51 protein-coding genes (2 of these 51 only partly in view) are annotated in these 56,253 nt (G+C 71.6%); 23 read left to right on the top strand and 28 right to left on the bottom strand.

Annotated features, from left to right (window positions below):
• The 7 genes from nfi to ACGFNU_RS10005 all read left to right on the top strand — a co-directional run.
• Nucleotides 1-401: the 3' portion of a deoxyribonuclease V gene (gene nfi / locus ACGFNU_RS10035; protein WP_392591967.1), read on the top strand. Its footprint begins 277 nt before the window's first position; the window shows 401 of its 678 coding nt (coding positions 278-678); its start codon lies beyond the left edge, outside the window; the stop codon is at nucleotides 399-401.
• Nucleotides 402-446: 45 nt separating this feature from the next.
• Nucleotides 447-845, top strand: coding sequence for a Zn-ribbon domain-containing OB-fold protein (locus ACGFNU_RS10030; protein ID WP_392591965.1), 399 nt, complete (start codon nucleotides 447-449; stop codon nucleotides 843-845).
• Complete coding sequence (locus tag ACGFNU_RS10025) at nucleotides 842-1,186, top strand: VOC family protein (RefSeq protein ID WP_392591963.1); 345 nt, start codon at nucleotides 842-844, stop codon at nucleotides 1,184-1,186. The genes ACGFNU_RS10030 and ACGFNU_RS10025 overlap by 4 nt, the downstream gene beginning before the upstream one ends.
• 46 nt (nucleotides 1,187-1,232) lie before the next feature.
• On the top strand, nucleotides 1,233-2,807 hold the full coding sequence (locus ACGFNU_RS10020; RefSeq protein WP_392591961.1) for a class I adenylate-forming enzyme family protein: 1,575 nt from the start codon (nucleotides 1,233-1,235) through the stop codon (nucleotides 2,805-2,807).
• Between the two features lie 98 nt (nucleotides 2,808-2,905).
• Complete coding sequence (locus ACGFNU_RS10015; RefSeq protein ID WP_392591959.1) at nucleotides 2,906-3,784, top strand: RNA-guided endonuclease InsQ/TnpB family protein; 879 nt, start codon at nucleotides 2,906-2,908, stop codon at nucleotides 3,782-3,784.
• 123 nt (nucleotides 3,785-3,907) lie between these two features.
• On the top strand, nucleotides 3,908-6,037 hold the full coding sequence (locus tag ACGFNU_RS10010) for an acetate--CoA ligase family protein (RefSeq protein ID WP_392591957.1): 2,130 nt from the start codon (nucleotides 3,908-3,910) through the stop codon (nucleotides 6,035-6,037).
• A complete protein-coding gene (locus tag ACGFNU_RS10005) occupies nucleotides 6,024-6,785 on the top strand; it encodes a glucose 1-dehydrogenase (RefSeq protein ID WP_392591956.1) in 762 nt (253 codons plus the stop codon). Before ACGFNU_RS10010 ends, ACGFNU_RS10005 begins: the two co-directional genes overlap by 14 nt.
• On the opposite strand, the gene ACGFNU_RS10000 is transcribed toward ACGFNU_RS10005, so the two are convergent.
• Nucleotides 6,766-8,214 (bottom strand): amidase, encoded by a 1,449-nt coding sequence (locus ACGFNU_RS10000; protein ID WP_392591955.1) that lies wholly within the window; start codon nucleotides 8,212-8,214, stop codon nucleotides 6,766-6,768. The genes ACGFNU_RS10005 and ACGFNU_RS10000 overlap by 20 nt on opposite strands.
• A gap of 90 nt (nucleotides 8,215-8,304) precedes the next feature.
• Between ACGFNU_RS10000 and ACGFNU_RS09995 the strand changes: the two genes are divergently transcribed.
• Nucleotides 8,305-8,883 carry a TetR/AcrR family transcriptional regulator gene (locus ACGFNU_RS09995; protein ID WP_392591953.1) on the top strand — a complete coding sequence of 193 codons (579 nt, stop codon included), beginning with the start codon at nucleotides 8,305-8,307 and terminating at the stop codon, nucleotides 8,881-8,883.
• A 508-nt stretch (nucleotides 8,884-9,391) separates the two neighbouring features.
• Nucleotides 9,392-10,246, top strand: a complete 855-nt coding sequence (locus ACGFNU_RS09990; RefSeq protein WP_392591951.1) for an SAM-dependent methyltransferase — start codon at nucleotides 9,392-9,394, stop codon at nucleotides 10,244-10,246.
• A 67-nt stretch (nucleotides 10,247-10,313) separates the two neighbouring features.
• On the opposite strand, the gene ACGFNU_RS09985 is transcribed toward ACGFNU_RS09990, so the two are convergent.
• Together ACGFNU_RS09985 and ACGFNU_RS09980 are read right to left on the bottom strand one after the other, a co-directional pair.
• Nucleotides 10,314-11,663, bottom strand: coding sequence for a histidine kinase dimerization/phospho-acceptor domain-containing protein (locus ACGFNU_RS09985; RefSeq protein WP_392591949.1), 1,350 nt, complete (start codon nucleotides 11,661-11,663; stop codon nucleotides 10,314-10,316).
• Nucleotides 11,660-12,343, bottom strand: a complete 684-nt coding sequence (locus ACGFNU_RS09980) for a response regulator transcription factor (protein WP_192810099.1) — start codon at nucleotides 12,341-12,343, stop codon at nucleotides 11,660-11,662. Before ACGFNU_RS09980 ends, ACGFNU_RS09985 begins: the two co-directional genes overlap by 4 nt.
• Before the next feature lie 27 nt (nucleotides 12,344-12,370).
• Between ACGFNU_RS09980 and ACGFNU_RS09975 the strand changes: the two genes are divergently transcribed.
• Entirely contained in the window at nucleotides 12,371-12,913 is a 543-nt protein-coding gene (locus tag ACGFNU_RS09975) for a hypothetical protein (RefSeq protein ID WP_392591946.1), read from the top strand.
• Between the two features lie 11 nt (nucleotides 12,914-12,924).
• Here the strand turns inward: ACGFNU_RS09975 and ACGFNU_RS09970 are convergent, their stop codons facing one another.
• Genes ACGFNU_RS09970 through ACGFNU_RS09950 form a run of 5 tightly spaced genes read right to left on the bottom strand, consistent with a single transcriptional unit; the run spans nucleotide 12,925 to nucleotide 19,529 of the window.
• Complete coding sequence (locus ACGFNU_RS09970) at nucleotides 12,925-13,770, bottom strand: TIGR03619 family F420-dependent LLM class oxidoreductase (protein ID WP_392591944.1); 846 nt, start codon at nucleotides 13,768-13,770, stop codon at nucleotides 12,925-12,927.
• Nucleotides 13,767-15,329 (bottom strand): hydantoinase B/oxoprolinase family protein, encoded by a 1,563-nt coding sequence (locus ACGFNU_RS09965; protein ID WP_392591942.1) that lies wholly within the window; start codon nucleotides 15,327-15,329, stop codon nucleotides 13,767-13,769. The genes ACGFNU_RS09970 and ACGFNU_RS09965 overlap by 4 nt, the downstream gene beginning before the upstream one ends.
• Nucleotides 15,326-17,443, bottom strand: coding sequence for a hydantoinase/oxoprolinase family protein (locus tag ACGFNU_RS09960; RefSeq protein WP_392591941.1), 2,118 nt, complete (start codon nucleotides 17,441-17,443; stop codon nucleotides 15,326-15,328). Before ACGFNU_RS09960 ends, ACGFNU_RS09965 begins: the two co-directional genes overlap by 4 nt.
• Nucleotides 17,440-18,411, bottom strand: coding sequence for an acyl-CoA dehydrogenase family protein (locus ACGFNU_RS09955; protein ID WP_392591939.1), 972 nt, complete (start codon nucleotides 18,409-18,411; stop codon nucleotides 17,440-17,442). Before ACGFNU_RS09955 ends, ACGFNU_RS09960 begins: the two co-directional genes overlap by 4 nt.
• Complete coding sequence (locus ACGFNU_RS09950; protein WP_392591937.1) at nucleotides 18,408-19,529, bottom strand: acyl-CoA dehydrogenase family protein; 1,122 nt, start codon at nucleotides 19,527-19,529, stop codon at nucleotides 18,408-18,410. Before ACGFNU_RS09950 ends, ACGFNU_RS09955 begins: the two co-directional genes overlap by 4 nt.
• Before the next feature lie 53 nt (nucleotides 19,530-19,582).
• Between ACGFNU_RS09950 and ACGFNU_RS09945 the strand changes: the two genes are divergently transcribed.
• Nucleotides 19,583-20,371 (top strand): SDR family NAD(P)-dependent oxidoreductase, encoded by a 789-nt coding sequence (locus ACGFNU_RS09945; RefSeq protein ID WP_392591935.1) that lies wholly within the window; start codon nucleotides 19,583-19,585, stop codon nucleotides 20,369-20,371.
• On the opposite strand, the gene ACGFNU_RS09940 is transcribed toward ACGFNU_RS09945, so the two are convergent.
• From ACGFNU_RS09940 to ACGFNU_RS09930, 3 genes are read right to left on the bottom strand one after another with little or no spacing between them, the layout of a single operon-like run.
• Nucleotides 20,364-21,458 carry a hypothetical protein gene (locus ACGFNU_RS09940; RefSeq protein ID WP_392591933.1) on the bottom strand — a complete coding sequence of 365 codons (1,095 nt, stop codon included), beginning with the start codon at nucleotides 21,456-21,458 and terminating at the stop codon, nucleotides 20,364-20,366. The genes ACGFNU_RS09945 and ACGFNU_RS09940 overlap by 8 nt on opposite strands.
• A 4-nt stretch (nucleotides 21,459-21,462) precedes the next feature.
• Nucleotides 21,463-22,431: an NlpC/P60 family protein gene (locus tag ACGFNU_RS09935; protein WP_392591931.1), complete on the bottom strand. Its 969-nt coding sequence runs from the start codon at nucleotides 22,429-22,431 to the stop codon at nucleotides 21,463-21,465.
• Between the two features lie 46 nt (nucleotides 22,432-22,477).
• Nucleotides 22,478-23,092 carry a PaaI family thioesterase gene (locus ACGFNU_RS09930; protein ID WP_392591929.1) on the bottom strand — a complete coding sequence of 205 codons (615 nt, stop codon included), beginning with the start codon at nucleotides 23,090-23,092 and terminating at the stop codon, nucleotides 22,478-22,480.
• A gap of 187 nt (nucleotides 23,093-23,279) precedes the next feature.
• Between ACGFNU_RS09930 and ACGFNU_RS09925 the strand changes: the two genes are divergently transcribed.
• Nucleotides 23,280-23,867, top strand: coding sequence for a dihydrofolate reductase family protein (locus tag ACGFNU_RS09925; RefSeq protein WP_392591927.1), 588 nt, complete (start codon nucleotides 23,280-23,282; stop codon nucleotides 23,865-23,867).
• 5 nt (nucleotides 23,868-23,872) lie between these two features.
• Here ACGFNU_RS09925 and ACGFNU_RS09920 read toward each other — a convergent pair whose 3' ends face one another.
• Genes ACGFNU_RS09920 through ACGFNU_RS09910 form a run of 3 tightly spaced genes read right to left on the bottom strand, consistent with a single transcriptional unit; the run spans nucleotide 23,873 to nucleotide 28,558 of the window.
• Nucleotides 23,873-24,613, bottom strand: coding sequence for an ABC transporter ATP-binding protein (locus tag ACGFNU_RS09920; RefSeq protein ID WP_392591925.1), 741 nt, complete (start codon nucleotides 24,611-24,613; stop codon nucleotides 23,873-23,875).
• Nucleotides 24,610-27,291: an ATP-binding cassette domain-containing protein gene (locus tag ACGFNU_RS09915; RefSeq protein WP_392591923.1), complete on the bottom strand. Its 2,682-nt coding sequence runs from the start codon at nucleotides 27,289-27,291 to the stop codon at nucleotides 24,610-24,612. The genes ACGFNU_RS09920 and ACGFNU_RS09915 overlap by 4 nt, the downstream gene beginning before the upstream one ends.
• A 16-nt stretch (nucleotides 27,292-27,307) precedes the next feature.
• On the bottom strand, nucleotides 27,308-28,558 hold the full coding sequence (locus ACGFNU_RS09910) for an ABC transporter substrate-binding protein (protein ID WP_392591921.1): 1,251 nt from the start codon (nucleotides 28,556-28,558) through the stop codon (nucleotides 27,308-27,310).
• A 259-nt stretch (nucleotides 28,559-28,817) separates the two neighbouring features.
• Between ACGFNU_RS09910 and ACGFNU_RS09905 the strand changes: the two genes are divergently transcribed.
• Entirely contained in the window at nucleotides 28,818-29,915 is a 1,098-nt protein-coding gene (locus ACGFNU_RS09905; RefSeq protein ID WP_392591919.1) for an alcohol dehydrogenase catalytic domain-containing protein, read from the top strand.
• A 116-nt stretch (nucleotides 29,916-30,031) separates the two neighbouring features.
• On the opposite strand, the gene ACGFNU_RS09900 is transcribed toward ACGFNU_RS09905, so the two are convergent.
• Entirely contained in the window at nucleotides 30,032-31,390 is a 1,359-nt protein-coding gene (locus ACGFNU_RS09900; protein WP_392591917.1) for a serine/threonine-protein kinase, read from the bottom strand.
• A gap of 68 nt (nucleotides 31,391-31,458) precedes the next feature.
• Here ACGFNU_RS09900 and ACGFNU_RS09895 point away from each other — a divergent pair, with 68 nt between their 5' ends.
• Nucleotides 31,459-32,043, top strand: a complete 585-nt coding sequence (locus ACGFNU_RS09895) for a DUF4870 domain-containing protein (protein WP_392591915.1) — start codon at nucleotides 31,459-31,461, stop codon at nucleotides 32,041-32,043.
• Here ACGFNU_RS09895 and ACGFNU_RS09890 read toward each other — a convergent pair.
• Nucleotides 32,040-32,870 carry an LLM class F420-dependent oxidoreductase gene (locus ACGFNU_RS09890; protein ID WP_392591913.1) on the bottom strand — a complete coding sequence of 277 codons (831 nt, stop codon included), beginning with the start codon at nucleotides 32,868-32,870 and terminating at the stop codon, nucleotides 32,040-32,042. The genes ACGFNU_RS09895 and ACGFNU_RS09890 overlap by 4 nt on opposite strands.
• Nucleotides 32,871-32,993: 123 nt before the next feature.
• Here ACGFNU_RS09890 and ACGFNU_RS09885 point away from each other — a divergent pair, with 123 nt between their 5' ends.
• The 3 genes from ACGFNU_RS09885 to ACGFNU_RS09875 are packed head-to-tail and all read left to right on the top strand — an operon-like array spanning nucleotide 32,994 to nucleotide 35,972.
• Nucleotides 32,994-33,839 carry an alpha/beta fold hydrolase gene (locus ACGFNU_RS09885; protein ID WP_392591911.1) on the top strand — a complete coding sequence of 282 codons (846 nt, stop codon included), beginning with the start codon at nucleotides 32,994-32,996 and terminating at the stop codon, nucleotides 33,837-33,839.
• Nucleotides 33,836-35,086 carry an LLM class flavin-dependent oxidoreductase gene (locus ACGFNU_RS09880; protein ID WP_392591909.1) on the top strand — a complete coding sequence of 417 codons (1,251 nt, stop codon included), beginning with the start codon at nucleotides 33,836-33,838 and terminating at the stop codon, nucleotides 35,084-35,086. Before ACGFNU_RS09885 ends, ACGFNU_RS09880 begins: the two co-directional genes overlap by 4 nt.
• Nucleotides 35,087-35,090: 4 nt before the next feature.
• Nucleotides 35,091-35,972: a TIGR03619 family F420-dependent LLM class oxidoreductase gene (locus tag ACGFNU_RS09875; RefSeq protein ID WP_392591907.1), complete on the top strand. Its 882-nt coding sequence runs from the start codon at nucleotides 35,091-35,093 to the stop codon at nucleotides 35,970-35,972.
• A gap of 35 nt (nucleotides 35,973-36,007) precedes the next feature.
• Here the strand turns inward: ACGFNU_RS09875 and ACGFNU_RS09870 are convergent, their stop codons facing one another.
• Nucleotides 36,008-36,865 carry an SAM-dependent methyltransferase gene (locus ACGFNU_RS09870; protein WP_392591905.1) on the bottom strand — a complete coding sequence of 286 codons (858 nt, stop codon included), beginning with the start codon at nucleotides 36,863-36,865 and terminating at the stop codon, nucleotides 36,008-36,010.
• A gap of 114 nt (nucleotides 36,866-36,979) precedes the next feature.
• Here ACGFNU_RS09870 and ACGFNU_RS09865 point away from each other — a divergent pair, with 114 nt between their 5' ends.
• On the top strand, nucleotides 36,980-37,855 hold the full coding sequence (locus ACGFNU_RS09865) for an SDR family oxidoreductase (RefSeq protein ID WP_392591903.1): 876 nt from the start codon (nucleotides 36,980-36,982) through the stop codon (nucleotides 37,853-37,855).
• A gap of 3 nt (nucleotides 37,856-37,858) precedes the next feature.
• On the opposite strand, the gene ACGFNU_RS09860 is transcribed toward ACGFNU_RS09865, so the two are convergent.
• Nucleotides 37,859-38,560 (bottom strand): cyclase family protein, encoded by a 702-nt coding sequence (locus ACGFNU_RS09860; protein WP_392591901.1) that lies wholly within the window; start codon nucleotides 38,558-38,560, stop codon nucleotides 37,859-37,861.
• A gap of 46 nt (nucleotides 38,561-38,606) precedes the next feature.
• On the opposite strand from ACGFNU_RS09860, the gene ACGFNU_RS09855 reads away from it, so the two are divergent.
• Both ACGFNU_RS09855 and ACGFNU_RS09850 read left to right on the top strand, forming a co-directional pair.
• Entirely contained in the window at nucleotides 38,607-39,434 is an 828-nt protein-coding gene (locus ACGFNU_RS09855) for a HipA family kinase (RefSeq protein WP_392591899.1), read from the top strand.
• Nucleotides 39,431-39,811, top strand: a complete 381-nt coding sequence (locus tag ACGFNU_RS09850) for a DUF3037 domain-containing protein (protein ID WP_392591897.1) — start codon at nucleotides 39,431-39,433, stop codon at nucleotides 39,809-39,811. The genes ACGFNU_RS09855 and ACGFNU_RS09850 overlap by 4 nt, the downstream gene beginning before the upstream one ends.
• A gap of 180 nt (nucleotides 39,812-39,991) precedes the next feature.
• Here the strand turns inward: ACGFNU_RS09850 and ACGFNU_RS09845 are convergent, their stop codons facing one another.
• The 10 genes from ACGFNU_RS09845 to dxr form a co-directional block, all read right to left on the bottom strand.
• Nucleotides 39,992-40,900 carry a hypothetical protein gene (locus ACGFNU_RS09845; RefSeq protein ID WP_392591895.1) on the bottom strand — a complete coding sequence of 303 codons (909 nt, stop codon included), beginning with the start codon at nucleotides 40,898-40,900 and terminating at the stop codon, nucleotides 39,992-39,994.
• 185 nt (nucleotides 40,901-41,085) lie between these two features.
• Nucleotides 41,086-41,988 (bottom strand): helix-turn-helix domain-containing protein, encoded by a 903-nt coding sequence (locus ACGFNU_RS09840; RefSeq protein WP_392591893.1) that lies wholly within the window; start codon nucleotides 41,986-41,988, stop codon nucleotides 41,086-41,088.
• Between the two features lie 39 nt (nucleotides 41,989-42,027).
• Nucleotides 42,028-42,870: a GNAT family N-acetyltransferase gene (locus ACGFNU_RS09835; RefSeq protein ID WP_392591891.1), complete on the bottom strand. Its 843-nt coding sequence runs from the start codon at nucleotides 42,868-42,870 to the stop codon at nucleotides 42,028-42,030.
• A gap of 76 nt (nucleotides 42,871-42,946) precedes the next feature.
• Nucleotides 42,947-44,527, bottom strand: coding sequence for an alpha/beta hydrolase (locus ACGFNU_RS09830; RefSeq protein ID WP_392591889.1), 1,581 nt, complete (start codon nucleotides 44,525-44,527; stop codon nucleotides 42,947-42,949).
• Nucleotides 44,528-44,643: 116 nt separating this feature from the next.
• Nucleotides 44,644-46,236 (bottom strand): alpha/beta hydrolase, encoded by a 1,593-nt coding sequence (locus ACGFNU_RS09825; protein WP_392591887.1) that lies wholly within the window; start codon nucleotides 46,234-46,236, stop codon nucleotides 44,644-44,646.
• A 234-nt stretch (nucleotides 46,237-46,470) separates the two neighbouring features.
• Nucleotides 46,471-48,078 carry an alpha/beta hydrolase gene (locus ACGFNU_RS09820; RefSeq protein ID WP_392591885.1) on the bottom strand — a complete coding sequence of 536 codons (1,608 nt, stop codon included), beginning with the start codon at nucleotides 48,076-48,078 and terminating at the stop codon, nucleotides 46,471-46,473.
• A gap of 244 nt (nucleotides 48,079-48,322) precedes the next feature.
• Nucleotides 48,323-49,930, bottom strand: coding sequence for an alpha/beta fold hydrolase (locus ACGFNU_RS09815; protein ID WP_392591883.1), 1,608 nt, complete (start codon nucleotides 49,928-49,930; stop codon nucleotides 48,323-48,325).
• Between the two features lie 237 nt (nucleotides 49,931-50,167).
• Nucleotides 50,168-51,382, bottom strand: coding sequence for a flavodoxin-dependent (E)-4-hydroxy-3-methylbut-2-enyl-diphosphate synthase (gene ispG / locus ACGFNU_RS09810; protein ID WP_392591881.1), 1,215 nt, complete (start codon nucleotides 51,380-51,382; stop codon nucleotides 50,168-50,170).
• Between the two features lie 147 nt (nucleotides 51,383-51,529).
• A complete protein-coding gene (locus tag ACGFNU_RS09805; protein WP_392591879.1) occupies nucleotides 51,530-52,723 on the bottom strand; it encodes a M50 family metallopeptidase in 1,194 nt (397 codons plus the stop codon).
• 35 nt (nucleotides 52,724-52,758) lie between these two features.
• Nucleotides 52,759-53,991, bottom strand: coding sequence for a 1-deoxy-D-xylulose-5-phosphate reductoisomerase (gene dxr, locus ACGFNU_RS09800; protein ID WP_392591877.1), 1,233 nt, complete (start codon nucleotides 53,989-53,991; stop codon nucleotides 52,759-52,761).
• A 190-nt stretch (nucleotides 53,992-54,181) separates the two neighbouring features.
• Here dxr and ACGFNU_RS09795 point away from each other — a divergent pair, with 190 nt between their 5' ends.
• From ACGFNU_RS09795 to ACGFNU_RS09785, 3 genes are all read left to right on the top strand, one after another.
• Nucleotides 54,182-55,162, top strand: a complete 981-nt coding sequence (locus tag ACGFNU_RS09795) for a trypsin-like serine peptidase (protein ID WP_392591875.1) — start codon at nucleotides 54,182-54,184, stop codon at nucleotides 55,160-55,162.
• Between the two features lie 52 nt (nucleotides 55,163-55,214).
• Complete coding sequence (locus ACGFNU_RS09790; RefSeq protein ID WP_392591873.1) at nucleotides 55,215-56,108, top strand: trypsin-like serine peptidase; 894 nt, start codon at nucleotides 55,215-55,217, stop codon at nucleotides 56,106-56,108.
• Nucleotides 56,109-56,240: 132 nt separating this feature from the next.
• Nucleotides 56,241-56,253 carry the 5' end (the start) of a hypothetical protein gene (locus ACGFNU_RS09785; protein ID WP_392591871.1) on the top strand. It continues 245 nt past the right edge of the window, so 13 of the gene's 258 nt are visible here — the first part of the coding sequence; the start codon lies at nucleotides 56,241-56,243; its stop codon lies off the right edge, out of view.

Genomic DNA, 56,253 nt, shown 5'->3' with positions numbered 1-56,253 from the left:
CGGCCTTGCTGGCGGCGTTGCGGCAGCTCGACACGACGCCGGACCTGCTGGTGTGCGACGGTGCCGGATTGGCCCATCCGCGCCGGTTCGGGCTGGCCTGCCATCTCGGTGTGCTCACCGGGTTGCCGTCGATGGGGGTGGCCAAGACGCGGCTGTTCGGGACGCACGACGAGCCGGGGCGGACGCGGGGCGCGACGGCGGACCTGATGGACGGTGACGACGTCGTGGGGCGGGTGCTTCGGACGCAGGACGGGGTCAAGCCGGTGTACGTGTCCGTGGGGCATCGGATCGACCTCGACACCGCGTGCCGTCACGCTCTCGCGTTGAGCCCGGACTTCCGGCTCCCGGAGACGACGCGGCGGGCCGACCACCTGTCGCGGGCGGCGCTGCGCGGCGCCTGATCGGGCCCTTGTCGCCCAACCAAGCGTGCGCTAGGTTGGGCCGCGATGGACCACCCGCGCCCCGTGCCCGTTCCCGCGCCGCTGACCGAGCCGTACTGGACGGCCTGCCGGCGCGGTGAGCTGGCGCTCCAGCGCTGCTCGGGATGCGAACGGTTCGTGCACTTCCCCGAGGCCTCCTGCCCGTTCTGCGGCGGCGAGCGGCTGTCGTACGAGACGGTCGGCGGCAGCGGCACCGTGCACACCTTCAGCGTCGTCCACCGTTCGTTCCTGCCGGGTTTCGAGCCGCCCTACGTCGTCGCGTGGGTGGACCTCCCCGAGGGCGTGCGCGTGTTCGGTGACGTGACGGGGTGCGCGCCGGCGGACGTACGGATCGGGATGCCGGTCGGGGTGCACTTCGTCGAACTGGACGGCTTCGGCCCGATCCCCACCTGGAGGCCCGCGTGACCCGTATCGGCAACGTGCTCTACGGCGTCGAGGACGTGGACGAGGCCGTCCGCTTCTACCGCGACGCCCTCGGACTGGCCGTGAAGTTCCAGGACGGCGGCCGGTTCGCGGCGCTGGACGGCGGCGGCACCACGTTCGCGATCGCCGGGCCCGAGGAGGACGTGACCGGCGGGACGCCCGCGGTGTCGTTCAAGGTCGATGACGTCGCCGCGCTGACGGCGAGGCTGACCGAGGCCGGCGCAACGCTGGTCCGCGGTCCCGAGGAAGGGCCGCACGAGGTGCGCGCGGTGCTCCGCGATCCCGCCGGCAACCCGTTCGTGCTCTACGCGAGCCGCAAGTAGCCCCCCGCCGCCCATCCCTCTGCCGTATTCGAAGGAGAGACCAGCCGTGGCGCGAGAGAACTCCCCCTTCAGCAACTACGCCTACGCGATCCTGACCGCGAACGCGCTGCGCACGCCCGAGAAGGTGGCGCTGACCTACTGCGGCGACCAGAGCTTCACCTACGGCCAGCTGAACCGGAAGGTCAACAGGGTGGCGCACGCGCTGCTCGCGGCCGGGGTGACGCCGGGCATGCGGGTGGCGTCGCTGATGAACGAGACGTTGCACGTCGCCGAGGTCTACCTCGCGCAGATGAAGATCGGCTCGACGGTCGCCGCGCTCAACCCCTACTGGCCGGCCGACACCCTGCAGCAAGTGGTCGAGCACTCCGAGTGCACCGCGTTCGTCTATGACGCGACGGTCGAGGGGCTGGTCGAGTCGATCCGGCCCAAGCTGCCGAACGTGAAGCTCTGGCTGCGGGTGGGCGGCGCGGGCACCGACTCGGTGGACCTCGACTCCCTCGCCGAGAGCGCGAGCGACGGGGAGCCGCCGCTGGGCGGCTTCGGCAACGACCTGCTGGCGCTCTACTACACCTCCGGCACGACGGGCCTGCCCAAGGCCGTCATGCACACGCACTTCAGCTCGCTGTCCATCGCCCAGATCTGGCTGGACGTCGACCGCGACCAGGACTCGGTGATGGGCACCGGCGCCATCATCTGGGGCATCGGGTTCCCCGCCCTGGTGGGCCCGGCCTTCTACGCGGGGATGAAGCTCGTCCTGGAGCAGGACTGGGGCCCGTCCAACTTCCTCAAGGTCGTGCCACGCGAGAAGGTCACGCACGTCAGCCTCATCCCCAGCTTCTTCTCGGCGCTGCTCGGCTCCGACGAGCACAAAGACGCCGATCTCTCCTCGCTCAAGGCCATCATGCTCGGCGGCGAGCCGCTGCTGCCCGCGCTGCGCGAGCGCATCATGGAGCGGATCCCCGGCGCCGCGATCTACAGCTACTACGGGCAGACCGAGGCGCCGTACACCTGCTTCGGCCGCCAGGACGACGGCAGCCAGGACATCTCCGCGTCCGGCCGGGCGCGCATGTCGTGCGCGGTGCGGATCACCGGCCCGGACGGCGCCCGCGTCGTCGGCGAGGTCGGTGAGATCAACCTCAACGGCCCGCACGTGATGGTCGGCTACGACAAGCTGCCCGGCAAGACCGCCGACGTGCTGAAGGACGGCTGGTACGTGGGCGGCGACCTCGGCCGGATGGACGCGGACGGCTTCCTGTACGTGCTCGGCCGCCGCGAGGACGCCATCCTCAAGGGCGGCCAGTGGACGCAGCCGGTCGAGGTCGAGGGCGCCGCCATCAAGGTGGACGGGGTGGCGGAGGCCGGCGCGGTCGGCGTTCCCGCGCACCCCGAGGGGCAGGACGCCGTCGAGCAGAAGATCCTGCTGGCCGTCGTCCCGCGCGCGGGAACCACGCTGGACGCCGAGGCGGTGAAGGCGGCGCTGGCCGAGAGCCTCCCCGCTCACCTGGCGCCTGACACGGTCGTCGTCGCCGGCGAGCTGCCGCACACGCAGGACGCCTCCGGCGGCCCCGGCAAGCTCCTCCGCCGTGGCATCCGCGACCAGTACGCCGACCAGGTGGGTTGATTTGATGGTTAAGGCCGCAAGCTTCTCCCTTCGGGGAGGGGGCAAGGTCGGCGACCACCACCCGTGGCTTGACATGATCAACCTGTACTGTGTTAGGCGTGTGTCAGACCGTCAAGCGGGCGTTCAAGTACCGCTTCCATCCGACCATCGAGCAGGCGGAGCCTTTGCACCGCACGTTCGGTTGTGTGCGGCTGGTCTGGAACATGGCACTCGCCGAGCGCATCCGCCGCTACACCGACGAGGGATTGAACACCTCGTATGTAGATACGGCCAAGTGGCTGACCGAGTGGAAACAGGACCCCGAGCTGGAGTTCCTGCGCGAGGTGTCCAACGTGCCGCTGCAGCAGACGCTTCGGGCGCAGCAGAACGCCTTCACCGCGTTCTTCGGCAAGCGGGCTCGCTTCCCGCGTTTCAAGTCCAAGCGCAAGTCGCGGAAGTCGGCCACGTTCCAGAACAACGCCTTCACGTTTCGGGATGGGGCGCTGAAGCTGGCGAAGATGGCAGAGCCTCTGGCGGTGGTGTGGCACCGTCGGCTTCCCGAGGGCGCGGAGCCGTCCTCGGTCACGGTGTCCCAGGACGCGGCGGGACGCTGGTTTGTGTCCTTGCTGGTGGCCGACATCATCACGCCGCTTGCGCCGACAGGCGCGATGGCAGGGGTCGACGCCGGGCTGGAGCATCTGGTCACGCTGTCCACCGGGGAGAAGATCACCAACCCCCGGCACGAACGCGCCGACCGGCGCAAGCTCGCCAGGGCCCACAATGCGCTGTCGCGCAAGGCCAAGGGCTCGGCGAACCGGGCCAAGGCCCAGCTCAGGGTCGCCAGGATTCATGCCCGGATCGCCGACCGGCGCCGGGACCACCCGCACACCATGCCGCTCAACGTGCGGTCATGGCGGTGCCCCTCATGCGGCACCGTCCACGACCGCGACGTGAACGCGGCGCGCAACATCCTGGCCGCCGGGCTGGCGGACAGGTAAAACGCCTGCGGAGGACTGGTAAGACCGGCCCCGGAGTTCTCCGGGGAGGCACGGGCCGATGAACCAGGAATCTCAATCCCGCGAGGGAATGAAGCCCCTCCTTTCAGGAAGGGAAGAAGCCACTTGAGCCATCTCCCTGAGCACGTCGTCAAGGCCTGGGTCTCGGGGTTCGGGGTGGACGTGCCGCGAGGCGCGACCGCCCCGGCCCACGAGGGTCTCGAAGCCGCCGCCGAGGGGCTGGCCCCGCCCTTGGTGGTCAAGGCGTACGGCCCCCGGCTGCTCCACAAGAGCGACGCCGGGGCCGTCCGCCTGAACCTGGACTCGGCCGGTACGGCGGCCGCGGCCGCCGCGGAGATGCTCTCCTCCCTCGCCGGTCAGGACATCGTCCCGGACGGCTTCCTCGTCGAGGAGCAGGCCGCGCCCGGCGTCGAGGTCATCGTCGGGGCGGTCCGCGACCCCGCGTTCGGCCCGGTCCTGCTCGTGGGCCTGGGCGGCGTCTGGACGGAGGCCCTTCAAGACACGTCGTTGCGGTTGTGTCCCGTCACCGAGGCCGACGCCCGCGCCATGCTCGACGAGCTGCGCGGCAAGGCCCTGCTGGACGGCTTCCGTGGCCAGCCGGCGATCGACAAGGACGCCCTGGTCAAGCTGCTGCTGTCGGTCGGCGGCCCCGGCGGGATCGCCGAGACGCTCGGCGAACGGCTCGTGGAGTTCGAGCTCAACCCCGTGATCTGCGGCCCGTCCGGCGCGGTGGCCGTGGACGCGCGCCTCGTCGGGCCCGCCTCGCTCGATGGGCCGTCCCCAGGCGAGAGCGGGACGGCGGTCCCGCACGGGAACTTCGACCGGCTGTTCTCGCCGCGCGGGGTCGCGGTGGTCGGGGCCTCTACCAAGAAGCCGAACTTCGGGAACATGTTCCTCGGGTTCTACAAGGCGATGGGGTTCAAGGGGCGGCTTGTCGCCGTCCATCCGTCGGCGGACGAGATCGATGGGGTCCCGTGCGTTCCGTCGCTGGCGGAGGCAGGAGAGGACGTCGACTACGCGCTGGTGGCGGTCCCCGCGAAGCAGTGTCCTGACGTCGTACGGCAGGCCTCGGGCATCCACTACGTGCAGGTGATGAGCGGCGGCTTCCGGGAGATGGGCAATCCGGAGCTTGAGGCCGAACTGCTCGCGGCCGCGTGGGAGGCCGGTGTACGGCTGCTCGGGCCCAACTGCATGGGCGTCTACTCCCCCTCGGGCGGCCAGACGTTCATCGGCGGCGAGCCCGGACGGCCGGGCCGCATCGCGGTCGTCTCCCAGAGCGGCGGGCTGGCGGGCGAGGTCATCAAGGTCGGCGAACGGCGCGGGCTCGCGTTCTCCAAGGTGGCGACGGTCGGCAACAGCGCCGACGTGACGCCCGCCGAGCTGCTGCGCTACCTCGCGGACGACGACGAGACCGGCTCGATCGGCCTCTACCTGGAGGACCCGCGCGACGGGCGGGGGCTCTTCGAGGCGCTGCGCCACGTCCACAAGCCGGTCGTCGCCCTCATCGGCGGCCGCAGCGGGCAGGGCCAGAAGGCCGCCGCCTCGCACACGGGCGGCATGGTCAGCGACACGCGTGTCTGGTCGGCCCTCGGCGAGCAGACCGGGATGGGCATCGTCACCAGCCAGGACGACCTCATCGGCACGCTGGACTTCTTCGATCTGCATGCCGGACGGAAAGCTCCGGACACCAAGGACATCCTCGTCATCGGGCCCAGCGGCGGCGCCAGCGTTTTGGCGGCCGACGTCTTCGACGCGGCCGGGCTGGACCTGGCCGCGCTGCCCGAGGCGGCGCGGGACGCGCTCAAGGCGCTCGGGCTGGGCGCGGGCAGTTCGCTCGCCAACCCGCTGGAGATCCCGGTCGGGCCGCGCGGCAACCCCGATCTGGTGCGGCTCGCGGTGACGGCGATACTGGCGGAACGCCCGTACGCCGACGTCATCACCCATGTGAACGTGCAGAGCTTCTTCACGTTCGGGAACAGCGCCGACCCGCTGCTGGCCTATACGAGGAGCGTGGGCAAGCTCCAGGAGGAGCTGCCCGGCACCCGGATCACGCTGGTCACGCGCAACGCCGAGTGCGCGCCGGCCGGGGTCGAGGACGCCGTGCGGGAGGTCGCGCGGGCGGCCGGGGTACCGGTCTACCGGAACATGGAGGCCGCGGCGGTCGCGGTGTCCACAGGTAAGAGGACCCTGGCGAAAAGAACAGAGGCAGCGAGGAGCGCGCATGGGACGGCTTGACGGCAAGGTCGCACTGATCACGGGCGGTGCCCGCGGCATGGGCAAGGCCCATGTGCGGCGGTTCGTGGACGAGGGCGCCAAGGTCGTCTTCGGGGACGTGCTCGAAGAGGAGGGCGCCAAGCTCGCCGCCGACCTGGGCGACGCCGTGCGGTTCCTGCGCATGGACGTCACCGAGCCGGACGACTGGCGCGCCGCAGTGGACACCGCCGTCGAGACCTACGGCGCGCTGCACGCCCTGGTCAACAACGCGGGGATCATGCGGCACAAGACGATCGAGGACATGTCGCTGGAGGAGTTCAAGCGGGTCCTGGACGTCAACCTGGTCAGCCAGTGGCTCGGCATCAAGGCCGTCACCGCGCCGATGCGGGAAGCGGGCGGCGGCTCCATCGTCAACGTGTCGTCGACCGAGGGCTTCATCGGCGGCTCCGGGCTCGCCGCGTACAGCGCCAGCAAGTTCGGCGTGCGCGGGCTGACCAAGGCCGCCGCGCGCGAGCTCGGCGCGTACGGCATCCGGGTCAACTCGATCCACCCCGGCGGCGTGCTCACCGCGATGTCGCTCCAGGAGGACGTGGTGGCCGCGACCGCCGAGTCGGCCGAGGCGTTCATGAAGGCGCTGCCGCTCGGCCGCATGGGCAAGACCCGCGAGGTCTCCGGCCTCGTCGTCTACCTCGCTTCCGACGACTCCTCGTACTGCACCGGAAGCGAGGTCCTCGTGGACGGCGGCATGCTCACGGGCGCGGGGTACTGACGGCGTACTCGCCGGGGCGGCGCTCGGCCCAGCCCTCCGCCTTCTCCAGCTGGGCGGCCAGGGAGATGAGCGTCGCCTCGTCGGAGTCGTGGCCGAGCAACTGCGCGCCGATCGGCAGACCCGAGGAGCTGAGCCCGGCGGGGACGTTCACGCCGGGCCAGCCGAGGACGTTCCACGTCCACGCGTAGGGGCACGCCGCGGCGACGCCCGACTGCGTCTTCTGGTAGCCCGCTCCGTCGAACGCGCCGACCTTCATCGGCAGTCGCGCCGTCGTCGGTGTGAGCACGACGTCCGCGTACTGGAAGATCCGGCCGACGCGTCGCCGCAGCCCGGGATCCATGCGCTTGGCCAGGGGCAGCAGGCGCTTGCCCACGATCCGCCCGAGCCGCGCCTCGGCCGCCGTCCGCGCCTCCGGCACGGGGTTGGTCATCGAGTCGAGCCAGTCCGCGACGCCCGACGTCCCGCGCGGGACCAGCCCGAGGGCGATCAGCCCGTAGTCGGGGTCGGCCGGGAAGACCTTGTGCCCGAGATCGGTCAGCCGCCGGGCGAGCCGTTCGACGGCGAGGCGGATCTCCGGGTCGAGCCGGCCGCTGACGCCGAACGCCGTCTTGAACGAGATCGCGATCCGCAGCCGCCCGGGGTCGCGCTTCGCCGCCGCCGCGAACGGGGTGCCGGGCGCGTCCAGCTGGTAGACGTCCTCCGCGTGGCACCCGGTCAGGACGTCCAGCAGCAACGCCGCGTCGCCCACGTTCCGCGCCAGCGGCCCCCAGACGGTGATCCCGTTGAACGGGTCGCGCTGCGGGAAGCCCGAGACCCGCCCGCGCTGGGGCTTGATCCCCACCAGCCCCGTCCAGGCCGCCGGGATGCGGATCGAGCCGGCGCCGTCCGAGCCCACCGCCGCCGCGACCATCCCCGCGGCCACCGCGGCCGCGGAGCCGCCCGACGACCCGCCGGGTGTGTAGTCCGGGTTCCACGGGTTGCGCGCGCAGCCGTACCCCGGCGACTCGCTGAACGGCCACAACCCGATCTCGCACGTCGTCGTCTTGCCGACGATGACGGCGCCGGCCGCGCGCAACCTCCGTACCTGCTCGGCGTCCCGCGTCGCGGGCTTGTGGTCGCCGATCACCGCGAACGGCGTGGTCTCCCCCGCGAGGTCCGTGTCGTCCTTGATGGCCACCGGCACGCCTAGCAACGGCAGGCGCTGTGTTTCACCCCCATGGCTACGCCCCGCCGCCCCCCATCCGTCGCGCAGTCGCTTGTCCGCCTCGGCCGCCTCCGCCAGCGCCGCCTCGGCCCGGACGACCCGGAACGCGCCGAGCGCGTCCTGCGCCGCGATCCGTTCCAGGGAGTGCTCCACCATCTCGGTGGCGGACACCTCGCCCCGTGCCAGCAAATCCGCCTGCTCGGCCAACCCCAGGTACTCGCGCACGACCGTTCCTCTCACGTATCGTTCGTTCGAACGAACGATAGCGTCCCGGCGGGTCCCGGGAAAGAGCCCGAGTACGGAAGACTGAGGCCGGTGAGCACCTCCGCGACAGCCCGTGACCGGATCCTGACCGCCGCCCTGCGCCTGATCGGCGAGCAGGGCATCGGCGCCGTGACCAACCGCGCCGTCGCCAGGGCGGCCGGAGTCTCGCTCGGCTCGCTCACCTACCACTTCCCGAGCCAGACCGACCTGCTCCGCGAGAGCCTTCAGACCTTCGTCGACTCCGAGATCGCCCGCATCACCGCCTACGTGACGCGCCTGCGCGACTCGGGCGTCGACCCCGGCCAAGCCGCCGACCTGGTCGAGAAGGCCATCGTCGAGTTCGCGTACGGGCCCGAGCAGATCGCCAACCTCGAACTCCACCTGCACGCCGCCCGCGACCCCGGCGTGCGCGACACCTCGGCGCGGTCCGTCGCGGCCTACGACCGCCTCGCCACGGCCGTCCTCACCGCGCTCGGCATCCCCGACGCCGAACGCCACGCCCCCGCCGTCGTCGCCATGCTGTACGGCCTCGCCGTCCGCCGGCTGTCCACCGGAGACACCTCGGCGAGCGGCACGGCCGACGCCTTCCGCCTCCTGCTGCGCGGCGCCCTCGCCCCCGCCACCGACTGACCACCTCCGACTGACCGCAGTCCGCAGCCGGGATCGGCCCCGGAAATGCCTTAGGCCCGCACGGCCCCCGAGCGGGGTTACGGGCCGTACGGGCCAGAAGCTTGTCTCAATCAGGAAGCTAAGTCGGAACCTCAGCCGACGTTCACCGTGCTCTCCGCCTGTGCACCTCCGCCGTGTCTCCGATGTGACACCTGAGACGTTATGGCTCCGTGGACCTGTAAGGAACGCGCTTAAGCCTCCTTTAAAGAGTGCCTGAGGAGGGGCTAATCAGAATCGGGCGCCAGGGACGGAATCGCCTATCCGGCGGTGCTTCGGGACGTTCGCCAGACGTTCCCCGAAGGTCTGGCAAATTTTGGAGACTCCGCCGGACAGGGCGCCGCACTCGAATTGCGGTCCTTCGTGGACCGTAACTCTGGAACGTCCCGAATCGGGCCCTAGAAAGGGGTTCGGGTAGGTACGATCTTCATGATCGACGTCTTCCCCCGTCAGCCTCCCGGAGGTGGCACCCATGTCAGAACGCAGGGAACCGCCGTGGCGGCTGCCGACGGCCGCCGAGGCCGAGACGGTCATGCCGCCCGAGATCGACACCACCAAACCGCACACGGCGCGGATCTACGACTACATGCTGGGCGGCAAGGACAACTTCGAGGCCGACCGCCAGGTCGCCGCGCAGGTCCTCAAGGCGATCCCGGACATGCAGAACACGCTGCGCCTCAACCGGCAGTTCCTGCGGCGCACGGTCCGCTACTCGGTGCGCCGCGGCGTGCAGCAGTTCCTCGACATCGGGACCGGCATCCCCACCGCCGGCAACACCCACGAGGTGGCGCAGGAGCTCGCGCCCGAGGCCCGCATCGCCTACGTCGACCACGACCCGATCGTGCTCGCGCACGCCCGCGCGCTGATGGCCGGTGACGGGCGCGGCCGCACCACGTTCGTGCAGGCCGACCTGCGCGAGCCGGAGAAGATCCTCGCCGCCGACGAGATCCGGACAGTGCTCGACCTCGACAGGCCGCTCACGCTGATGCTCGTCTCGATCCTGCACTTCATCCGCGACGAGGAGGACCCGCACGGCATCGTGGCGCGGCTCGTGGACGCGCTGGCGCCGGGCAGCTACCTGGTCCTGTCGCACGCCTCGCTCGACCCCGACCCCGAGCAGGGCGCCGAGGGCGCGGCCCAGTGGCGCAACGCCTCCTCGACCATGACCATGCGGCACCACGCCGACATCCTGCGGATGTTCCCGGGCAGTGTCGAGCTGGTCGAGCCCGGCCTGGTGAGCGACTGGAACCCCGACGGCGAACCCGACGACCCCGCCCTGAGCCTCGCCAACGTCTGGGGCTACGGCGGCGTGGCCATCAAACGCTGAGACGCGGCCGGGGGCTCTCAGCGGTGCCCCCGGCCGGCACCATCGGCGTCCCTTCCCGCGCCCCTTCCTACGTGCGGGAGTGGCGGCGGCGGACCAGGCGGCGCGAACGCCGCTGCGGGGGCAGCCACCGCGTACGGAACCACATCTGCACCTGGGCGCCGCCCAGGACCGAGCGGTGGATGCGCACGTAGCCGCCCGTCGACTCGGCGGCGCGGCGGGCGATGTCCAGCCCGAGGCCGGTCGAGCCGCCGGTGCTGCGGCCGCGTTGCAGCGCCGCGTCGGGGTCGCTGATCCCCGGTCCCGCGTCGGCGACGAGGATCCCGGTCACGCCCTGCCCCACGTGCAGGGTCACCGCGAAGGCCGTGCCCTCGGCGGTGTGCCGGAAGACGTTGCCGAGCAGCGCGTCCACGGCCGCGGCGAGCTCGCTGCCCGGCAGCGGCAGCTCCGCGGGCCGGTGCGCGCCGATGAGCTCGCAGGACCGGCCCTCGTCCTCGGCCAGCACCGACCAGAACGCCACCCGGTCGGCGAGCACCTTGGACGCGTCGCAGCTGCCGCGTCCGGTGGGACGCCGCACGGTCCGGATGATGAGGTCGACCTCGCGTTCGAGCCGGTCCACGGCCTCCCTGGTCTGGTCGGGCACCGGGCCGTCGCCCAGCGCCTCGGCGTTGAGCCGGAGGGCCGCCAGCGGCGTGCGGAGCCGATGCGACAGGTCGGCGGCCATCTCGCGTTCGGCGGCCAGCAGCTGCACCACGTGGTCGGCCATCGCGTTGAACGCCACGCCCGCCTCGACGAGCTCCGGCGGGCCGTCGGGATCGATCCGCACGCTCAGATCGCCGTCGCCGAACGAGCCGGCCGCCTCCGCCAGCCGCCGGGTCGACCGGATCACCCGGGCGCCCAGCCGGTCGGCCACCGCGACGGAGCCCGCCACGAGGGCCGCGGCGACCATCGTCATGACCACCCAGGCCTTCCAGACGCCCTGAGAGAGGTCGCCGTCCGGCACGAAGACCTCGACCACGGCGGCCCGCCCGCCGTCCAGCGAGACGGGCTGGAGGAGCGCGTAGCCGCCGGACACGCTCGCGGTGTAGGAACGGCCGCGCCGCCCCGCCTCGGCCAGCTGGGCGGGCTTGGCGCGCCGTGAGGTGTCGTTCTCGGTCGTCTTGGGGATCACCTGGCCGTCGGGCAGGTACACCCGCATCCGCTGGGCCGCGCCCGCCTGGGTGCTCGCGACGGCCCGTTCGAGCGCGGCGGGATCCTGCGTGACGACGAGGACGGGCCCGAGCGCGCTGGCCTGCCGTTCGGCGGTGGTCAGGGCCCGGTCACGGGCGATCTCGCGCACCGTGAGGCCCAGCGGGATGAGGAAGGCCAGCGCGACCATCGACGTGACGGCCAGCGAGACCAGGACGAGCGTGCGCCTCATGATGGTCCGGGCTCGGCCAGCCTGACCCCGACGCCGCGCACCGTGTGCAGGTAGCGCGGGGCCGCCGCGGTCTCGCCCAGCTTGCGGCGCAGCCACGACAGGTGGACATCGATCGTCTGGTCGTCGCCGTACGCCTGCCGCCAGACCTCGGCCAGCAGCTCGCGCCGCGCCACCACCCGGCCCGGCCGGGCGGCCAGGTAGGCCAGCAGGTCGAACTCCCGCCGGGTGAGCTCCAGCGCCGTGCCGTCCAGCGTCACCTCGCGGCGGTCGAGATCGATGCGGAGCCCGCCCACCGCGAGCTCCGCGGTCGGCCCGGTCCGGCCCGACCGGCGCAGCACCGCGGCCAGCCGGGCGCTCAGATGCTCCGCCGAGAACGGTTTGATCAAATAATCGTCCGCGCCGGCGTTCAGCAGCCGGACTATCTCCGGCTCGTCGTCGCGCGCGGTCGCGATGATCACCGGTACGTCCGTCACCCCCCGCAACATCTTGAGCACCTCGGCACCGTCCAGATCGGGCAGCCCGAGATCGAGAATCACCACGTCGGGGGGTGCCTGCGTCACCTCGCGCAGCGCGTCCATCGCCGTCCCGACACTTCGTACCACGTGGGAACGCGCACTCAGTTCCCTGATCAAGGCGGTACGGACGTTCGCGTCGTCCTCCACCACCAGCACACTCGCCATGCCCGCACCGTATGCCACCATGTGCGAATGCGTCGCACGATGTCATATGTTGCCCCGTGGGCGGGGGTCACGGCGCTGGCCGTCACCCTCGCGTGGCTCGGTGTACGTGATGTCGTGCGCAGCGCGGTCTCCGAGCGGTCGGCGCCGCCGCCGATCGCCGGGCAGGCGATCCACGCCAGCCCGTCCAACCCTCCCGCGAGCGTGGGCACGCCCACCGCCACGCCCCATTCGACCCCCACGCCCCGTCCGTCCGGTGTCCCCGATGATCGGAAGACTCCGCCTCCCGCGCCCTCTCCGCAGCGCTCTCAGGGGCCTTCCGGCTCGGGCGGGCGCGACGACCCGCGGGCGGGCAACGTGCGCAGCTACGCGACCCGAGGTGGCAGCGCGGCGCTGGCGATGTCCGGCGGGAAGGCGCGGCTGGTCTCGGCGATCCCGGCCTCCGGTTACTCGACGCGCGTCACCCCGGGGCAGGACTGGCTGCGCGTCGACTTCCTCGGCGCCGACCACACGTCGTCGGTGATAGCGACCTGGTACGAGCACGACCCGATCGTCCGCGTGTACGAGTACTGAGTCCTCGACCGTTACGCCTCGATGCCGTGGTCGGCGGCGAAGGCGGCGAGCCGCTCCGCCGCCTCGCGGGTGCGCCGCCAGGGCCGCACGATGAGCCGGTCCACGCCCAGCCGCTCCCACTCGGCGATCTCCTCCGGGCCCGACAGCTCGTACGCGTGCACCGTGATCTCGAACGGCTCGTCCGCCCGCCCGGCGGCCTTGCGGAGCTCGTTCAGCCGCTCGATCTGCGGCCGGACCCCGTCCAGCGTCTGCGGCATGCTGATCCAGCCGTCGCAGCGCGTGGCGGCGCGCCGCAGCGCCGCGCCCGACTCTCCCCCCGCCACGATCGGCAGCCGCGCCTGGACGGGCTTGGGTTCGAACGCGACCTCGGGGAAGTCGAAGAACTCCCCGTGGTGCTCGACGGCCGGTTCGGTCCAGAGCCGGCGCGACACCTCGATCGCCTCGTCGAGCCGCCGTCCCCGGGTCGCGAAGTCGACCCCGGCGGCGATCCACTCTCCCTCGTACCATCCGGCCCCGACACCGGCGATCGCCCGCCCGCCGGAGATCTGGTCGAGGGTCGCGAACGCGCGCGCCGCCACGAACGGATGCCGGAGACCGTAGAGGTAGACGGCCGTGCCGAGCCGGACGCGTTCGGTCACGGCGGCGAGCGCACAGAGGTAGGCGGGCGCGTCGAACAGCTTGGTCTCCGGCGTGATGCCCGGCTTCTCCGTCCCCGGGTAGGTGGCCAGCGAGAGGTCGGTGGCGAAGACGAGGTGCTCGGGCAACCACACCGACTCGTAGCCGAGCCGGTCGGCCTCGACCGCCAGGTCCCGCCAGATGGCCGGGTGCACGAGCCCGAGCGGCACGCCGAACTTCATCGCGTCTCCTCCCGCTCCGCGGGGCCGTGGCCGCCGCCGCCCGACGTCTCCACGACCAGTGCCTCGCCGGCCGCCAGGGGCTGGCGGGTGGCCTTGGTGCCCAGCGGCTCGCGGGTGCCGTCCGCGCGTTCCCGGTAGTAGCCGCCCGCGCGGCCCGGCAGGCCACCGGCGGCGCCGGGCGGCGGCCGGAGCAGCCGGTCGCCGCGCGTGTCCACCCGGGCGTCCTCCAGCATCCTGATGACGGTGCGCGTGCCCCGGCCGCCCCGGTGGCGGCCCGCGCCGCCCGAGTCCGGGATCAGCGAGACCTCCTCCACCCGGACCGGCAGCCGCGCCTCGATCGGCTCGGCCTGCGGGATGATGTTGCGGCCGCCGCCGAACAGCGCGCCGGTCGCGTCGGCGCCGTCGCGGTCGTGCCGGGCTCCCATGCCGCCGAGGTCGAACGACATGTGCAGCCAGGGCCGCTTGACGCCGCTGATGCTGAACGCCTGGAGGATTCCGGACGCCGCGACGCCCTCCGACGCGCCCGTGAGGGCCGCGAAGATGGCCTCCTCGGCCGCCGCGACGGTGCCGAAGCGACCGCCGCCGGGGTACGGGGGCGTGCAGTGGACGAGGGTGCCGCGCGGCATCCGCACGTCGACGGGCGTGAAGCAGCCCTCGTTCATCGGCAGATGCGGATCGACGAAGCAGCGGATCGCGTACATCACGCCGCCGTGGGTCTGGGAGAAGCCCGAGTTGATCGGGATCGGGACCTGCTCGTCCGTCCCGTCGAAGTCGACGATCACGCCGCCGGAGCCGTCGGCGGTCACCGCGACCCGGATGTGGTGGCCGTCGTCGAGCCGGTACTCGCCGCGGTGGGTCCCGGCCGGCAGCTCCGCGAGGCCCTCCCGCATCCGGCGCTCGGTGTGCGCGAGGTAGTCCTCGACGCCGCGGGCCAGCCCGGCCGGGGTGTGCGTCTCGACGATCTCCGTGAGCCGCCGGGCCGCCACGTTCACCCCGGCGATCAGTGCGCGGAGGTCCCCGACGAGTTTGTCCGGCGTGCGGCTGTTGGCTGCCAGCACCCGTACCAGGTCGTCGGCGAGGCCCTCGGCGGTGGCGATCCGCACCGGCGGGAGCTGGACGCCCTCCAGGAAGATGTCGGTCGCGTCGGAGGCCATGCCGCCCGCCGAGAGTCCCGACAGGTCCGCGACGTGGATGAGCGTCCCGGTGAAGTACGCCGGGTTCCCCTCGACGAAGACGGGCCGGAACACCAGGAGGTCGTTGGCGTGGATGCCGCCCTGGTAGACGTCGTTGAGGACGAACACGTCCCCGTCCGCCATCGTCTCCGCCGGGTAGGCCTTGAGCACGAACGGCAGCGCGCTGCGCAGGCTGGCGCATTGGATCAGCGCCGTGGACAGCGAATGCGCGATGAGCCGTCCCTCCGCGTCCAGGATGGCCGCGGCGGCGTCCGCGCCCTCGACGATGAACGTCGAGTACGCCGAGCGCACCACGACGATGCTCGCCTCCTCGGCGGCCACGCAGAGCGCGTTCCGCAGGATCTCAGCGGTCAGGTCGTCGCTCATGAGTGCCTTTCCAGCCTCACTTCAGTCCTCTCAACAAGGATCGCGCCGCGTTCGTCCACGACCCCGCGCCAGCCGCGCGGGACCAGCAGCGAACACTGCGGCTCGGTGATGACGCAGGGCCCGGCGAGCTCCTCGCCCGCGCCGCATCCCGCGCGTTCGAGAACCGGGACCTCGCCGAATTCAGATCCCAGCCAGATCGGCCTGGTGCGCGGCTCCGCCTCCGGCACCGCGTCGGCACGGGGCAGAGGCGGCGGGTCGGACGGGATCACGACGCGGACGCGCGCGGTGGTCAGCTCGACCGGGTCGCGCAGGTCGATGCCGTACGACTCGTGGTAGCGCTTGTAGAACTCCTCCGTGGCGCGTTGCACCGTCTCGGGGGTGATCTGCCCAGACGGCAGCTCGATCGTGAACGCGTGGGCCTGCCCGATGAAGCGCACCCCCACCGACCGGACGGCCGTCGCGCCCGTCTCGATCGCCAGGTCGGCCCGCGCCGCGCGTTCGAGGTCGGCGAAGATCGCGGCCAGCTCGCCGAGCGCGTCGCGGCTCGCGGAGCAGGACACCAGCGTGCTCGCGGGCGCGAGGAAGGTCCGCGCCCGTTCGATCGCCAGGTCGGCGTGCAGCAGGCCCACGGCGGAGCCCACGCCCGCCTGAGGCGGCACGAGCACCCGTCCGATGCCGAACTGCTCGGCCAGCCTGGCGACGTGCGTGGGTGCCGCGCCGCCGAGGGCGACCAGCGTGAACCCGCGCGGGTCGATCCCCCGCCTGACCGTGACGACGTGCACGGCCGCGCCCATCTGCGCGTTGGCGATGTCATGGATCGCAGCCGCCGCCTCGACGACGTCCACGCCCAGCGGTCCGGCGACGTGCTCGGCGATCGCGTTCCGCGCGAGCTCGGCCGACAGGCGGAACTCCCCGAAACCGTCCGGGTCCAGATAGCCGAGGACGAGGTTCGCGTCAGTGACCGTCGGGAGCTCACCGCCCCGCCCGTAGCAGGCCGGTCCGGGATCGGCTCCGGCCGAGCGCGGCCCGACCCGCAGCGTGCCCGCGTCCACCCAGGCGATCGAGCCGCCGCCCGAGCCGACCTCGGCCAGGTCGATCGCGGGCACCTTGATGGGGACGCCGGTGCCGGGGCGGCGCCCGCCGAAGCTTCCCTTGCCACCGACCTGGAACTCGTGGGTGATGCCGGGGCGCCCGCCGCGGACGAGCCCGGCCTTGGCGGTGGTGCCGCCCATGTCGAACGAGATCAGATCCGCCAGGCCGCGGTCGGCTCCCTGCCGGGCCGCCGCGATGACTCCCGCCGCCGGGCCCGACTCGATCGTGTAGACCGCGCGGGACGCGGCGAGCGCGGCGGGCAGCACGCCGCCCGCCGACTCCATCACGTGGATCGGCGCGGTGATGCCCAGCTCCGCCAGGCCGCCGCCGAGGCGACGGAGGTAGGAGGCCATGACCGGGCCCACATAGGCGGACATCAGCGTCGTGGTGGCGCGCTCGTACTCGCCGAGCTCCGGCCAGACCGCCGCCGACTCCACGACGGGTGTGCCTTCCGGGAGCCGGGCCGCGATGATCTCGGCCAGGCGCCGTTCGTGCGCGGGGTTGAGGTAGGAGTGCAGCAGGCAGATGGCGACCGCCGAGACGCCGAGCGCCGCGATGTCGCCCGCGACGCGTTCGGCCGCCTCCTCGTCCAAAGGACGCAGCACCTCGCCGGTGGCGCCGACGCGTTCGGGGACGGCGAAGGTGTGCGTCAGCGGTACGGGCGGGTCGGGCTGCTCGTACGCCAGGTCGTAACGCTCTTCCTCCACGCGCGCCTGCCGCCCGAGCGCGAGCATCGATCCGAAGCCCTCGGTGGTCACGAACGCGACCGGGACTCCGGTGCGTTCGAGGATCACGTTCGTGGCCAGCGTCGTCGCGTGCACGAACCGGCCGATCCGTTCCGGCGCCACACCGGCCGCGTCGAGGACCTGCCGGACGCCGCGCAGCAGGCCGACCGCGGGGTCCGCCGGGGTGGTGAGCGTCTTGGCGACCTGGACGCGGCCGTCGTCGCCCGTGAGGACGACGTCGGTGAACGTGCCGCCCACATCGCTGGCCAGAGTCATCTCTGCTTCCGGAACAGTCATGGGAGTCGCACCGTCCTCGGCTCCTGCGTCCCGTCGAGGAGCGCGGCTCGCAGCCGCGCCCGATGCAGCCCGGGGTCACCCCACGCCGAGCGCAGCGCCCACACCCGGTTGAGCCACAGCTGCAGATCGAGCTCGTCGGTGTAGCCGATCGCGCCGTGCACTTGAAGGGCCGTGCGCGCGGCCCGGTGGGCGGCCCGGCTCGCGGCCGTCCTGGCCGCCGACACGTCCCGCGTGGCGGTGGGGGTCCCGTGCGCCAGCGCGTACGCGGCGCGGTGGACGAGCGGGGCGGCGAACTCCAGCGCGATCGCCACGTCGGCGAGCTGGTGCTTGAGCGCCTGGAACGAGCCGATGACCTTGCCGAACTGGCGTCGCTGGCCCGCGTACCCGACCGCCTCCTCGCGCAGCCGGCGGCCGAGCCCGATCAGCTGGGCCGCCGTGGCCAGCGCCGCGTGGTCGAAGGCGACGTCTCCGCCGGAGCCCGCGTCCAGGTCGGCGGTGAAGAGCTTTCGGGTGGCGTCGACGCAGGTGTGCGGCGTCAGCGTCATGCCGGCGCTCGGCGCGACCGCCGAGCCCGCGACCAGCAGATCCGCGATGTCGGCGTCCGGGAGGTAGGGGGTGCATGCCGGGCGCACCGACACCGTCAGGTCACCCGTCGCGATGCCCGCCAGACGCTCGGGCGGGACGAGCAGCGGCGCGGCGACGGCGGTCTCCACGACCGGGCCGGGCACCGCGTACCAGCCGGTCTCCTCGTACGCGAGCACGGTGTCGAGCGCCGTCAGCCCGAGCCCGCCGTGCTCCTCGGGTATGTGCGCGCCCAGGAGCCCGACGTCGGCCAGCGCCCGCCACGCCGGTCCGGGCCGCTCCGACTCCCCTGCCGCCCGTACGGTCTCGGGCGGGCAGGCCTTGTCGAGCACCTCGCGGACGGTCTCCGCGAGCAGCCGCTGGTCTTCAGTGAAGGAGAACTTCATCGGGGCAGCCCCAGGACTCGCTCGGCGATGATGTTGCGCTGGATCTCGTTCGTCCCGGCGTAGATGGGCCCCGCCAGCGCGAACAGGAACCCGTCGAGCCAGCGCCCGGCGACCGGCGCCTCCGGCCCCAGCAGTTCCAGGGCCAGCTCGTGCATCCGCAGGTCGAGCTCGGACCAGAAGACCTTCATGAGGCTGGAGTCGGCGCCCAGCTCGACGCCCTCCGCCAGCCGGGCGGCGGCGCGGAACGTGTGCAGCCGGTAGGCCTCGCTGCCGGTCCACGCCTCGACGGCGGCGTCCCGCAGGGTCTGGTCGTCGCTCTCCCGGGCCAGCTCCAGCAGCCGGTCGGCGGTCGCCATGAAGCGGCCGGGGCTGCGCAACGTCAGCCCGCGTTCCGAGCTGGTGGTGGCCATCGCGACCTTCCACCCCTGGCCGAGCTCGCCCAGCACCCCGTCCCCGGGCACGTACACGTCGTCGAAGAAGATCTCCGCGAAGCCGTGCTCGCCGTCGAGCTGCGCGATCGGCCGGACCGTCACGCCCTCGCTCTCCAGCGGCAGCATGAAGTAGGTGAGGCCCCGGTGCCGCTCGGACTCCGGATCGGTGCGGAAGAGCCCGAAGCACCAGTCGGCGTGGACGGCCCGCGAGCTCCAGGTCTTCTGCCCGTTCAGCCGCCAGCCGTCGCCGTCCGGACGCGCGGTCGCGCGCAGCGAGGCCAGGTCGCTGCCCGACTCCGGCTCCGACCAGGCCTGCGCCCAGACGTCGTCGGCGCGGGCCATGCGCGAGAGGTGGCGGCGCTTCTGCTCGTCGGTCCCGTAGGCCATGAGCGTGGGGGCGAGGAGGAAGATGCCGTTCTGGCTCACCCTGCCGGGCGCGCCGGCGGCCCAGTACTCCTCTTCGAAGATCAGCCAGTCGATCAGGTCGGCGCCGCGGCCGCCGTACTCCTCCGGCCAGGAGACCACCGCGAGCCGGGCCTCGGCGAGCCGGTGCTCCCACTCGCGGTGCCGTTCGAAGCCCTCGGCGGTGTCCATCGACGGCAGCGGTTCCGCGGGCGCGTTGGCGGCCAGCCAGGCGCGAACCTCGGCGCGGAACTCCTGCTGGTGCGGGGTGAAGGTGAGATCCACGCGACCTCCGGGTCGAGCCTGTAACCTAACTAGCGCTTGGTACGCTAATGCCCATGGTGCTGGAGGGCAAGGTCGCGGTCATCACCGGCGCGGGTCCCGGTCTCGGCCGCACGCTGGCGGTCCTGATGGCCCGCGAGGGCGCCGACGTCGCCGTCGCGGCGCGCAGCAAGGACACCTTGGAGGCGATCGCCGAGGCGGTCCGCGCGGAGGGCCGCGCCGCGCTCGCCGTCCCCACCGACGTCTCCAAGCCCGACCAGGTGCGGCGTCTCGCCGACGCCGTGATCGAACGCTTCGGCCGCGTGGACGTCCTGGTCAACGCCGCGTTCCCGGGCACGCACCGCAAGAACGTCCTCGACATGGACGACGACTACCTGGAGCTGTGGCGCTCGGCGGTCGAGATCGCCACGTACGGCACGTTGCTGGCCTGCCGCCATCTCGCCCCGCACATGGTCGCCGCGGGCGGCGGCTCGATCGTCAACGTGACCTCGATGTCGAGCCGCATGGGCTACGCGGGCCGGTCCGACTACGCGGCGGGCAAGGCCGGGGTCCACCTGTTCTCGCACTGCCTCGCCGACGAGCTCGGCCCGTCCGGCGTCCGGGTCAACTGCGTGGCGCCCGGCTGGATCGCCAGCGACGTCCTCGACGACTGGATGCGCACGCGCGCCGAGGCCGAGGGCGTCCCGTACGAGGAGATATTGGCGCGCGACACCGCGGCCATGGCCCTGCGCCGCATCGCCTCGGAGGAGGACGTGGCGCGGGCCGTCATCTTCCTCGCATCCGATCAGGCCAAGGCCACCACCGGCGCCACCATCGACGTCAACGCCGGGCAGCACTTCACTTGAACCGGACCGTCCACTCGCCTCCGGCGCGGAGGTGGATCAGTGCTGGGCCCGGCAGGTCTCCCTCGGCGTAGGTCGTGCCCATGCCGGTCAGGATCGGCTCGCCCTGGTTCAGCGCGGGTGTGAGCGTGCAGAGCGAGTAGGGACCCCGTCCCTTGTGCTCGATGGAGATCCGCCTGGGCTCGCCCTCGTACCGGAAGACGAACCAGCCCCGGCCGCTGCACCGTTCGTCGGAGATGACGGGCGCCGCGTCGGCCGGGAGCAGCCAGGCCCACCACCTGTCGGACGTCTCGATGTGCAGGCGCACCTCGCGGACCTCTCGGGGGGACAGAGGCACGACGAGGCGGGTGCGGCCCTTGTCGCGGAGGAGCGCCCGCGTGCCGAACTCCTGGACCAGGTCCACGCGATGCTTGCCGTGGCCCTGAAGACGGACCACCAGCAGCAACGGACGGTTGAGATAGGGACGAAGAAGGGTCGCCTTCGCGCCGCGCTGCCCCTCGGCGCGCTGAGCCTTGTCCAGGCCCTTCGGCCACATCGTGTACGGGGGCTCCGTCTTGGCCTTGGGGACGCCACCTGAACGCTTGGGCTCGGGAACGCGCCCGGGGCGTGGCGTCGCCAACGGCCGGGGAGGCCGCCGCCCGGTGTCGATCGGCGGCAGCCCTTCCCTCAGCCGGATCGCGTCGGCCGCGCAGACGTCGATGAGACGGGCTGTGCCCTCCGGCGGCGCCCAGTCGGCCTGCTCGGTGGACGGGCCGTGGCGCGCGTCGAAGAAGCACAACGGGCGCCGGGACGGCAGCGGCCGGCCGGACAGCCGCGCGTCGACGCAGGCCAGCGCGTGCCGCCCCTCGTCCAGCGCCCGGAGCACGTCCGAGGCGTCGGCGCGGTCGCGGTCTCCCACGAAGTCGCGCTTGGCCTGCTCGTAGGCGTCGAGGGCACGCCCGTAGTCCGCCAGCAGCGCCTCGTCCGCACGGTCGTCCTCCGGTACGAACGCGTGCCGCGCGAGTGTCTCGCCGAACGCGGTGATCTCGGCGTCGACCGCCGCGAGCTCATCCTCGCGGCGCCGCCGGAAGACCCTCCGCAGCCCCCTCACGCGCTCAGATCCGCTTGGCCGAACGGAAGCTGTCGCTGTAGAGCGAGCCCTTGCGGTTGAGCACCGAACGGCCGCCCACGTCGCCCATGGTCGGTCCGTCGGCGGTCTTGCGGCTGGAGATGAACCGGTAGAACCCCTTCGAGTCCTTGCCGATGAAGATCCCGACGTGGTCGACGGCCTTGCCGTCGCCCTTGTCGGCGTCCCAGAAGAGCAGGTCGCCCGCCTGCAGCGGGGCGAGGCTCGCCGGCTTCTTGCCCTTGTTCGGGATGACGGCCCGGCCCGGCGCGTACCGCTCCAGCTCGACGGCCCGGCGCGGGAGGCGGGTGCGCGTGTACTGCTTGTTCTCCAGCGGCCAGCCCATGCGGTAGCCCGCGACCATCCGGACGAAGCCCGAGCAGTCGAGCGAGCCGTACTGCGCCTTCTCCGGCTTGTCGACGCTGTTGTCGAAGTACCGCCAGCTGACACCGAGGTAGTCGTTGAAGTCCGACCCCTCCTGCCGCTTGCCGTCGACCATCGGCCCGTAGTGCGCGTCGCCCGCGTACCGCACGCCCTTGGCGTCCTTCTTGGCGGGCGCGTTCACGACGTACTGCATGGCGATCGCGAGCATGTCGGGCGACTTCGAGGCGATCAGCCCGGCCAGCTCCTTGCGGAAGGCGGGCCGGCGGATCTGGGCCGCCGTGAACGGGACGCGCAGCTTGCGCACCCAGGCGTCCGTGGCGACCGTCGCCGTGGTGGTCTTCTCGCGGAACGTCCGCTTGGTTCCGTGGACGAGGGCGGTACGGGTGCCGGCGGTCAGCTCGGCGACGTGACGGCGGCGCGCGTTGTAGACGTGGTACTGGCCGTCGGTCTTCGAGTACACGAACGTGTGGCCCTTGAGCGGGTCGGCCGCCGCCGGGGCGGACGCCTGGGCGGTCGCACCGGACAGGACGGCAAGTGCGGTCACGGGGACCACGATGAGGCGAGTCGAGGACATGACCCACTCTTCTTCTCGATGATCGGGGGGACGAACGCGCGCCAGCCTATCGATCTTGTGGCATCACGAACATCGCCGTCGCCTCGACCGTGGTGCGCCCGTCCGGCCCGATGATCCGCGCGTCCGCGAACGTCTTGCGCCCCTCGGTGCGGGTGGCCCTGCCCTCCGCGACCAGCGGCACCCCGTGCGGGGTCGGCCGCCGGTACCGCATGTCGAGCGTCGCGGTCATGCCGGGAGTGCCGTTCGCGGTCGCCGCGACGCCGAGCAGCTGATCGAGGATCATCGCGGAGATCCCCCCGTGCACGAAGCCCGGCGGGCCCTCGTACAGCACGTTCAGCGTGAACTCCGCGCGCGCCGTGCCGTCCGGCAGCACCGCGATCTCCACCGGCGGCGCGATCGGGTTGAGGACACCGCCGACCGGGCCGGCCAGGTGCCGCACCGTCCCGTCCGCCCCGACGCCCACGAGCGGCGGGTGGTCCCGCCGCGCCGCCGCGAGCCGCGCCGTGAGCGCCGCCACCTCGTCCCGGACGGCGGCGACCTCGTCCAAGCCGACCTCGGTGTGCACCACGGCCTCGTTGAGCTCGCGGACCCGTTCGGTCAGCTCCGCGAGTGCCGTCACCTGTTCCGTGTCCAGCGACGCGCGCTCCCTCGACTCGAGCACCCGCCGTATCGCCGCCCCGGCCCCTGACATCCAGCCTCCCGGTCCGCAGAAAAACCGAACCGAATTCTAGATCACCTCGGCTCGACTCGCCCTCGATCCGCACCGACAACTTTTTTTGTCTTGACAACTCGCATCTTCGGCTGCCAGTGTGGAGCCACCGAGAGAACGAAGCGAAGGAGCAGGTCCCATGCGCATCACGGTCATCGAATTCATGAGCCTCGACGGCGTCGTGCAGGCCCCCGGCGGCCCCAAGGAGGACACCGACGGCGACTTCGCCCACGGCGGGTGGTCCCACCCGTTCTTCGATCCCGAGACGGTCGGCGGCGCCTTCGACGGCGCGGTCAACGACAGTGACGCGCTGCTCTACGGCCGTCGCACCTGGGAGAACATGGCCGCCGCCTGGCCGGAGCAGGCCGGCGACCCGTTCGCCGACAAGATGAACGCCATCAAGAAGTACGTCGTCTCCAGCACCCTCACCGACGCCGACCTCACCTGGGACAACACCGAGCTGATCCCCGGCGGCGGCGCCGTCGGCCGCATCAGGGAGCTGCGCGCGGCCGAGGGCGGCAACCTGACCGTCATGGGCAGCCCGTCCCTGGTCCGCTCGCTGCTGAGCGAGGGCCTGGTCGACGAGCTCCGGCTCATGATCGAGCCCATTCTCCTGGGCGGCGGCAAGTCGATCTTCCCGGCGGACGGCGGCAAGCACGCCCTGGAGCTCGTCTCCGCCGAGACCAGCCCCAAGGGCGTCCAGGTCTGCGTGTTCCGGAAGGCTTGATGGGGTCAGCCGAGGTAGGCGGCTCGCACTACCGGGTCCTCCCGGATCTGGGCGGGGGACTCGTCGGCGATGACCTTGCCGAGGTCGAGGACGACGACGCGTTCGCAGGCCTCCATGACGAACCCGACGTCGTGCTCGACGAGGAGGATCGTCGCGTCCAGGTCGCGGACGACGGAGGCGAAGAGGGCCGACTGGTCGGCGTCGAGGCCGGACGTCGGCTCGTCCAGCAGGAGGACGGCCGGGTCGTCGACGATGGCGCGGGCGAGCTCGACCATGCGGCGCCGGCCGATGGGCAGGTCGGCCGCGTAGGCGGTGGCGAGGCCGGCGATGCCGCAGCGGTCGAGGACGTCGAGCGCCTTGGCCCGGCGGGCGGATTCGAGGCGGCGGCGGGCCCGCCAGCCGACCAGGTCGGCGGCCAGGCCCCCGCCGCCACCGTGCCACTCGACGGCGGCCAGGACGTTGTCGAGGACGGTGAGGCGGCCGAAGACCTGGGGGCGCTGGAACGTGCGGCGCAGGCCCAGGCGGGATCGTCTGACGGCGCTCGTGGCGGTGACGTCGGCGCCGTTGAGGCGGACGGAGCCGGACGTGGGGCGGCGGAGGCCGGTGACCACGTCGAAGAGCGTGGTCTTGCCCGCGCCGTTCGGGCCGATGACGCCGCAGGTCTCCCCCTCGGGGACGGTGAAGCTCACGTCCGTGAGGGCGTGGATGCCGCCGAAGCGCACGCTGACGCCGGTGATGTCGATCATTGGTCCCCCACTCCCGCCAGGCCGAGGTAGGCGGAGGTCAGCCGCTCCTCGTCCACCTCGGATCGCGGGCCGGCCCAGGAGATCCGGCCGAGCCGCATGAACGCGACGGTGTCGGCGAGCGCCAGCACCTCGCTGGCCTTCTCCTCGACGACCAGGAGGGCGACGCCGCGGTCGCGGAGCTCGCCGAAGAGCTCGAAGATCTGCTCCACGATCAGGGGCGCCAGGCCGAGGGACGGCTCGTCGGCTATCAGCACGCGGGGCGGTCTGACGAGCGCGGGGGCCAGCGCGAGGATCTGCTGCTCGCCGCCCGAGAGGGCCCCTGCCGCGATGGCGCGGCGGTCGGCCAGGTGCGAGAGCCGCTCGTACACCCGCTCGCGGTCGGCGGCGGACGGCAGCCACGTCGTGAGGTTCTCCTCGACCGTGAGGGACGGGAAGACGCCGCGTCCCTCGGGGGCGAGATAGATGCCCGCGCGGGCCCGTTTGTGCGCGGGCCAGTTCGTGATGTCCTGGCCGTCGAGCAGGACGCGGCCCGCGGTCGGGGTCATCGATCCCGCGACGGCACAGGTCGTGGACTTGCCCGCGCCGTTCGCGCCCAGGAGCGCGACCACCTTCCCGGCGGGGACGGCCAGGTCGACACCGCGCAGGACGGTGACGTCGCCATATCCGGCGACGACTCCCTCCAGGCGGAGCACCGCCTCGGGCTGCGTCCGATCGGGTGCGGGCGCGGGTTCGGCCGAGGCGGCCACGGCCTCGGCGCGCTTCTCGCCGCGTTTGCGGCGGCGGTAGCGGCGCTCGGCCATCTGGGCGAGGACGCCGTCGGGATGCTTGGCGAGGATCATGCCGCCGAGGCCGAAGAGGATCATCCCGACGTAGGCGGAGTCGGTGAAGTTGTCCAGGACCTCGGGGAACAGGGCCATGATGAGGCCGCCCAGCACGGCTCCGCCGATACGCCGGACGCCCTGGAGCACGACGACGGCGAGCCAGACGAAGCCGGTCAGCGCGGGCAGGTCGGTGGCGGTGATCTGGCCGTTGAACGTGGCGTACAGGACTCCGCCCAGCCCCGCGATGCCGGAGGCGAGCGCGAAGAGCGTGATCTTGGCTCGGGTGGCGGAGATGCCGACCGAGAGCGCGGCGGTGGGCGCCGAGCGGACGGCCAGGATCGCGCGGCCGGACGCGGAGCGTTCCAGGTTGCGGATCAGCACGCCGACCAGGCCGATGACCACCAGGAGGATGACCACGCGGGCCCGCGGATCGTTGGTGTCGGCGAAGCCGAGCGAGAACGCGGGCAGTTTCCAGCCGACGGTCCCGTTGCTGAACGCGTCGATCTGGAAGAGCACCTGGTCGGCCAAGAGGGCCAGCGCGAGCGTCGCGAGGGCGAGAACGCGGCCGCCCAGACGCAGGGCGGGGAGGGCCACGAGGATTCCGGCGGCCACCGCGGCGAGGACGCCGAGGAGGACGGCCAGCGGGAACGGCAGGCCCTTGCTGAACGCCAGCCCCGCGGCGAGGGCGGCCAGTGCGGCGAACGTGGCCTGCGCCAGGTTGACCATGCCGCCGATTCCGGTGACGACGACGAACGAGCAGAAGATGAGCGCGAAGACGAGGCCTTGCGCGACCAGGCCGACCCAGTAGTCGTCCCCGAGGGTGAACGTCCAGATGAGGAGGGCGGCGACCGAGACCGTCCACGGGAGGACGCGGCGCCAGCGGGGCAGGTCGGCCAGGTAGTCGGGCGGCGGCGCGTCCTCGGCGATCGAACCCGCCACGCGCGCCCGGGTCCGGCCGAGGACGAGCAGGCCGGCGAAGAGGAGGATGGCCGGGATGGCCGTGCGGAAGCCCGTCACCTTCTCGGCGAAGTCGGCGTAGCCCGCGACGAGGTTCTGCACGACGCCGAGCGCCAGGCCCGCGGCGAACGTGATCGGGATCGACTGGAGGCGTCCGAAGACGGCGGCGGTCGCCGACGCGAAGAGCAGCACGGTGAACGCGTTGGAGTCCAGGCCGAGAGCAGGCACGGCCAGCACTCCCGCCAACCCGGCGAGGGTGGAACTGAGCATCCAGGCTTGCGCGGACGCGGCGTCGGCGTCGATGCCGCGCAGGGTGGCCAGCCGCCGCCGGTCCACCGTGGCGCGCATGCGCAGGCCGAGCGGCGTGTGCCGCATGACCGCCCACAGCGCGACCGCGGCCAGCACGGCGAAGACGAACGTGGCCAGCTGATCGGAGTCGATGGTCACGCCGCCGAACGGATGCCACGTCTCGACCGGGCGGGGGCCGAGCCCGCGGGCCGCCGCGCCCTCGGTGACCTTCGGCAGGTCCGCGCCGAACGTGTCGACGAGCACGTCCACGGTCCACAGGCCGAGGGCCGGGAGCGCGATCGTGAGGCCGATGGTGGCGACGATCTGCGCGGTCTCCCCGGCGGACGCCAGGCCGCGGAACATCAGCCGGTGCAGGGCGTACCCCAGCAGCGGCGCGAACCCGGCGATCGTGACCGGCCCGGCCAGCCACACCGGCCAGCCGAGCCCGGTCGTCAGCTCGAAGAAGACCAGCGCGGTCAGGAATCCGATCGCCCCGTGCGCGAAGTTGAAGACGCCCGTGGCGGAGTAGGAGAGCGTGAGCCCGGACGCCAGCAGCGCGAAGATCGCGCCGGTGACCAGGCCGCTCAGGACATAACCGACAAACTCGACCACTCCCGGTCCCCCGCCGTCAGAGGGTGGTGTTGTCGTAGCACTTGAGGTTCTGCGCGACCTTGAACGCGCCGTTCTCCAGCTTCACGAGGGCGCCGCAGCCGTTCGACTCGGTCTTGCCCGCCGGGTACTGGATGCGGCCGAAGCCCTTGTTCTCGTACGAGAAGCCGTTGGCGGCCTTGAAGAACGCGTCTCGGGTGAGGTCCTTGCCCGTCTTCTCCAGGAGCTTGAGGAAGACGTCGGCCGACCAGTAGCCGGTGGCGGTGTGCTGGTCGAGCGTCCCGCCGACCTTCTGCACGTCGGCCTTCATCTGCGCGACCTCGGGGGCGTCCGACTCGTACGGTTCGAACTGCGGCGCCGCGTAGACGCCCTCCAGGGCCTGCTTGGTCTGCGGATCGGCCAGCACCTTGGGGTCGTACGAGGTCGCGTCGGTGATGAGGCCCTTGTAACCGGCCCGCTTCAGCGCCCCGTAGAGCCCGGAGTTGAACTTGCCGCCGGCCATGACCGACACGACCACGTCGGGGGCCTTGCCGCCGGCGCTCTTCATGATCTTGTTGACGTACGGCGACCAGTCCTGCGGCGGCGCCTGCGCGGGCAGCGCGGCCGACGAGCCGGCGATGCCGAAGCCCGAGGCGCTGAACGACTTGGAGATCGTCATGATGCCGTACTTGCTGGCGGTGGAGTCGGTGGCCTGCACCCAGACCTTCTTGCCCTTGGCCCCGCCGAGCTGCGCGGCGACCTGGTTGCCCCACCACGTCTGCGTCTTCTCGCCCGGCTTGGGCGCGAGGCAGCCGTTGAAGCCGAACGCGCTCTCCTTACCGCACCAGAACGGCCCGGTGGCCCAGCCGAACCACGGCACCTTCTGCTGCTCCAGGAACTCCGCCCCGCCGAACTGCGGCGCGCTGACCGGCAGGACGGCGAACACCTTCTCCTTCTGGACCAGCTTCTTGGCGGCCGCGGCGCCCTTGTCCGGCGTCATCGTGTCGTCCTCGACCCCGACGAACTCGATCTTGCGGCCGTGCACGCCGCCCGCCGCGTTGGCCCGTTCGAACCGGGCCTTGGCGCCGAGCTCGGCCCCTCCGGTCGAGTAGCCGGTCGCGCTGGTCTTGGTGAGCACGCCCCCGACCTTGACCGCCGAATCGGTGACCCCTGCCGACCCACCCCCCGACGACCCCTCGTTACTGGTGGCACACCCGCCCACCAACACGGCGGACACCGCCAGCACCGTGGTCCGAAGTGTCACTGAGGTTTTCAGGACCGATGTCTTCATGTCGCGCCTCCGGGGGGTGACAGGCACACGGACGGGCCGACGCCCGTGGTACGTGACCTAGCGCTCGTTTGGGCGTGAGCGTAAGTTCGACCCGGAGAGCCTGTCAACGATCTCGACCAAGCAAGTGCTTGGTGTTAGCGTGACCCTGGCCGCGCTTCCGGCGGCGCGACACGGAAGGTGAGACGACTTGACGGCTTCGTCCGAGGGGGGACCACCCCCCACACCCCCCGAGCCGACTTCGTCGGCATCCTCGAGCACGATGCGGGCGGCACTCCTGCGGAAGTTCGGCGCTCCCATGGAGATCGCCGAGGTGACGGTCGAGGACCCCAAGGCCGGCGAGGTGCTGGTCAAGGTGGCCGCCTCGGGCGTCTGCGGCTCCGACATCAAGGCGATCGACGGCAAGAGCCCGGTCGTGTCGCACCTGCCGTGCGTGCTCGGGCACGAGAGCGCGGGCGTCGTGGAACGGGTCGGCCCGGGCGTGACCGCCGTCAAGCCCGGCGACCATGTGATCGTCGCGATGAACGGGCCGTGCGGGCGCTGCCGCAACTGCGCGCGCGGCAACGCGCACCTGTGCAGCGGCGCTAGCCGGATGATGGCGATCATGGGCCTGATGGGCGACAGGACCACCCGCCTGTCGGCCGGTGACGACGTCGTGCGCCCCTACATCGGCATCGGCTCGTTCGCGGAGAAGGTCGTCGTCAGCGAGGCGATGTGCGTCAAGGTCGCCAAGGACGCGCCGCTCGACCTGCTCGCGCTCACCGCGTGCGGCGTGGTGACGGGCGTCGGCGCCGTCCTCAACACCGCGCGCGTCGAGCCCGGCTCGTCGGTGCTCGTGGTCGGTGCCGGTGGTGTCGGGCTGAACGTGATCCAGGGCGCCGTGCTCGCCGGGGCGACCACGATCATCGCCGCCGACGTGGTCGAGTCGAAGCTGAAGCTCGCCGAGGAGTTCGGCGCCACCCACACGATTCTGTCGGACGACCTGCCCAAGCAGGTCGGCGACATCGTACGCGGCGGCGCCGACTACGCGTTCGACGTGACCGGCATCGCCGAGGTGCTGACCAAGGCGATGGCCGCCACGCAGCCCGGCGGCACCACGGTCATGGTGGGAAGCCCGGCCGCCGGAAAGAGCCTGGAGATCCCGCCCGGCCTGCTCTTCCAGTCACGCCGTCTCATGGGCACCCAGGGCGGCGACGCCACCCCGGCCCGCGACCTGCCGCTGCTCGTCGACCTCTACCGGCGCGGCCGCCTCAACCTCGACGGGCTGGTGAGCGAGCGCGTCCCGCTCGACGCCGTCAACGAGGCCGTGGCGCACGTCCGGTCGGGCGCCGTCGCCCGCTCGGTCATCGTCTTCGACTGACCGTCCTCCAGCCCCCGCCCAGCCACCTATCAACGGACAAGCTCCGCTTGGCTGACCGTCCTCCAGCCCCCACCCAGCCACCTATCAACGGACAAGCTCCGCTTGGCTGACCGTCGTCAGGCGCGTGCCAGCGGTCCCGTCAGCGTGTAGGTCTGCCCCTTCTCGGTGCCCGTGTAGCTGTAGAAGAGGCCGCCCGGCTGGCGCGTGAGGGTGACGGTGCCAGTGTCGATGCAGTGCTGCGCTCCCTGCGTGATGGTCTCGCGAAGGGTCAGGACGCTTTCGGTGGCGCCGCTCAGCGCCAGCACGCCCGAGCATCGCTCGTTCGTGTAGGTGACCTGCCCGTTGCCCGTTCCCTGCGGCAGGGAGAGCTGGGCCGCCAGGACCTTCCCGTCGCTCTGGCGCAGGTTGCCCGACCAGTTTCCGGCGAACGCGGCGCTGAAGGCGAGCGCTGTGGGGGACGGCGACTTGGTGGGGTCGTTCGGCTTGCCGCCGCCCCACTCGAAGCCGTTGAACGCGAGGACGCCGGCCACTGCTGCGGCCGCGACGGCGATCACCGCGCCGGACACGGCGACGGCGGCCGGGACCCGCCGGGGCTCGCGGCGCTCGGAGGCGGGCTCGGTCTCCCGTGGCAGCGGAGGCGGTGGCAAGGGGCTGGTGGACTCCGGCTCGATCTGGCCGAGCAACCGGCGCAGCACCTCGCCGGATTGCGGCCGGGCCGCCGGATCCTTGGCCAGGCAGGCCGCCGCGATCTCGCGCACGGTGCCGGTCAGCGCGCCGAGGTCCGGCTCCTCGTGCAGGACGCGGTGCAGCACGGCGTGGAGCGCGTCGTCCCCGAACGGCGGACGCCCGCAGGACGCGAACACCATCGTCCCCGCCCACGCGAACACGTCGGCGGCCGGTCCGGCCCGCTCCCCTATGGCCTGTTCGGGCGCCATGTACGACGGCGTGCCCATCGGCCCGCTCGCCGTGACCGACGTCCCGTCGAACGCGCGGGCGATCCCGAAGTCGATGACGCGCGGCCCGTCCGGCCCCAGCAGCACGTTGTGCGGCTTGAAGTCGCGGTGGACGACGCCCGCCTGGTGGATCGCCACCAGCGCCGTCGCCGTCCCGACCGCCAGGCGTTCCAGCTCGCCGCCGCCGCGCGGGCCCTCGGCCTGGACCACGCGCCGCAGCGAGAGGCCCGGGACGTACTCGCTGACGATGTACGGCCGGTCGCCGGCGACGTCGGCGTCCAGCACCGAGGCCGTGCAGAACCGCGCCACCCGCTGGGCCGTCTCGGCCTCGCGCATGAACCGCGCCCGGGCCTCGGGATCCCCGTCCAGATGGCCGCGCAGGAGCTTGACCGCGACCGGGCGGCCGTCGGGCGCCTCGGCCAGGTAGACGACACCCTGCCCGCCCTCGCCCAGCCTGCCCGAGAGGCGGTACGGCCCGAGGCTCACCGGGTCGTCACGGCGCATCGCATCGGCCATGGGCATGATCTCCCTCTTTCCGCTGGACAGTGAGACGCCGCGAACCCGTGTCCAGTTCAAGTAGATTTCTGAACGTGACCGACCAGCCGCCACCGCACCCCTCGCCTTACGGGCAGCCACCTTCGGACTCTCCGCCGCCCGGATACGGCGACGTACCGCAGTACGGGCAGCCGCCGCCGGGTTACGGGCCGCCGCCCGGAGGGGGTCCGCCGCCGGGAGGGCAGCCGCCGCCCGGCGGGCCGTACGACCCGCAGTGGGGGTACGGGCCGCCCGGAGTGCCGCAGGGGCCGCGCGTCCAGCCCAGCGGCGACGACACCACCTGGGCGATCATGAGCTATGTGGGGACGATCGTCGTCGGCTTCCTCGCCCCGCTGATCATCTACTTCGTCAAGCGCAAGCACTCCGCGCTGGTCAGGTTCCATGCCGCCCAGGCGCTGAACTACCAGATCACCGCACTGATCCAGATGATCGTGCCGCTGCTGGTCGCGATCCCGATCGCGATCGCCACCGACGAGCCGCTCTGGTTTCTGATCGCGGTCCCCGTCTACGTCTTCCACGCGTTCGCGCAGTACGTGGTGCTGATCATGGGTGCGGTCAAGTCGGGCAAGGGCCTGTACTACCGGTTCCCGACCTGGCTCTGCTTCCGCATGATCCGCTAGTCCGCCAGGTATTCCGCCGCGTACCCGTCCAGGACCGGCAGCACCTCGTCGCGTCCCGCGGCGGGCACGCGCAGCACGACCTCCTCGACGCCGAGCCGGGCGTAGTACTCCAGCTTCTCCGGCGTCGGCACCGTCCCGAACGGGATGACCGGCACCGTCTCGCGGCCCGCCTTCTCGCACGCGGCGCGCAGCTCCGGCAGCGCCTCGCGGATGCCCGCGCCGCCGATCGGCATCCACCCGTCGCCGTACTCGGCGACGTGCGCGAACAGCAGCGGCCCGGGCGCGCCGCCGACCAGGACGGGGACGCGACCGGCGGGCTTGGGCCATGACCAGCTCGCCTCGAACGAGACGTACTCCCCCTTGAAGGACGCCTCCTCCTCCGTCCACAACTCCCGCATGGCCAGGACGTGCTCGCGGGCCATGCGGCGCCGCTGGTTCCAGGGCACATCGTGGTCGGCCGCCTCTTCGCGGTTCCACCCGTACCCGATCCCGAGGACGAACCGCCCGCCCGAGATGTGGTCGAGCGTCGCCACTGCCTTGGCGGTGACGAGCGGCTCGCGCTGCGCGGGCAGGCAGACGCCCGTCCCGAGCCGGATCCGCTCGGTCGCCGCCGCCGCGGCGGCCAGCGCCACGAACGGGTCGAGCGTCCGCGCGTACTCCTCCGGCAGCGTGTCCACGCCGGTGGGCGGGGGCGTCGCGCGCGACACCGGGATGTGGGTGTGCTCGGGGATGTAGAACGAGACGAAGCCCCTGTCCTCGGCCTCGCGGGCCAGGTCGTGGGGCGCCATCGTGCGGTCGGTGGCGAACATCGTGATCCCTAGCCGCATCCCGTGCCTCTCCCTCGTACGCGACATCCGTCACATGCTTTCTACTCGACCAAGCGATTGCTCGGCTAGTGCGAATTGATGTAGCGTGCGCTTGTTCGGTCCGACCGCCACGGAGGGGTGCCCATGCCGATTGCTGAGCTGGGTGATGTTCGTCTGTTCTACACCGACGACGCCCCCTCCGCAGCGGCCGGTTCCGCGACCGCGGCCCGCCCGCCGCTCCTGCTCGTCCACGGGTACGCCGCCGACTCCCAGGACTGGGCCTGGCACATCGCCGGGCTGACCGCCGCCGGGCACCGCGTCATCGCACCGGACCTGCGCGGCCACGGCCACTCCTCCGCCCCGGCGACCGGCTACAGCCCGGAGGACCTCGCCGCCGACCTCGCCGCCCTTCTCGACCACCTCGGCCTCGACCAGGTGATCGCCGTCGGGCACTCGATGGGCGGGATGGTGGCGAGCGCGCTGGCCGTGGAGCGCCCCGGCCGGGTACGGGCGCTGGTGTGCGTCGACCCCGCCTACGGGCTCCCCGACGAGATCGCGCGGTTCATGCCCGCGATGGCCGAGGGCCTGCTCAAGGACCCGGTCGGCGCCGTCCTCGCCATGGAGCCGGTGCTCTACACCGCGGCCACCCCCGGGCACGTCCGCACCGCGCACGCCCGCAAGATCCAGGCCACCCCCGAGCACGTCCTCGCGCAGGCGTTCCCGGCGATGTTCACCGACGACGGCCACTGGGGCACGCGCCCGGCCTCCGAGGCCCACCTCGCCCGCCGCGCCTGCCCCGTCCTGACGTGCTGGGCCGATCCCGGACGCGCCGCCTGGGAGACCGAACAGTTCAAGCACCCCGCGTCCCGGGCCATCGCCTGGCCCGGAGCCGGGCACCGGCTGCACGAAGAGAGGCCGGCCGAATTCCTGCTCGTCGTCACGACCTGGCTTGACCGCCTCGCAGAGCTCGACAAGGAGACATCCGCGTGAAGTTTTCGATCTTCCTCAACCCGCAGATCCCCGGGTCGGGCTGGGCCGCCGAGGAGAACGCCAAGGCCAAGCGGCCGATCGGGCGCGACGTCGAGTCGTACCAGAAGCTGCTCCACGAGGTCCGTGAGATCGCCGTGCACGCCGACCAGGTCGGCTTCGACGCGCTCATGATGACCGAGCACCACTTCCACTCGGAGGGCTTCGAGTTCTCGGTCAACCCGCTGATGTTCCTGACCGACCTCGCCGCGCGCACCGAGCGGATCCTGCTCGCCCCGCTGGGGATCGTGCTGCCCGCCTGGGACCCGATCAGGGCGGCCGAGGACGTCGCGCTGCTGGACCACTTCTCCAAGGGACGGCTGCGGCTGGGCGTCGCGCGCGGCTACCAGAACCGGTGGATGAACGTGCTCGGGCAGCGCTGGCACGCGGCGGCGGCCCGGTCGGACGGCTCCAAGTCGGACACGCGCAACTTCGACGTGTTCGGCGAGGTCCTCAAGATCATGAAGATGGCGTGGGAGCAGGACACCGTCCGCTACAAGAGCGACGTCCTCGACTACGAGATCCCCGCGCCGTTCAGCGGCATCGAGGGCTGGCCCGCGCAGGAGTGGACCCAGACGTTCGGCGCGCCCGGCGAGATCGACGAGAACGGCGTCATCCAGTCGGTGTCGGTCTGCCCCAAGCCCTACCAGTACCCGCACCCCGAGCTGTGGCAGCCGTTCACCGTCTCGGACCGGTCGGTCATCCGCGCGGCGCAAGAGGGCATCATGCCGTGGATGTTCACGCCGAACCCCGACGACCACGCGGCCAAGGCCAAGCTCTACCAGGAGGAGTGCGCGCGGCAGGGCAAGGAGTACAAGCTCGGCGAGCACACCGGCATCCTCAAGATCGTGGGCATGGCCGACACCCGCGAGGAGGCCATCGCCACCTACGGCAAGGGCATGCAGAAGGACTTCGCCTCGTTCTTCGGCCCCTTCGGTTACCTGGAGGTGCTGCGCAAGAAGGAGGACGACAGCCACAAGCCCATCTCGCCGGAGAAGGGCGACTTCAAGCGCATGAACGAGGTGGAGATGGCCCTCCTCGGCACCCCGGACGACGTCAAGCGCGGCATCCAGCGCATGCTCGACCGGATGCCCGACCTGGAGTGGTTCGGCCTGTTCATGCAGGGCCAGCAGGGCGTGCTGCCGCTCGACACGGTCAAGCGCAACCTGGAAATGTTCGCCACCAAGGTCATCCCCGAGTTCCAGGACTGAGGCCATGAAGTTCTGGCTCGGCGCCGCGTTCGTCGACACGGGCGAGTACCTCGGACTCGCCCGTGCGGCGGACCGTCTCGGCTACGACACGGTCGCGATCTCGGATCACATCTTCTACACCGACTACGACGCGGACTACCCCTACTCCGACACCGGGGCGCCGCCGTACAAGCCGGGCACCCACTGGCCCGACGTGTGGGTGACGATCGGGGCGATGGCGGCGGTCACCGAGCGGGTGCGGTTCGCGACCAACGTCTACATCCCGCCCGCCCGCGATCTCTTCACGGTCGCCAAGGCCGTCTCCACGGCCGCCGCGCTGTCCGGCGACCGCGTGACGTTCGGCGTGGGCGTGGGCTGGTGCAAGGACGAGTTCGTGCAGACGGGCCAGGACTTCCACACCCGGGGCAAGCGGCTGGACGAGATGATCCCGGCCCTGCGCACGCTCTGGCAGGGCGGAATGGTCGAGCACCACGGCGCGCACTACGACTTCGGCCCGCTCAGCATCGCGCCCGTCCCGGCCGAGCCCGTCCCGGTCTACGTCGGCGGCGACAGCGACGCGGCCCTGCGCCGGACGGCCCGGATCGGCGACGGCTGGATCGGCAACCGCATCTACTCCGAGGACCAGTTGCAGCAGCTGCTCGACCGCCTCAGCGGTTTCCTCGCCGAGCGGGGCCGCACCCTCGACGACCTGGAGGTCATCGCGCCGATCGGCGCCATGCCCTCGGCCGACCTCTACAGGAAGTGGGCCGACCGCGGGGTGGACGGCACGATGGCCGCCCCGTGGTGGCTGGCGTCCCCCGACGACAAGGCGACGTACGGCGAGGGCCTGAAGCTCAAGGTCGCCACCATGGAACGCTTCGCCGACGAGGTCATCGCGAAGATGTGATCGCCCGGCGGCTCCGCGGTGGCCCGCGGAGCCGCTCAGGGCAGGCGGGCGAGGCCACCGTAGGCGGAGACCTCGGCGGGCGTGGGGGCGGGAGGGTCGTCGGGGTCGCGGCGCCACCGCGACACCAGCACCACTCCCGGCTCCACCAGTTCGAGCCCCTGATCGGCGAAGACCAGCCGCTCGAACTCCGCCCGCGTCCTCGGCTGGGTACGCACGCCGTCGTCGTTGTAGCCGTCGCTCGCCGGCATCAGCCCCGCGTTGTGCTCGGGGGTGAGGTGGCTGGCGAGCACGTGGCTGCCGGGCGGCAGCGCTCCGATCAGGGCGCGGAGAATCTCGGCGGGGCCTTCGGCGTCGGGGATGAAGTGCAGGACGGCGTTCAGCACCAGCGCGACGGGCTCGTCGAAGTCGAGCATGTGGCGGACCAGGTCGCTGCCGATGATCGAGTCCGGCTCGCGGATGTCCGCCTCCAGGTAGCCGACCTCGCCGCCCGGGCCGGAGACCATGAGCGCGCGGGCGTGCGCCAGGACGACCGGGTCGTTGTCGACATAGGCGACCCGTGCCCCGGGCATGACCGACTGGACGACCTCGTGCACGTTGGGCGAGATGGGAATGCCCGTGCCGATGTCGAGGAACTGCCGCATTCCCATCTCCGCCGCCAGACAACGGACACCGCGAAGCAGGAACCTGCGGTTTTCCTGCGCGCCGACCCGGATGGACGGAAGTGCGGCCACCATCTTTTCCGCGGCGATCCGGTCGGCCGCGAAATTGTCCTTGCCGCCCAGCAGGTAGTCGTACACGCGGGCGGGTGACGGCCGGGCCGCGTCCAGCCACGGGCGGCGATGGCCCGACCCGGACGCCGGTTCCCAGGAGGCGGGATCGAGAGGCGAGGTCACGGTCGCGAATTCTCCAGCGGTAGCGGCGATGGCGGCGAACGCCCTAACGTTGCGCACACAGTATCGAAATTCGAACAACGCCCGGACCCGGCAATCGATCGATTTGGGATGGTCATGAGAATTCTCATCGCGAGTGCGTCCGGACAATTCGGCCGCGCGACCGCGCGATACGTGCTGGACAGGGTGCCGGCCGGCGACGTCATCCTGACCACGCGGAACGTGGACGCCCTGGCCGACCTCGCCGCCGAGGGCGTGACCGTGCGGCACGCCGACTACGACGAGCCCGGGTCGTTGCCGGCGGCCTTCGAGGGCGCCGACCGGATGCTCCTGATCAGCCTGCACGAGCTCGGCCATCGCGTCGTCCAGCACCGCAACGCCATCGAGGCGGCCGCCGCGGCCGGGGTCCGGCACGTCGTCTACACGTCCTACGTCATGGTCGACCCGGACTGCCCGTCCACCGTGGTGCCCGACCACCTGCGCACCCACGAGCTGCTGGACGCCTCCGGGCTCGACGTGACGTACCTGCGCAACGGCCTGTACGCCGAGACCCCCGTCACGCAGATCCTGCCGCCCGCGATCGCGCGGGGCGTCCTGGTCGACAACACCGACCACGCCCGCGGTGCCTTCGTTCACCGTGACGACTGCGCCGCCGTCGCCGCCGCGGTGCTGACCTCGTCCGGGCATGAGGGCAAGACCTACGACGTCACCGGGCCGGAGGCGCTGAGCTTCGCCGACATCACCGCGCTGGCGAGCAAGGTCTCCGGCCGTCCCGTCGGCTACGCCAGCGTGGACGACGCGACGCTCGACGAGCAGCTGCGCGGGGCCGGGCTACCGGACGACGTGCGCGGCATGATCGTGTCGTTCGGGGTGTCGCTGCGCGCGGGCCACGGCGAACGGGTGACCGACACCGTCCAGCGCCTCACCGGCCGCCCCGCCCGCCCGATCATCGACCTGATGGAGCGGCATCGCGACCTGCTCGCCGGGGCCTGACCCCTAGGCGTCCTGGGCCTCCTCCGAGAGCCCGTGGGCGACGGCGCGCGCCGGGGCGCCGTCGCCGGGCATCCGGAGGGGAAAGACCATCATCGAGATGAGATGACCGTCCGCCTGGGCCTCCAGGACCTGGTCCAGGTTGGTGAGGTTCTCGACGATCATCGGCCCGCCGAACGCCGCGTCCGTCCGGGTGAGCAGCGGCCGGTGCGCGGCCAGCGTGAACTCCGCGCCCGTGGGATCGACGCTCGGCGCGTCGATGCCGACCGTCAGCCAATTGAACTCGTGGGCCGCGATGGCCTCCGCCGTCTCGGGCGCCAGATAGGGATGCGCGAAGTACTCGTCCGTGCCCCAGTAACGCGACCACCCCGTGGCGAAGACGAGGATGGAACCCGTGAACGCCGGTCGCGCGGGCAGCACCTCCGGCCCGATGGCCGTACGCGGCGGCAACCCTCGCACGTCGACGATCTCGGCGGGCCCCACGAAGACGCCGCCGCCCGCAAGCTCGTGGAGCCCCGGCAAGGCCTCGTCGATATGGAATGGGGCGTCCACGTGCGTCCCGGTCTGCGAGCCGAGGTGCAGCCGCTGCACGTTCACGCCGTCCTTCGCCGCGGTCAGCGCGGCGGACAGCTCGACCTCGGGGTCGCCCGGATACACCGGCATCCCGGTGCCGATCGGCACCGAGAGATCGATCGTCACCTCGAACATGTCACCGATTATCGCCGCCCCGCGGCCACCCGATAGCGTGATCGGCGTGTTGCCTCTCGTCACCGCCATCCGGTACGTGACCCCGCTGCGTGAGGGCGGGTCGCTGCCGGGGGTCGTCGAGGCCGACGACCTGGGCACCTACGTCATGAAGTTCCACGGCGCCGGGCAGGGCCGCAAGGCCCTGATCGCCGAGGTGATCGCGGGCGAGCTGGCCCGCCGTCTCGGGCTGCGCGTGCCGGAGCAGGTGATCATGGACCTCGATCCGGTGATCGGGCGGCACGAGCCCGACCCCGACGTGCAGGACCTGCTCAAGGCCAGCACCGGCTGGAACCTCGGCGTCGACTTCCTGCCCGGCTCGCTCGGCTTCGACCCGCTGGGCTGGACCCCCGACCGCTCCTGGGCCTCCCGCGTGCTGTGGTTCGACGCGTTCATCGGCAACGTCGACCGCAGCTGGCGCAACCCCAACCTGCTGGTCTGGCACGGCGACGAGTGGCTGATCGACCACGGCGCGAGCCTGATCTTCCACCACGCCTGGGCCAACGCGGCGCGCCTGTTCACCGGGCCCTACGACGTCGACGACCACGTGCTCACCCCGTTCGCGGACGATCTGCCCGGCGCCGAGGCCGAGCTCGCCCCGAAGATCACCGAGGATCTCCTCCGCGAGGTGACCGGGCTGGTCCCCGACCGCTGGCTGGAGAACGAACCGGGATTCGCGTCCCCGCAAACCCTCCGCGACGCGTATGTGGACATCCTCGTGACGCGGGTAGGCAAGCCCCGTGACTGGCTGCCCACCCTCGACCTCAGCGGCGCCAAGGCCGACACCGCCTCCCGCCGCGGCGAGAAGCGGCCCGGCTGGCTCGGCGGTCCCGCATGAATAAGACCGTCTTCGAGTACGCCGCGCTGCGCGTGATCCCCCGCGTCGAGCGCGGCGAGCTCATGAACGTGGGCGTGGTCGTCTACTGCCGCGCGCTCGACTACCTCGCCTGCCGCACCCACCTCGACGAGCCGCGCCTGCACGCCCTCGACCCCGCCCTCGACCTCGAAGGCGTCCGCACCGCCCTGAAGGCGGTCGACGCCCTCTGCTGCGGCGGCGACCGCGCGGGCCAGGCGGCGGACGAGCCGCCCGGCGCACGCTTCCGCTGGCTCACGGCCCCCCGCAGCACGATCGTCCAGCCCGGCCCCGTCCACGCCGGCCTGACCGATGACCCCGCCGCCGAACTGGACCGCCTCCTAGGCCTCCTCGTCACCTGAGCGCAAACCCGCATCCGCACGCGAGCGCGCCAACGGGTCGTGAAGCCAGCCGAAGGCGAGGCTTCACGAGAGATCGCGAAGCGATGCCGTGCTCGCCGCTTTTGCGGTTCGGCGGCCGAGCCGCCAGGCGAGGCCGTCGAGGCCGCGAAAGCAATGAACACAGTCACCTGAGGCCTTCGGTCAATCCCATTCCCATCGCATGCCGTGGTAGCCGGTGGCCATGCCGAAGTCGATGAAGTGCACGCTGTGGTAGCTCGACATCCTCAGGTCGGTCAGGTCTTTCAGGGCGGTCTGGGCGTCGGGGCGCCAGGTGCGGTAGCAGCGGGCCGGGAGCGAGGCGGGGTGGAACCTCACCTCGATCAGGTACTCGTGCTGGGGCGTGCGGAAGCCGCGTCCCTCCTCGAGCACCACCGGCCCGGGTTCGTCGAACCCGAAGCCGTACTCCAGCAGGTAGGTCTCGCCGCGGGCGAGCGCCCGGTCGAACAGGAGCTCGGCGGCGATCAGGCCGCTCGCCTCGTCCACCCGGACCCGCCCGAAGCGGCAGCCGCGCGCCGTCCGGGAGGAGGGGATGACGCGGTGCGGGTGGTGGTAGACGGCGATCCAGCGGTCGACGCCGCGCTGCTGCGCCTGGAACACCGCCCGGGTACGGACCTCGCGCAGGTCACGGCCGCGCCCGACGACGTTCAGGTCGTGCAGGCTGAGGCCGGTCAGCTGGCGTTCGCCGCGTTCGCCGATCTCGGCGATGAGGTCGCGGACGCCGGGTTCGGGACAGAGCTCCTCCACCGGCAGCCAGGGTCCGGCCGCGCGCTCGCCGGACGGTTTGAGGAGGGTCAGGAGTGAGTGGCGGGGCAGTTCGAGGATGACCTCGAGACCGCGCACCGCGCGGAGTGAATCGGCTCGTTCGGGACGTGTCCGGCCCCGCTGCCAGTAGCTCAGGGTGGAGAGACTGACCGCGATGCCCTGCTGCTCGAGTCGGCGCCGCAGGGATTCGAGACTCAGCCCGCGTGCTTGGATCGCCGCATGCAGGGCCACGTTGAAGGGGCCGTACTGCAGCATCTGGAGGAGGTCTTCCTCCGTGACGGTCTGCACCGCTATCGGCCTCCGGAAGGGCTTGGGCCGGCCCCCGCCCTCGGCCTTGACAACAGCACTTGCTATAACAGCGCTCACTGTAAAACCCCAGGACCGCGCTGCCAACTGTCAAAGTACACAAACAGTCACGCCGAGGATCGTCGGTGGTCACCCCGGCGATGGCCGCGGGCCGGGGCCCGGGCGGGTCAGTCCCATTCCCACTCGAGGCCGAGGATGCCGAAACGCACGTCCCCCGCGGCGATATGGGCGCTGCCGGACGTCCCGATCCACAGTTCGCCGAGCCGTTCCCTCGGGACCCGCGCGGTTTCCCCGGAGAAGCCGTAACAACGCGCGGGCAACATTTCCTCATGGAACTGCACGACGGCCAGATAATCGCGGATCGGCCGGGCGAACCGCCGGACGTATTCGCCCGCCTGCGCCGTCGCCGCGTCCGGCCGCAGGTCGAGCTCGTACTCGACGACGGCGGTGTCGCCCGCCGCGAGCACCCGGTCGAAGACGAGCTCGAACGCCAGCAGCCCCTCCTCGGCCCGCACCCGGCCCGGCCGGCAGTAGCGGAGCCCGGTCAGCTCGGCCTCCGGCTGCCCCTCCCCCGCCGGATGCACGCACACGACCCGGTCGACGTCGTCGCCCGCGGCCCGCAGGACCGTGCGGACCGACAGCCTCCCGGGCCGCCGGCCGGCGTCCAGCCGGTAGACGTCGTGGGTGCTCAGCCGTTCGAGCCGGTGATCTCCGGACCGGTCGAGCTGGCCGACGACGCGGGCGTAGCGTTCCGGATCCGGCCACAGGTCGCCGGCGGCGCGGCCGCGTTCGAGCCGGCCCGGGCCGGCGCGGCCCGCGCCGTGGCGTACCGGGTGGGCGCCGTGGTCGGCCACGTCCAGCAGGCCGGTGAGCGAACCGGCGGGCACCCCGAGGATCTCCTCCAGCGCGGCCACGACCGCGCGGGACCGCGGCCGGCTGCGGCCGCGCTGCCAGTAGCTGAGCGTGGCGACGCTCACCGGCAGGCCGCGCTGGCCCAGCCGGTGACGGATCCGCTCCAGGGTCAGGCCGCTCGCCTGGACGGCCTGTCGCAGCGCACCGGCGAACTCCACGGGCGGATCGTACCTGGTCCGGCGAAGTGACCCGAAATGTCAGAAAAGAATGGACATGAACGTATCGATCTCATCGAAGCCGACCCGCCGGTACGTGGCGCGCGCCCGCGCGTTGAAGTCGTTGACGTACAGCGAGACGGTCGGCGCGATGGACCGCAGCGCCTCCTCGACCAGCGCCGCCATCCCGGCCACCGACAGGCCCTGCCCGCGCTGGTCGGGCGGAACCCAGACGCCCTGCACCTGGCAGGCGTGCGGGGTGACGGCGCCCACCTCCGCCTTGAAGAGCACCCGGCCGTCGTCGATGCGGGCGAAGGCGCGCCCGGCGCGGATGAGCTCGGCCACACGGGCGCGGTACAGCACCCCGCCGTCGCCCGCGTTGGGCGAGATGCCGACCTCTTCGGTGAACATCGCCACGCAGGCCGGGTAGATCACGTCGAACTCGTCCATCCGGACCCGCCGCACATGCCGGTCGGCGGCCACCGGCGGCACCGACGAGGTGGCCATCACGGGCTGGGCCGAGCGGACCGCGCGCGCCGGCCCCCAGTAGGGCTCCAGGATCTCCCAGAGCTCGCCCACCGCGCCTTTGGGGCCGACGATCGACGAGCACCGCCGCCCCTGGGCCTGCGCGCGCTCGGCGAAGGCACGGACGGCCTGGGAGTCGGCGGCCACCGGGATGAGGTTGGCGCCCGCGTAGCAGAGCGAGGCGAGCCGCCCGTCGCGCATGTAGCCCCACATCTGGGCGCCGAGCCGGCCGGGATCGAGCCCGACCGTGTGCACGCGCGAGGCGACGAAGACGTTCGCCACCGGGTCGGCGTCGAGGATCGCCATGACCTCGTCCCGGTGCCGGTCGTCCAGGACCCGCACCGGCAGCGACCCCAGCATCCGCATGGCTTACCGGCCCCGCGACCGGGGCGAGGGCCGGGGCGGCCCCTCCACTGTCAGCACCACGCCAACAAGCCTATGACGTCCCCCGCGGAAACGTGTCCACCGGCTCCCTCACCAGTGCCCGCCGTTCCTTCGCGGCAGCCGGCCGGGGCGGGCTCGCGGCACGGCAGGTGGCGTCCGGACCGGACTTGCGGGCGGGCAGCGAGCCGGCGCCCAGATAGGCCGCGACGATCTTGTCGACGCAGCGGTCGCCGTTCACCGCGACCCCGTGGTTGCCCCCGCCGAGCTGCACGAGCAGCCGGGAGCCGGGGAAGCGCCGGTGCATCTCGACCGCCCCGCGATAAGGGGTCGCGGCGTCTTCGGTGCCCTGGACGAGCAGCAGCGGCGGGACCTTGCCGCCGTGGACCCGCGGGGGCGGTCCACCCCGCTGTGCCCAGTAGGCGCAAGGGGCGTTGTACCAAGCGTTACCCCAGGTCTCGAAACGGTAGCCCGCGCGGTAGAGGCGCCAGTTGTCGCGGTGCCAGCGGGACCAGGCGCGCGGCCAGGCGGCGTCCCGGCACTGCACGGCGTTGTAGACCGCGTAGTTGTTCTGGTCGAGCCATTCGGGCGCGTGCCAGGCCTTGGCGAGCGGCTTCGGATCGCGCTTGACGACCAGCGCCGACAGCAGACGGGCATGCGCGGGCCAGCCGTAGTCGGCGTACCCGTCGGACAGGAAGAGATCGTCGAGCTCGGCGGGACCCACCCGGCCGCCCGCGGGCTTGGCCTTGAGCCTGCTCCGGGCCTTGGCGTAGGCGGCGGCGACCGCCTTGCCGCTCCGCCCGAGCTTGTACGTCGCGTGGTGCTCGGCGATCCAGGCGAAGTAGGCCCGGATGCGCTTCTCGAACGCCACGTTCTGGTCGAGATTGTTCTGGTACCAGACGCCGCTGGGCCGGACGACGCTGTCGAGCACCATGCGCCGGACGCGGCCGGGGTACATGGTGGCGTACACCGCGCCGAGATAGGTGCCGTACGAGTAGCCGAAAAAGTTGATCTTGCGCTGGCCCAGCGCGATCCGGACGGCCTCCAGGTCGCGCGCCCAGGTCGCCGACCCCATGTGCGGGAGGAGCGAGCCGTACTTGGCCGCGCAGTCGTCGGCGTAGGCCCGGGCCCGCGCCTGCCAGGCCCGCTCGGCGGCCGGCGAGGCCGGGACGGTGTCCGGGCGCGGGCGGCCCGGGTTCTGGTAGCTCTCGTCGCACACCATGGCCGGCTGGCTGGCGCCGACGCCGCGCGGATCGAGGCCGATCCAGTCGTACGCCGCGGCGACCTTCTTGGGGAGGCCCTCGACGAACGTGCCGGGCATGTCACGGCCGTGCGCGCCGGGGCCGCCGCGGTTGAGCAGGACCACCCCCTGGAACTTCTTGGCCGTGTGCCGCGCCCGCGACAGCGCGAGAGTGATCGTCTCGCCCTGCGGGCGGTCATGGTCGAGGGGGACGGCCAGCGTGCCGCACTCCAGCCCCTTGAGCCGGCCCTTCTCCACCGGATCGGGGTCCGGGCAGGGCTTCCAGTCGATGCGATGAGGAAGGCCGGCCGCGTCGGCGACCCGGGGAGCGAGGGGTCCGGTCAGGGTTCCAAGGGCCACGGCGGCCGCGGCCGCTCCGGCGACAACGTTGCGCACCCCAGAGTTCTACTGGTGATCGTCCGGCGGGAACCGCACCCCGCGCATTCCGCGATTCCGCCCGGAAACGGGAAGACCTCCCTGGTGAGGCCAGGGAGGTCTTCCGGTTCGGAACGTTACGGGCGGCCGACCGGGAGGTCCTTGCCGGCCGTCCCCGAGGCGGCCTTGGCCGCGTTCGGGTTCGGGTCGTTCAGCGCCGGGAGCGCGTTGCAGTAGGCGTCGGCGCCCTTACGGCTCTTGGGCAGCTTGCCCGTGTCGAGGTACGCCGCGACCTGGTCGTCCAGGCACTTGTTGCCGTTGAGCGTGTTGGAGTGCGTCTTGCCGCCGCGCTCCAGGATCAGGCGGGAGGACGGGAACACCTTGTGCAGGGCGTAGCCGCCGGCGACCGGGGTCGCGGCGTCCAGCCCGGACTGCACCATCAGGATGCCCGGCAGCGCCTTGTTGCTCTTCAGCTTCAGGGCGGGGCCGCCCTTGACCGGCCAGAACGCGACCGGAGCGTTGAACCAGACGTTGCTCCAGGTGTTGAAGCGGTAGCCCTGCTTGTAGAGCCGCACCGCGTCCTTGTGCCACTTGCTCCAGTTCCGCGGCCACTTGGCGTCCGCGCCCTGGACGGCGTTGTAGACGGCGAAGCCGTTGTCGTCACCGCCGGGGTTCAGCCACTCCAGCAGCGGCTTCGCGTCCTTCTTCACGGCCCAGGCGGACAGCGCCTGCGAGAACGGGATGTAGTACGCGGTGTTGTAGCCGGCGCTCAGCACGATGTCGTCGAGCTCGTCCGGGCCGATCTTGCCGGCGATCGGCGCCTTCTTGGCCGCCGCGCGGATCTTGTAGTAGCGCGCCTCGACGGCCTTCTGGGTCTTGCCGAGGTGGTAGAGCGAGTCGTACTTGGCCGTCCACTTGAACCAGAGCTTGATGTTCCGCTCGAACGCCTTGTCCTGCTCCAGCTGCGCGTCGTACCAGACGGTCTTCGGGTTGACGTTGCCGTCGAGGACCATGCGCTTCACGCGCTTGGGGAACAGCGTCGCGTACGTGGCGCCGTAGTAGGTGCCGTACGAGAAGCCGTACCAGCTGATCTTCGGGGCGCCGAGCGCCGCGCGGATCGCGTTGACGTCCTTGGCGGCGTCGGTGGTGCGCATGTGGGGCAGCAGCCAGCCGAACTTCTTCTTGCAGTCGGCGGCGTACTTGCGCGACTTGGCGAGCCAGGCGCGCTCCTCCTTGGCGGTCCGCACGACGTAGTCGGGACGGATCGGGTTCTGGAAGTTCGGGTCGCAGCTCAGCGCGGGCTTGCTGGAGCCGACACCGCGCGGGTCGAAGCCGATGATGTCGTACTTGGCCGCGACACCGGCGTGGCCGACGCCGCCGAGCCAGCTCTTCAGGCCGGCGGAGTAGGCGAGGCCGGAGCCGCCGGGGCCGCCCGGGTTCACGAAGAGCACACCCTGGTAGTTCTTGGTGTCGGTGTGCTTGACGCGGGAGACCGCGATGGAGATCTTCTTGCCCTTGGGCTTGCGGTAGTCCAGCGGCACCTGGACCTGGGCGCATTCGGCCTTGCCGGCCAGCGAGCCGGTGCAGGCGGCCCAGGCGATGCCCTTGGCGGACGCGGCCGCGACCGGTGCGGCGTCGCGCGCGGAGCCGCCGGTGCCCGCCGAGACGGCGACGGCGGTGCCGCCCACCCCCAGGGCCGCGGCAGCCGTGATGAGTACGAGCCTCTTCACTGAACCCCCTCGATCACCGGCGGTCCGTCACGCCCCTGTGACGCGGGAGCTCTGCCGGTGACTAGCTGAATTGTGTGCAACAGGTGGAGATTGTGGTGGTTCGGCCTGATCTGGCGACAGAGGTTCCCGGTCGAGGATGCCGAATCGTGACATTCCGCCAGGAACCCGGAGACGGACTCGTCCGTCTCCGGGCCCCTGGCAGTACGGGTTTCAGACCCTGGCGGCCGTGGCGGCCTAGAGGCCCGGGACCTCACTCATCGCCGCCGCGGCGGGCTTGGCGGGGTCGGGGTTCGGGTTCGTCTTGCACGTCGCGTCGACGCCCTTCCGCGACGCGGGCAGCGTGCCGTCGTTCAAGTAACGGGCCACGAACGCGTTGATACAGGCGTTGTTGTTCGGGCTGATCGAGATGCCGTGGTTCATGCCGCCCACCTCGTGCACCAGCCGCGAGGCCGGGAACCGGCGGTGCGCCTCGACCGCGCCGGGGAACGGGGTCGCGCCGTCATGGGTGCTCTGGAGCATCAGCATGCCCGCCAGCCCCTTGGTCGCGCCGATCTTCGGCTTGGGGCCCTGCTTGGTCGGCCAGAAGATGCACTGGGCGTTGAACCACGCGTTGTACCAGGTGAACGCGCGGATGCCACGGTTGTGCTGGCCGCCGAAGTCCTTGCGCCAGGTCTTCCAGTTCTTCGGCCAGGCGGCGTCGCGGCACTGGACGGCGCTGTAGACGGCGAAGAAGTTCTGGCCGGCCTCGTCGAGCGGTCCCCAGAGGTCGAGCAGCGCCTTCGGGTCGTTCTTCACCACGTAGTCCGAGATCGCCTTGGCGTGGGCGACCCAGGTGTAGTTGCGGTAGCCGTCGGAGTTGGCGAAGAAGTCGTCCCACTCGCTCGGGCCGATCAGGCCGTTGATGGGCTTGGCCTTCGCCTTGGCGCGGCCCTGGTAGTACTTCTTCTCCACCGCCGCCTGGGTCTTGCCCAGGTGGTAGAGCGAGTCGTACTTGGCCATCCAGGCGAAGAAGCGCTTCATGTTCTTGTCGACCGCGACGTTCTGGTCGAGTTGCGTGCCGTACCAGAAGCGAGCCGGGTTCACGACGCTGTCCAGCACGATGCGCCGCAGATGGGCCGGGAACATCGACGCGTAGACCTGGCCGAGGAACGTGCCGTAGGAGTAGCCGAAGTAGCTCGTCTTCTTCTGGCCGAGCGCCTTGCGGATCTCGTCCATGTCGCGGGCCACGTTCTCGGTCTTGATGTGCGGCAGGTACTTGCCGTACTTGCGCCCGCAGTCGGCCGCGTACTTCTTGGCCTTGCGCAGCCACGCCCGCTCGTCCCGCTTGGAGGCCGGGACGAAGTCGGCGCGGGCCTTGCCCGGCCACTGGAAGCTCGGGTCGCAGACGATCGACGGCTCGGTGGCCTGGACGCCGCGCGGGTCGAAGCCGATCCAGTCGTACTTGGCGCTGACCTCCTTGGGCAGGCCGCGGGCCGGGTTGGTGAAGCGCAGCGGCAGGTCGCGGCCCGCCCCGCCGGGGCCGCCGCGGTTGAGCAGCACGATGCCCTGGTAGTTCTTGGTGTCGGTCGCCTTCGCCCGGGAGAGCGCGACCTTGATCTTCTTGCCCCGGGGGTGGCGGTAGTCGAGCGGCACCGACAGCGTGCCGCACTCCAGGCCCTTCAGCGCGGCGCCCTGCCACTTGTCGTTCTCCGGGCACGGCGCCCAGGCGATGCGCCCCGCCGACACCTGCTCGGCCTGCCGCGACGGCGCCGCCGGGGACGACCCGGTCGTGGCGGCCACCGCGGTACCGGTGAGGCCGACGCTCACCGCGGCAGTGATCAGTACGAGTTTCGGTTTCCTCACGGAATCCCCTTCGTTTCCGCGCGGGCTCGTCGGTGAGCCCGGCTTGCGGCATAACGGGGAAATCCTGGCTATTGGGACATGTGCGGCGGGAGAACCGGTCGTGAGCGGATGCTAAATCGTGACAAGACGGACAGATTGCTGTGATCAAAAGAGCCCCCGTCCGCGCGGCGCGCGCGGACGGAGGCTCTGGGCCGAACGGACGGGTGACCAGCCGAAGAGGCGGGTCACCCTCCGGTCGGACGTGTTACCGGCGGATCGGGGCGACCGGGTCGTCGGCGGGGGCCGACTTGACCGTCACGGCGTTCGGGTTCGGCGCCGGGTTGGCCTTGCAGGTCGCGTCCGCGCCCTTCTTGGAGCCGGGCAGCGCACCGGTGGCGAGGTACTTCGACACCCAGTCGTTCATGCACTGGTTGGCGTTCGGCGTGAGCGAGGTGCCGTGGTTGTTGCCGCCGCGCTCCAGCACGAGGCGGGAGTTCGGGAACAGCCGGTGCACCTCGAACGCGCCGGGCGCCGGGGTGGCCGCGTCGTTCTCCGGCTGGGCGAGCAGGATCTTCGGCGCCTTCGCACCGATCTTCTGCGGCTTGCCGCCGGGGACGGCCCAGAACGCGCTCGGGGCGTTGTACCAGGCGTTGCCCCAGGTCAGGAACGTCGCGCCCTGGCGGTACTGGCGGGCGTGGTCCCGGTGCCAGCGGGCCCAGTTGCGCGGCCAGGCGGCGTCACGGCTCTGCACGGACTCGTAGATCGCGTAGCTGTTCTGGTCCAGCCAGGCCGGCTCGGCGAAGTTCTCCCGCAGGCCCTTCGGGTCGTTGCGCAGCACCCAGTCGGCGATGACCTTGGCGTGGTCCACCCAGAAGTAGTTGCGGTAGCCGCTCGGCAGGAAGATGTCGTCGTACTCCGACGGGCCGATCTTGCCGTCGACCGGCTTCTTCTTGATCTTGGCGCGGCCCTTGTAGTAGTTGGCCTCGACCGCCTTCTTCGTCTTGCCCAGGTGGTAGACCGAGTCGTACTTGGCGATCCACGCGAAGAAGATCTCGGCGCGCTTCTCGAACGCCACGTTCTGGTCGAGGTTGTCCTGGTACCAGACACCGCTCGGCCGCACCACGCTGTCGAGCACCATGCGGCGCACGCGCTGCGGGAACATCGAGGCGTAGACCGAGCCCAGGTAGGTGCCGTAGGAGTAGCCGAAGTAGTTCGTCTGCTTCTTGCCGAGCGCCGCGCGGATGGCGTCCATGTCGCGGGCCACGTTCTTGGTGTTGATGTGCTTGAGCGTGGCGCCGTACTTCTTGCCACAGCTGGCCGCGTAGGCCTTGGCGCGCTTGAGCCAGACGCGCTCCTGGGCGGCGGTGCGCACCACGTAGTCGGGGCGCGCCTTGCCCGGGTAGAGGTAGGACGGGTCGCAGGCCAGCTTCGGCTCGCTGCCCGCGACGCCGCGCGGGTCGAAGCCGATCCAGTCGTACTGCGCGCCGATCGCCTTCGGGAGGCCGTTGCTGCCGGTGGCGAAGCGGGTGGGCAGGTCGCGGCCGTAACCGCCGGGCCCGCCGCGGTTGAGCAGCACGATGCCCTGGTAGCCCTTGAGGTCGGTCGCCTTGGCGCGGGTCAGCGCGAGCTTGATCTTCTTGCCCTTGGGACGGGCGTAGTCCAGCGGCACCTGGAGCGAGCCGCACTCGAGCCCCTTCAGGAGCTCGCCCAGGACAGGGTCCTTGTCCGGGCACGGCTTCCAGGCGACGCGTCCGGCCGCGGCCGCGACCTGCGTCGCGTTCGTCGGGGCCGACGAGCCCGCCGTGGCGGCCACCGCGGTCCCCACGAGCCCGACGCTCGCGGCCGCAGCGGTGATCACTACGAGTTTCCTCACGGATTCCCCTTCAGTCCGCGCGGGCTCCTCAGCGAACCCGGCATGCGGCATATCGGGAAGATCCTGGCGATTGGGGCATGTGTGACGCGAGTGATGGGGAGAGTGGTTGCACAATCGTGACAACCTCTCCACATTCACCAGGAACTAGGAATCCGCGACGTTTCGCCGTCCACCGTCTTCCGGACAGCACGAAAAGGGCCCACGGGATGATCCCGTGGGCCCTGCCGATCCCTGCTGCTAGCTGACGACCACCTCGGCGCCGGGGCCGCTCACGGTGCCGTCCTCGCCGACCACTGTGCCGTCTTCAGTAATCTCGAGTCCCATCTCTTCAGCGATGCGCATCGCCTCTTCGATCAGGGTCTCGACGATCTGCGACTCCGGCACGGTCTTGATGACCTCGCCCTTGACGAAGATCTGGCCCTTGCCGTTGCCCGAGGCGACGCCGAGGTCGGCCTCGCGCGCCTCGCCGGGGCCGTTCACCACGCAGCCCATGACCGCGACCCGCAGCGGCACCGGGAAGTCCTTGAGACCGGCGGTGACCTGCTCGGCCAGCGTGTAGACGTCCACCTGCGCGCGCCCGCAGGACGGGCAGGAGACGATCTCGAGACCGCGCTGCTTGAGGCCCAGCGACTCCAGGATCTGGGAGCCGACCTTGACCTCCTCGACCGGCGGCGCCGACAGTGACACCCGGATCGTGTCGCCGATGCCCTGGGAGAGCAGCGCGCCGAACGCGACCGACGACTTGATCGTGCCCTGGAAGGCCGGACCGGCCTCGGTCACGCCCAGGTGCAGCGGGTAGTCGCACGCCGCGGCGAGCTGCCGGTAGGCCTCGATCATCACCACCGGGTCGTTGTGCTTCACCGAGATCTTGATGTCGCGGAAGTCGTGCTCCTCGAACAGCGAGCACTCCCACAGCGCCGACTCGACCATCGCCTCGGGCGTGGCCTTGCCGTACTTCTCCAGCAGCCGCTTGTCGAGGGAGCCCGCGTTGACGCCGATGCGGATCGGCACGCCGGCGCTCTTGGCCGCGCGCGCGATCTCGCCGACCTTGTCGTCGAACTTCTTGATGTTGCCCGGGTTGACCCGGACCGCCGCGCAGCCCGCGTCGATCGCCGCGAAGACGTACTTGGGCTGGAAGTGGATGTCGGCGATCACCGGGATCGGGGACTTGCGCGCGATCGCGGGCAGCGCGTCGGCGTCGTCCTGGGAGGGCACCGCGACGCGGACGATCTGGCAGCCCGACGCGGTCAGCTCCGCGATCTGCTGCAGCGTCGAGTTGACGTCGGACGTGAGCGTGGTGGTCATCGACTGCACCGACACCGGGGCGTCACCGCCCACCGGCACGCTGCCGACCATGATCTGCCGGGACTCGCGGCGGGGCGCGACCGGCCGGGCTGCCCCCTGCTCGCCGCCGTCACCACGAACCACCGGAATACCGAGTGAAACGCTCATCCCTCTCCCAAACCCCCGCATTGACCGACCCCACTAGCCTAGGCGCCTCTTGCCCCTGCCATGACGTTCACGTGGGACAAATCACGTGACTGTCCAATTACTCCAGGTAATCGCAGGATGCCGTCCAGGCGACCAGGGCATCACGCGTCACTGCGGCAACCGCAGCGGGTTGACGAGGTCCGCGAGGATGAGCAGAACACCGAGGCCGATGAGCAGGACGACGGCCACGTAGGTGATCGGCAGCAGCCTGGTCATGTCGACCAGGCCGGGATCGGGCCGCCCGCGCCGCCGCGCGTACCAGGCCCGGAGCCGCTCGTAGACGACGACCGCCAAGTGCCCGCCGTCCAGCGGCAGCAGGGGCAGCACGTTGAGCGCCCCCAGGAAGATGTTCACCGAGACGACCAGTGACAGGTAGAGCGCGGCCTTGTCACGCCACGAACTCTCCGACGAGAAGATCTGGCCCGAGACGTCGGTCGCCCCGACCACGCTGCCGACCTGGCCGCCGGGCGTGCTCGCGCGTTCGGGCGAGAACAGCTTCGGGATCGCGGCCGGAAGATCGACGGCGACCTGGCCGATGCCCGCGACCGTCTCGCCGATCCCGCGCGCCGCGAACACGGCCGCGCCGATCGGGCCGATCCGCTCGTAACCCTGGCCGACGACCCGGGCCGACATGCCGAGGAACGACTCGCCGCCCACGTCCGCCAGCCGCGCCCGCAGCGTCACCTCCCGGCCACCACGTTCGACCACGACCGGCACGGTCTGACCTGGCCGGGCCGTGTCGATGGCGGTGCGCAGTTCCGTCCACTCGCTCACCCGCCGGCCGTCGAACGACACGACCCGGTCGCCGGCGCGCAGGCCCGCCGCCGCGGCCGGGGACCGCGGCCGGCCCTCTCCGCACGGCTCGGTCAGGCTCGCGGGCACGCACTCGCTGACCTTGTCCACGGTCGTGGTGACCGTGCCGGGCTCGCGGATGCCGATCGCCATCGCCATCGCCATCAGCAGGACGAACGCGAACAGGAAGTTCATGACGACGCCGCCCGCGATCACGATCGAGCGGTGCGAGGCCTTCTGCCGGTAGAACGCGCGCGGCTCGTCGGCGGGGTCGAGCTCCTCCAGCGGCGTGTAGCCCACGATCTTGACGAAGCCGCCGAGCAGGATCCCCTTGACGCCGTACTCGGTCTCCCCGCGGCGGAACGACCACAGCGTCGGCCCGAACCCCACGAAGTACTGCGAGGCCTTCATGCCGAAGCGCTTGGCGGGCACCAGATGGCCGGCCTCGTGCAGCATCACCGACAGCAGCAGCGCGAGGACGAACGCCACGGCGCCGAGGAGAAAGGCCATCGGGCCCCCTTACCGGGGGCTCTCTCCCCCGGGGATCAGTCGAGTCCGGTCACGTCCGGCGCCAGTTCGCGCGTGTGCGCACGCGTGAGCTCGCGCGTCCTGGCCCGCGCCCACCCGTCGGCCGCGAGCACGTCGTCCAGCGTCAGCTCGCCCGCCGGGGCGACGTGCTCCTCCACTACCCGCGCGATGGTGTCGACTATCCCGAGGAAGGGGAGCCGTCCTTCGCGGAAGGCCTCGACGCACTCCTCGTTGGCGGCGTTGTAGACGGCGGGGGCGGTGCCGCCCGTCTCGCCCGCCCGGCGCGCCAGCGCCACCGCGGGGAACGCCTCGTCGTCGAGCGGGAAGAACTCCCAGGTGTGGGCGCTGGTCCAGTCGACGCCGGGCGCGGCGTCCGGGACGCGCTCCGGCCAGGTCAGCCCGAGCGCGATCGGCAGCCGCATGTCGGGCGGGCTGGCCTGGGCGAGCGTCGAGCCGTCCACGAACTCGACCATCGAGTGGATCACCGACTGCGGGTGCACCATCACCGCGATCGCGTCCATGGGCACGTCGAACAGCAGGTGCGCCTCGATGACCTCCAGGCCCTTGTTGACCAGGGTCGCCGAGTTGATCGTGATGACCGGGCCCATGTCCCAGGTCGGGTGGTTCATGGCCTGCTCGGGCGTCACCCCGGTGAGCTCGGCGCGGCTCCGCCCGCGGAACGGGCCGCCGCTGGCGGTCAGCACGAGCCGCCGCACCTCCTCGGCCCGGCCGCCCAGCAGGCACTGGGCCAGGGCCGAGTGCTCGGAGTCGACGGGGACGATCTGGCCGGGCCGGGCGCGCTTCCTCACCAGCGGGCCGCCGATGATGAGCGACTCCTTGTTGGCGAGCGCGAGGGTGCTGCCGGCGTCCAGCGCGGCCAGCGTCGAGGCCAGCCCGAGCGCCCCGGTCACCCCGTTCAGCACCACGTCGCAGCGCCACGCGGCGACCTCGGCCACCGCCTCCGGCCCGGCGACGATCTTCGGGATCGTGTACTCGCCCGCGGCGAAGCCCCGGCGCTGGACCTCGGCGTAGAAGGCCAGCTGCAGGTCCTGGGCGGCGGAGGCCTTCGCGACCGCGACGACCTCCGGCCCGAACTCCAGGGCCTGGGCGGCGAGCAGGTCGACCCGGCCGCCCCCGGCGGCCAGCCCGGCGACCCGGAACCGGTCCGGGTTGCGGCGGATCACATCGAGGGCCTGGGTGCCGATCGAGCCGGTGGAGCCGAGCACGACCACGTCTGAGGAGTGCGTCACGGGTCCATTGTCGGCCATCCGGGCCCGACCGCGTTCCGCTGTGGCCCGGCAACTCTGTGTCCACATGCGCGAACGACGGAGAGGAACGAATCCTTCTCGCCCTGTTTGTTCATTTATGCCACTAGCCGGGTTAATGGTCGCGAAAGTACGTTCCGGTCACCGTCTCCACCCCCGACCCGACGGAGACCCCATGAAGCGCACGTCCTCCCTCCGCTCCCTGGCGCTCGCCACGTTCGGCGGCGCCGCGCTCGTGACCCCGCTCCTCGCGGCACCGGCCCACGCGGCCGCTCCCCCCTCCCCCGGCCCCTCCGTGCGGGCCCAGGCCACCGCCACCGCGGCCCAGCAGCGCGTCCTGCGCTTCTGGACCCCGCAGCGGATGCGGTCCGCCACCCCGATGGAGAAGCTGTTCAAGCCGAAGCGGACCACCCGCGCGGAGGTACGGCGCGGCCTGGCCAAGGTCGTGCCGCCCGTCTCCGTCCAGTCGATCCCCAACGGCGGCAGCCCCTGGACCGGCGGCGGCGCGATCACGCGCACCGGCGGCCGGGTGTTCTTCACCTACCAGGGACGCACCGCCTCGTGCTCCGGTGACGCGGTCACCAGCACCAACAAGAGCACCGTCATCACGGCGGGGCACTGCGTGAAGCTCGACGGCGCGTGGCACACCAACTGGGTGTTCGTGCCGGGCTACAACAACGGCAACACCCCGTACGGCACCTGGGCCGCCGCCAAGACACTGTCCACGCCGCAGTGGACGGCCAGCGAGGACCTCAACTACGACGTCGGCGCCGCCGTCGTCAACCAGCTGAACGGGCAGAGCCTCACCGACGTGGTGGGCGGCCAGGGCATCGCGTTCAACCAGCCGCGCGGCCAGGCCATGTACTCCTTCGGCTACCCCGCCGCCGCGCCGTACGACGGCTCGCGCCTCATCTACTGCAGCGGCACGACCATCAACGACTTCCTGGGCCAGACGACCATCGGGCTGCGGTGCAACATGACCGGCGGCTCCAGCGGCGGGCCGTGGTTCAAGAGCTTCAACGAGAGCACCGGGGCCGGGATCCAGAACTCGGTCAACAGCTACAAGTACAACCTGCCGTTCCTCAACGCGTACATGTTCGGCCCGTACTTCGGCAACGACGCCCAGAACCTCTACAACACGGCTCAGGCGAGCTAGCGTTTCACGTAAAGTAGTCACTCGACAGCGGTGAGTGCTGGACACTGCGGGCATGGCCCCTCGTCCGACCGGGTTCGTGCTCGTCACCGCCGCCGTCGCGGCTGTCGCGGTGTCGCCCGGATCGGCGGCCGACGCGGGTGCGTCGGCCGCCGTCCGCGTGGTGACGCACGACGTCCCGTCCGACCCCGTGTTCGAACGGCAGGTGCGGCGTTACTGGACGCCCGAACGGATGACGGCGACCGCCGCCCGCTTCCAGCCGACCGCCACCACCGGCGCGCTCTGGAACTCGGGCGGCCTGGTCGCCCGCACCACCGGCAAGATCTTCTTCAGTGTCCGCGGCCGTGACTTCCTCTGCTCGGCCGGAACGGTCCAGAGCGCCAACAGGGACGTCGTCGTCACCGCGGGCCACTGCGTGAAGGCGGGCCGCGGCCCCTGGGCAGAGAACTGGATCTTCGTACCGGGGTACCGCGACGGCGCCGGCCCCTACGGCGGCTTCACCGCGCGCCGCATGTTCACGCCCGACCCCTGGTCCCAGGGCGGCGACGGCGACTACGACGTGGCGATGGTGGCCGTGGCCCCCTCCTACGGCGGGCACGTCGTCGACCTCGCCGGCGGGCAGCGCATCGCGTTCGGCGGCCCCCACGGGCGCCGCACCCTCGCGTTCGGCTACCCGTCCGCCGGCGGCTACGACGGCGAACGCCTGGCGTACTGCGGCGGCCGCCCCGCCGGGGACCCGCACGAGGAGACCACCGGCCAGGGCCTGCGCTGCGACCTCACCCGCGGCGCCAGCGGCGGCCCCTGGCTGTCGGGCTTCGACGCCGCCACCGGCACCGGCGTGATCACCTCCGTCAGCAGCTTCAAGTTCGCCGACGACCACCGCACCATGTACGGCCCCCGCTTCGGCGACGCCGTCCGCCGCGTCTACCAGCGCGCCCAGACCGGCTGACCGCGCCCTACCGGCGAACGATCTTGGAATGATCGCGACACGCAAGGCTTTGCCCGGCCTTTCACCTGCGGTAACGGCTTCAACACACTCCCCCTCCTATAAAGGAAGTACGTGAAACCACGGGGGTGAGGAATGGGCCGCACGG

The sequence above is a fragment of the Spirillospora sp. NPDC048911 genome, from assembly GCF_043198015.1.
Lineage (GTDB): Bacteria > Actinomycetota > Actinomycetes > Streptosporangiales > Streptosporangiaceae > Spirillospora.
This window is presented reverse-complemented; position numbering and strand designations above follow the sequence as displayed.

Bases quoted from the DNA above. Each gene is read 5' to 3' on its own strand.
- ACGFNU_RS10005 (WP_392591956.1), top strand. From the start codon at position 6,024: ATGGGACGGCTTGACGGCAAGGTCGCACTGATCACGGGCGGTGCCCGC.
- ACGFNU_RS09985 (WP_392591949.1), bottom strand. From the start codon at position 11,663: ATGAGGCGCACGCTCGTCCTGGTCTCGCTGGCCGTCACGTCGATGGTC.
- ispG (WP_392591881.1), bottom strand. From the start codon at position 51,382: ATGAGCGTTTCACTCGGTATTCCGGTGGTTCGTGGTGACGGCGGCGAG.
- ACGFNU_RS09920 (WP_392591925.1), bottom strand. From the start codon at position 24,613: ATGATCGACATCACCGGCGTCAGCGTGCGCTTCGGCGGCATCCACGCC.
- ACGFNU_RS09795 (WP_392591875.1), top strand. From the start codon at position 54,182: ATGAAGCGCACGTCCTCCCTCCGCTCCCTGGCGCTCGCCACGTTCGGC.
- ACGFNU_RS09965 (WP_392591942.1), bottom strand. From the start codon at position 15,329: ATGAGCGACGACCTGACCGCTGAGATCCTGCGGAACGCGCTCTGCGTG.
- ACGFNU_RS09925 (WP_392591927.1), top strand. From the start codon at position 23,280: ATGCGCATCACGGTCATCGAATTCATGAGCCTCGACGGCGTCGTGCAG.
- ACGFNU_RS09935 (WP_392591931.1), bottom strand. From the start codon at position 22,431: ATGTCCTCGACTCGCCTCATCGTGGTCCCCGTGACCGCACTTGCCGTC.
- ACGFNU_RS09970 (WP_392591944.1), bottom strand. From the start codon at position 13,770: ATGAAGTTCGGCGTGCCGCTCGGGCTCGTGCACCCGGCCATCTGGCGG.
- ACGFNU_RS09865 (WP_392591903.1), top strand. From the start codon at position 36,980: ATGAGAATTCTCATCGCGAGTGCGTCCGGACAATTCGGCCGCGCGACC.
- ACGFNU_RS09860 (WP_392591901.1), bottom strand. From the start codon at position 38,560: ATGTTCGAGGTGACGATCGATCTCTCGGTGCCGATCGGCACCGGGATG.
- ACGFNU_RS09805 (WP_392591879.1), bottom strand. From the start codon at position 52,723: ATGGCCTTTCTCCTCGGCGCCGTGGCGTTCGTCCTCGCGCTGCTGCTG.
- ACGFNU_RS09960 (WP_392591941.1), bottom strand. From the start codon at position 17,443: ATGACTGTTCCGGAAGCAGAGATGACTCTGGCCAGCGATGTGGGCGGC.
- ACGFNU_RS09955 (WP_392591939.1), bottom strand. From the start codon at position 18,411: ATGAAGTTCTCCTTCACTGAAGACCAGCGGCTGCTCGCGGAGACCGTC.
- ACGFNU_RS09835 (WP_392591891.1), bottom strand. From the start codon at position 42,870: ATGCTGGGGTCGCTGCCGGTGCGGGTCCTGGACGACCGGCACCGGGAC.
- ACGFNU_RS09875 (WP_392591907.1), top strand. From the start codon at position 35,091: ATGAAGTTCTGGCTCGGCGCCGCGTTCGTCGACACGGGCGAGTACCTC.
- ACGFNU_RS09905 (WP_392591919.1), top strand. From the start codon at position 28,818: ATGCGGGCGGCACTCCTGCGGAAGTTCGGCGCTCCCATGGAGATCGCC.
- ACGFNU_RS09900 (WP_392591917.1), bottom strand. From the start codon at position 31,390: ATGCCCATGGCCGATGCGATGCGCCGTGACGACCCGGTGAGCCTCGGG.
- ACGFNU_RS10030 (WP_392591965.1), top strand. From the start codon at position 447: ATGGACCACCCGCGCCCCGTGCCCGTTCCCGCGCCGCTGACCGAGCCG.
- ACGFNU_RS09790 (WP_392591873.1), top strand. From the start codon at position 55,215: ATGGCCCCTCGTCCGACCGGGTTCGTGCTCGTCACCGCCGCCGTCGCG.
- ACGFNU_RS09890 (WP_392591913.1), bottom strand. From the start codon at position 32,870: ATGCGGCTAGGGATCACGATGTTCGCCACCGACCGCACGATGGCGCCC.
- ACGFNU_RS09980 (WP_192810099.1), bottom strand. From the start codon at position 12,343: ATGGCGAGTGTGCTGGTGGTGGAGGACGACGCGAACGTCCGTACCGCC.
- ACGFNU_RS09975 (WP_392591946.1), top strand. From the start codon at position 12,371: ATGCGTCGCACGATGTCATATGTTGCCCCGTGGGCGGGGGTCACGGCG.
- ACGFNU_RS09990 (WP_392591951.1), top strand. From the start codon at position 9,392: ATGTCAGAACGCAGGGAACCGCCGTGGCGGCTGCCGACGGCCGCCGAG.
- ACGFNU_RS09885 (WP_392591911.1), top strand. From the start codon at position 32,994: ATGCCGATTGCTGAGCTGGGTGATGTTCGTCTGTTCTACACCGACGAC.
- ACGFNU_RS09910 (WP_392591921.1), bottom strand. From the start codon at position 28,558: ATGAAGACATCGGTCCTGAAAACCTCAGTGACACTTCGGACCACGGTG.
- ACGFNU_RS09850 (WP_392591897.1), top strand. From the start codon at position 39,431: ATGAATAAGACCGTCTTCGAGTACGCCGCGCTGCGCGTGATCCCCCGC.
- ACGFNU_RS09945 (WP_392591935.1), top strand. From the start codon at position 19,583: ATGGTGCTGGAGGGCAAGGTCGCGGTCATCACCGGCGCGGGTCCCGGT.